Source organism: Paenarthrobacter sp. 10L412 (genome assembly GCF_056395565.1).
Genome location: NZ_JBFTJT010000002.1, coordinates 113808 through 169823 on the forward strand (window position 1 = coordinate 113808; position 56016 = coordinate 169823).

Below are 56016 nucleotides of genomic sequence, written 5' to 3' on the forward strand. Positions count from 1 at the left end.
AGCGGATCGAGATCGTCGTTGAAGGCACCACAGCAGAAGAGCCGGATGCAGCTGACGAGCACTGGCTGGAGTACGGCTTCAAAGGTAAACCCGGGGACGTGCGCCGCCTCCCACGACAATGGGCGCCGTATCACCTCAGGCTTGATTGGCTCATGTGGTTCCTGCCGCTGCGGACCGTCCACGAGGGGTGGTTCTACGCCTTCCTGGAGAAGCTGTTGGAGGCAGACAAGCCCACTCTTGGGCTGCTTCGCCATGACCCGTTCGACGGCGAACGCCCGCGTTGGGTGCGTGCACGCAGCTATCTTTACCGTTTCGCCAGCCGTGCGGAGTTCCGTGAGACGGGTGAGCGTTGGGTGCGGGTGTTGCTGTCTGACGCCATTCCACCGGTCTCGCTTACGCCTCGACGTCGGCGGCTCCTTTAGCGTTGTCTGACTTGGCCTTGGACGCGGGCTTGGATGCGGGCGGTGGTGCTGTGGACTCACGAACCACCAGATGCGTAGCAAGCTCCACCCTTCGGGAGTCGATGTCCTCGCCACGGACCTGGCGCAGGATGAACCGCAGGGCCGAACGGCCCATCTCCTGTAGTGGCTGTGACACGGACGTCAGGGGTGGAACGGATTCTTCCGCTTGGTGTGTGCCGTCGAAACCAACGAGGCTCATGTCCTCCGGAATCCGGATGTTCTGCCTTCGCGCTTCTGCCAGGACACCGAGCGCGATGCTGTCGCTTCCAGCGAATATTGCCGTGGGCGGATCCTCAAGTGCCAGCAGGGCCTTCATGCCTCTTACACCGTTCTCGGGCCGGAACGCGCCGGAGGACACATAGTCGTCGTCCACGGTGATGCCCTCTGCCATGAGTGCCGCCATGTAGCCGTGGAGCCGTGCCTGGCTGCATTCTGCCGTGGCAGGTCCGCCTATATAGGCGATCCTGCGATGTCCCAACTCGAGCAGGTGCGTCGCCGCGGCCTTGCCCCCGGCCCAGTTGCTGGCACCCACGCTGAAGACGTCTGCCGGCGGCGGATTGAGGGGGTCAACCACCACGATGGGGATCCGGCGGCGTTGGAAGGCTTCCAACTGTGCGGACCCAAAGGCGGAAGTGACCACGATCATTCCGCTGCGGCCTTCGTCGATGATGCGCTGGGCCCGTTCTTCGGGGCCCAACGGCGACGCTGTTTGCCTGCTGGTCACCGAGAGGATGACCTCCATGTCCGACACCGCCGCGTGCTCCATGACACCGTTGAGGACTTCCACGGAGTAGGCCGAGTTCAGGGAGTCGAAAACCACCTCAACTGACTGCTGGGGCGGAGGACTCTTGCGTTGCAGGGGCGACTTATATCCGGTTCGCTGCAAGGCCGCCAGCACGCGCGCCCGGGTTTCCTCAGCGACATCCTCCCTGCCGTTCACCACTTTGGAAACTGTGGGCGCTGAAACACCCACTTCTTTCGCTACCGCAGCCAGTGTGAGCTTGAGCGGACGTTGCTCGTGTTCCATGAATCCCCCTGTTTTCGAAATATTTCGGCTTGGTTCGAGTATGCGGTAAGCGAATGGAAAGCTCAAGCGAGCTGCACCATGGGGCCAATCAGAGCCAAAGTAAGCCTTGACGTGTGATGAATTGCACTTTAGTTTAGACCGTGACCTAAACCGCATTCGCGAAATATTTCGATATTTTTCGGGAAATGGTCACTCCTTTTGGGAGATGGGCACCGCAACGTGCCCAACGAGGCGACTACACATGGAGAAGCAATGAAGCAGTTCCAATCATCACGGCGTTCTTTTCTGGCTCTAGCGGCAGTTACGCCATTCGCAGTCATGGCAACCAGTGCCTGCGGTACGTCCGGACCGGGCAGCGCAAGCGGCGGAGGCGCCAGCATGTGGTTCCTCTCCGGTGAGCCGAACCAGACCACCATCCAGAAAGCCGTCGATGCTTTTGGCTCATCGAATCCCGATAACAAGATCGCTGTGACGTACTTCCAGAACGATGCTTACAAAACGAAGATCAAAACCGCGATCGGCGCCGGCCAGGCACCCACGATTGTTTACGGATGGGGAGGCGGGACGTTGAAGACCTACGCCGAGGCCAAGCAGGTGGAGGACCTCACCAGCTGGTTCGAGGCCAACCCGGATCTGAAAAACAAGTTCTTCCCCGCTTCTTTCGGTGCAGCCACCGTCAACGGCAAGATCTACGCCCTCCCCAACCAGTACGTGGCCCCTGTTGTCCTGTTCTACAACAAAGAGCTCTTTGAAAAGGCCGGGGTGCAGCCACCCAAGACCTGGGACGACGTCATGTCGCTGGTAAAGACCTTCAACGACATGGGAGTAGCCCCGTTCTCCTTGGGCGGTCAATCCCGCTGGACCTCCATGATGTGGCTGGAATACCTGCTGGACCGCATCGGAGGGGCCGAGGTGTTCACTTCGATTTTCGAAGGCAAGCCCAATGCCTGGATGGATCCGGCCGTGATCGAAACGGGTACCAAGATCCAGGAACTGGTGTCCGCCGATGGCTTCATCAAGGGCTTCTCCTCCATTACGGCAGATTCGAAAGCGGATCAGGCGCTGCTGTTCACGGGCAAAGCCGCAATGTTGCTTCAAGGCTCCTGGACGTACGGACCCATGAAGAAGGAAGGCCAGAACTTCGTCCAGGACGGAAAACTGGGCTTCGTCACGTTCCCGACGATCCCGGGAGGCAAGGGAGATCCGAAGAATGGCGTAGGCAACCCCGCCCAGTACATGTCGATTTCGGCCAAGGCCACCGACAAGGAAAAGGAAACGGCCAAGAAGTTCTTCAAGGACGGCATCATGACGGACACGGTCATCGACGCCTACATCAACTCCGGTTCGGTCCCGATCGTCAACGGAATTGAAGACAAGCTCGCAACGTCCCCGGACAAGGACTTCCTGAACTTCGTCTACGACCTGGCCAAAAATGCCCCGAACTTCCAGCAGTCATGGGATCAAGCCCTGAGCCCGACTGCGGCCGAGGCCCTGCTTAACAACATCGACCAGCTCTTCCTCAAGTCGATCACGCCACAGCAGTTCGCCGAGAACATGAATGCCACCCTGGGCAAATGAGCTCAACAACCACTCAAAGGGCTGCCACTGCATCGCGGAAAATCGAGCAGAGCGGGCAGCAAAAATCTGCACTTGCGTGGCTGACGGTGCCGGCTTTGATCTTCTTCGTGGTGTTCGCACTTGCGCCACTGGTAGGTGTCCTGGTTCTGAGCTTCGCCAACTGGGACGGCATCGGCGCCATCGGAGCAGCCGGCCTGGAGAACTGGTCCTCAGTTCTCAGCGACACCGGACTGTACAACGCACTGGGCCTGACTTTCCTGATCATGATCGTCTCCTGGCTGGTTCAGACTCCCATCAGCCTTCTCCTGGGAGTCTTCACCGCCGGCACACAGCGTTACAGGGCTGCCTTGGCGGTGTTGTACTTCTTGCCGCTTCTCCTCTCCTCCGCGGCAGTTGCTATTGCGTACAAAGCATTGTTGGACCCTAACTTTGGGCTGGCCATGGGGCTGGGCTTGCCCTTCCTGGCCCAAGACTGGCTGGGCGTCCCACAGTTGGCATTGGGCCTGGTCATCTTTGTGATCGCCTGGCAGTTCGTGCCCTTCCATACGCTCATATACCAAGGTGGTGTCCGGCAAATCCCCAAGTCCCTGTATGAGGCAGCACAGATCGATGGTGCGGGAATCATTAAGCAGTTCTTCCACATCACGCTTCCGCAACTGAAATACACCATCATCACCTCGTCCACCCTGATGGTGGTCGGATCGCTGACGTACTTCGACCTCATCTTTGTCCTGACCGGTGGCGGCCCGGGTAATTCCACCCGCATCCTGGCGCTTGACATGTACTTGCGCGGCTTCCGGGCCAACCTGATGGGCCCGGCAAGTGTCATCGCGGTCATCCTCGTCGTCATCGGCCTTGTCCTTGCCTTGTTCCTCCAGCGCCTTGGAGGCAAGGACAAGCAGGGCAGCCAATTGGAAGGTTTGTAAGGTGAGCACTGTCCTTCACAGCGATTCGAAAATCGCTCCAGCCAATCCCCCGGGCCATTCCATCAAGGCCAAGCAGAGCCTTGGTTCACGGGTCAGGCGGCTGAACATTCCCGGAGGCCTTGGCGGTTGGATATGGCTGGCCATCATCATTGTGCCGATCTACTACATCGTCATCACCAGCTTGAAGACGTCCGAAGGGTACTTCGGGCAGAATCCGTTGGCCCTCCCGGCGGCTCCTACGTTGGAGAACTACCAACTGGTTCTCGAGGCCAACTTCACCACGTACTTCATGAACAGCGTGATGGTCACACTTGGCTCCGTGGTCCCCACGGTGTTGATCTCCTTCATGGCCGCCTTCGCGATCGTTCGTGGTCGCGGCCGATACCTGAAGTTTGTTAACGGCATGTTCCTCATGGGCTTGGCGATTCCGCTCCAGGCAACCATCATTCCGATCTACCTGATGATCATCCGGCTGAACCTGTATGACAGCCTCCTTGCCATCATGCTTCCCTCCATAGCGTTCGCCATTCCGTTGACGGTTCTGATCCTGTCCAACTTCATCCGCGATGTGCCGAACGAATTGTTCGAGTCAATGCGCCTGGATGGCTGCAGTGATTGGCAAACGATGTGGAGGTTGGCGCTGCCCTTGACCCGTCCGGCGATTGTAACCGTGGCAATTTACAACGGCTTGCATGTCTGGAACGGATTCCTGCTGCCCCTGGTACTCACCCAAAGCCCCGGACTCCGCGTCCTCCCGTTGGGATTGTGGACTTTCCAGGGCGAGTTCAGCGTCAACATCCCCGCCGTGCTTGCCTCCGTTGTCCTGAGCACCCTGCCAATCCTGGTGATTTACGTCCTCGGACGCCGTCAGCTGGTCAGTGGCCTTACGGCAGGCTTCAGCAAGTAGAAAGGACCTTCACATGTCAGAACCCAAACGCCTCCGCGTGGGCATGGTGGGCTATGCCTTCATGGGCGCTGCCCACTCGCATGCCTGGCGGACAGCCCCGCGATTCTTCGACCTCCCCCTGATACCTGAACTGACTGCCGTCGCCGGCCGCAACCCGGACGGCGTGCGTGCAGCTGCCACCAAGTACGGTTGGGATTCCGTTGAAACCGACTGGCGCCGCCTGATCGAGCGCGATGACATTGACCTCATCGATATCTGCACCCCCGGAAACACGCACGCCGAGATCGCCATCGCGGCCTTGGAAGCGGGCAAACACGTGCTCTGCGAAAAGCCACTGGCCAATTCAGTGGAAGAGGCGGAGAAAATGACAATGGTTGCCCAGGCGGCAGCCGAGCGCGGCGTACTGTCCATGTGCGGCTTCAGTTACCGCCGCACTCCGGCTTTGGCTTTGGCCAAACGGATGGTGGAGGAAGGGCGCCTGGGCAACATCCGCCATGTCCGGGCGCAATACCTGCAGGACTGGCTCAGTGACGCGGATGCGCCGCTCACGTGGCGCCTGGACAAGTCCAAGTCCGGCTCCGGTTCCTTGGGCGATATCGGCGCCCACAGCATTGACGCCGCGCAGTGGATTACGGGCTCCACAATCACCGGAGTCTCGGCCCTGCTGGAAACCTTCGTGAAGGAACGGCCAGTAGGTGGAGACTACGTGGGACTCGGCGGCCGCGGCGGTTCGGACGCTCCCAAGGGCCCCGTCACCGTGGACGACGCCGCGCTGTTCACCGCCCGGTTTAGCGGAAAGCACGACGCCGATGCTGCCGCCACCACCGCCAAGGAAGGCACCGACGTCGGGACTTCTTCCGGCACTGATTCCGGCGCTGTGGCAGGGGCAATCGGCATCTTCGAAGCGACACGTTTTGCCCTGGGCCGCAAGAACGCCATGCGCCTGGAGCTCAACGGGACCAAGGGCTCGCTGGCTTTCGACTTCGAGGACATGAACTCGCTTCAGGTCTACGATTCGGCGCTGGAACCTGACGCCGGATTCCGCAAGATCATCGTCACCGAGCCGTCCCATCCGTACACGGGCAATTGGTGGCCCACCGGGCACGGCCTTGGTTACGAGCACGGATTCACGCACCAGGTGGTGGACCTGGTGAATGCCATCGGCGCCGGGGAGCAGCCCTCGCCGTCGTTCTCTGATGCCTTGCAGGTCCAAAAGGTGCTGGCCGCCGTTGAGGCGAGCGCGGGCAACGCGAGCCGCTGGCAGAACGTCTGAGAGGAATCATCATGACCCGACCCATCACCCTTTTTACCGGCCAGTGGGCCGATCTGCCGTTTGAGGAAGTAGCGCGCCTGGCTGGCGAGTGGGGCTTCGACGGCCTGGAGATTGCCTGCTGGGGCGATCATTTGGATCCCCGGCGCATCGTCGAGGACGACTCGTATCTTCAAAGCAGGCTGGACATCCTGGAGAAGCACCATCTCTCGGTCCATGCGATCGCCAACCACCTCACCGGACAGGCAGTGTGCGATGACCCCATCGATGAACGTCACCGGGACATCCTGGCACCCGACGTCTGGGGTGACGGCGAACCTGAGGGCGTCCGTCAGCGTGCTGCCGAAGCGATGAAGACCACGGCACGTGCGGCAGCAAGGCTTGGCGTCAAGACCGTCACGGGGTTCACGGGCTCGTCCATCTGGAAGTGCGTTGCGATGTTCCCGCCGGCTTCAGAAGGCATGATCGAGCGCGGCTACCAGGATTTCGCAGACCGTTGGAACCCCATTCTGGATGTCTTTGACGAGGTAGGAGTCCGTTTTGCCTTGGAAGTTCATCCGTCGGAGATCGCGTACGACTATTGGACCGCAAAACGCACACTGGAAGCGATCGGGCACAGGGACAGTTTTGGCCTGAACTTTGACCCCTCCCACTTCATCTGGCAGGACCTTGACCCGGTGATGTTCCTGCAGGACTTCGCGGACAAAATCTTCCATGTCCATGTGAAGGAATCCGTGCGCCAACTCAATGGACGCAACGGTCGCCTTGGATCCCACCTACCCTGGGCGGATCCCCGCCGTGGCTGGGACTTCGTCACCGCAGGCCATGGAGACGTGAACTGGGAACCCATTTTCCGGATGCTCAACTCGATCGGGTATGCCGGACCCACCAGCATCGAATGGGAAGACGCAGGCATGGACCGGCTGATCGGCGCTCCGGAAGCGTTGGACATGGTCCGCCGACTGGCTGCCATCCGGCCCCCGGCTGCAGCTTTCGATGCCGCATTTGCCGCCCGCTGAACCCGCTCTGGATCAGCCAACAGACTCACCCGGACGTTTACGAATACGAAGGAAAACATGACAACCAAGAGTAAGACCGCACTTGTGGTTCGAGGCGGGTGGGACGGACACCAGCCGGTGGAAGCCACCGAACTGTTCCTCCCCTTCCTCAAAGCGAACGGCTATGAGGTCAGGGTGGAGGAATCTCCCAAAATCTACGCGGACACTGAATACATGGCCGGCGTGGACCTGATCGTGCAGTGCATGACGATGTCCACCATCGAAAAGGACGAGTTCGAGGGGCTCCGCGCCGCCGTCGAAAATGGCACTGGACTTGCCGGATGGCATGGCGGAATCGCCGATTCCTACCGCAATACTTCGGACTACCTTCACTTGATCGGGGGCCAGTTCGCCTGCCACCCCGGCAAGCAGGAGGACGAACGGATCGGCGAACAGTCAGATAACTACGTTCCCTACACGGTGAATATGCTCCCGGCCGCAGCAGAGCATCCCATTACGCAGGGAATCGGAGACTTTGACCTCGTCACCGAGCAGTATTGGGTCCTGGCCGATGACTACATCGACGTCCTGGCGACCACTACGCAAAAAGTCCGCGAATGGGACCCGTGGAACCGTGAGGTCACCTCCCCCGCCATTTGGACCAGGCAATGGGGCAAGGGAAGAATCTTCGTCTCCACTCCCGGTCACCGCGTGGAAATCCTCCAGGACAGCAACGTCCGCACCATCATCGAAAGGGGCATGCTGTGGGCATCCCGCTGAATGTAGGAATCATTGGCTGCGGCGCCATTATCGCCCAGTATCTGACAAACTTCCGCCGGCTGGAATCCATCAACCTCGTGGCCGTCGCGGACCTCGATCCCGCCCGCGCCCAGGCTGTCGCCGACTCCTACGACGGCGTCCGTGCATTGTCCGTGGATGAGCTGCTTGAGGCGGACGACGTCGAACTTGTCCTCAACCTGACCATCCCGGCAGCGCATGCTGAGATCGCGCTCAAGGCCATCGCGGCGGGCAAGTCGGTTTACGGCGAGAAGCCGTTGGCGGCAACCACGGCCGAGGCCCGGCAAGTACTCGAAGCAGCCGACGCTGCGGGAGTGATTGTGGGGTGCGCTCCGGATACTGTCCTCGGCACCGGTATCCAGACCGCCCGAAAAGCGATCGACGACGGCCTGATTGGCGCTCCCGTTTCGGCGACAGCCACCATGGCTACGCCAGGGCATGAGCGCTGGCATCCGAATCCTGATTTCTATTACCAGCCCGGCGGCGGACCGCTGCTGGATATGGGTCCCTACTACGTGTCAGCACTGGTCACCTTGCTGGGCCCCGTAGTGTCGGTGGTGGGAGCGGCCAGCCACACCCGCAGCGAACGCACCATCGGTTCGGGTCCCCGCCAAGGGCAAAAAGTACCGGTGGAGATCGATTCCCACGTCACGGGTGTCCTCGTCCATGCTTCCGGCGCGCTGTCTACGCTGTTCATGAGCTTCGACGCCGTCAAGACCAAGAGCCCCAACATCGAAATCCATGGGGAGAAGGGTTCGCTCATTGTTCCGGATCCCAACCACTTCGACGGCGATGTGCAGCTGTTCGAGTTGGGAGCCGAGGAGTGGAAAACGCTGCCTGTATCCGCGGGTTACGTTGACGCTGGCCGCGGATTTGGCATCGCCGATTTGTCAGCTACTCCGGCGGGACAAGAACCCCGCGCCGGTGGCCAACTCGCGTTCCATGCCCTTGAGGTCATGGAATCTGTGCTGGAATCCGCCAAGACAGGACGGGCAGTGGCCATCCAGAGCACCGTCAGGCGGCCGGACATGGTGGAACTGGCAGAACTTTCGACGCCGGTACGCGCCTAGACAATATGAATTGAGGGGTGCCGCAGGGCACGCCGAGGTGACAGTTGACCCCCATGTTCTTCCACAACATGGGGGTCAACTGTTACTTCGTGTGCCGCGCCCGGCGCAGTGTTGCCTCGGCGTGTTTGAGGATGGGGCCATCGATCATCTTGCCTTTGAACTGGAAGACGCCCGTTCCGGCCGCAGATGCTGCGTCGAGAAGCTCGGCGGCCTCGGCCACGGCTTCAGGCGTTGGTGCGTAAGCTTCGCGGACTGTTGCCACCTGGCTCGGGTGGATGCAGGCTTTAGCACCGAAACCGCTGGCCACGGCATCAAGGGATTCGACAGCCAGGCCCTGAAGATCGGGGATGTCCACATACACGGAGTCGATGGCTTCCTTGCCTGCGGCTTTGGCGGCTAGCAGCACAGCGGACCGTGAGTGCAGGGCCACGGCCCGGTAACCGCCGTCGTCGTTCCTGCTGGAGAGACCGCCCAGGGAAGCGAGCAGGTCCTCCGCGCCCCACATCAAGGCAACCACGTTGGGTTCCGCGGCGATGGCTGAAGCATTGACGATGCCGGCGGCCGTTTCACAGAGTGCGATCACGCGGTAACCCTCAAGTGCCCTGAGCTGCCCGGCGCTCTCCGCCTTGGCGAGCATGACGGTGCGGTAGGGAGTGTGCGCCAGGCTGTGCAGGTCCTTCTCGAATTCCGCGGAGCCCACAGGGTTGACGCGCACAATCGTCCGGCTCGGGTCCAGCTCAGCAGTGTCTCCTTCGGATCCGAGCTGCGCGAGGATCGCGCCCCGTGCCCGCTGCTTGTCCCCCGGAGCCACGGCATCTTCGAGGTCCAGGATCACTGCGTCCGAGCGCTCCACGGCCTTGCCGAAACGCTCGGGCCGGTCAGCGGGGCAAAAGAGGAGTGCCGGCCCCATGGTGAACGGCGTAACCGCGCCGCGGAGGGAAGAGTCGGGAGAAGGCATGAAGAGTTCCTTGCTGCTGGAATGCTGACAAATGCGGAAACGGCCTAGGACTGCGCGGCGTGTGCTTCCTGGGTCCACATCAGGCAGGTGCGCGTGGCCAGTGCCACCACCACTCCGTCCTGGTTCCTGCCAGTATGTTGCATGGTCACCACGCCTTGGCCCGGACGCGAGGACGACAACCGTTTGGCGGTGATCACCGTTTCCGTGTACAGGGTATCCCCGTGATAGAGCGGGTGGGGAAAGGTGACATCCGTCAGCCCCAACTGGGCGATGATGGTGCCCTGCGTCAGCTGGGTCACCGACTGCCCCACCATTGTGGACAAGGTGAACATCGAATTCATTAACCGCTGCCCGAACGGCTGCGCGGAGCTCCAAGCTGCGTCGAGGTGCAGCGCCTGGGTGTTCATGGTCAAGGTAGTGAACAGGACGTTGTCCGTCTCCGTCACGGTTCGTCCAGGCTTGTGGGCGTAGATCACGCCCTCTTCCAGCTCATCGAAGTACAGTCCACGCTGCTCAACAACACGCGTCATACGGTGAGTTCCTGGTCCTCTTCGAAGAGTTCAGCTCCGGTGGCAGCCACGACCTCGTCCAAGGTGACGTTGGGGGCCAGTTCGCGAAGCACCAGCCGCGGTTCCCCCTCGTCCTTGACGACGTCAATCACGGCGAGGTCGGTGATGATCCGGTCTACGCAGCCCTTGCCCGTCAGGGGCAGAGTGCAGTCCTTGACGATTTTGGGCCTGCCGCTGCGGTCCACATGCTCCATCATGACGATCACCTTCTTGGCGCCGAACACGAGGTCCATGGCCCCGCCCATGCCCTTGACCATCTTTCCGGGGATCATCCAGTTGGCAAGATCGCCGTTGGCAGCCACTTCCATGGCACCCAGGACCGCCACATCCACGTGGCCGCCCCGGATCATGCCAAAGGATGAGGCCGAATCGAAGAACGCAGCGCCCGGTTTGATGGTGACAGTTTCCTTGCCGGCGTTGATGAGGTCCGGATCAACCCGGTCCTCGGCCGGGTAAGGTCCGACGCCCAGGATGCCGTTCTCGGAATGGAGGATTACTTCCACACCCGCAGGAATGTAGTTGGGAATCAGGGTGGGCATGCCAATCCCCAGATTCACGTACTGGCCGTTGGTGAGTTCCTGGGCTACCCGTGCGGCAAGTTCGTTGCGGCTCCAGCCTTTGGCTTCGTGATGGTCGACGTCGGCACGGCGGTACTCATGCCGCACGGCTTCGGGACGGGGCGGGATGTCATGATACGAGTTGTCGTTCACTGTGCTGCTCCTGCCTGCCCGGTTGCCTGGCCGGTGGTCAGAGCCACCGTCCGTTTCTCAATCCGTTTCTCCGTTGCGGGAGCCACCACCACTCTTTGCACGAAAATGCCAGGGGTATGGATGTGTTCCGGGTCCAGCTCGCCGGTTTCCACGAGCTCTTCGACTTCGGCAATGGTTGTCTTCGCAGCCATGGCGCAAAGGGGGTTGAAGTTCATGGCTGTTGCATGGAAAACGAGGTTGCCGTGGCGGTCGCCCTTCCACGCATGGACCAGCCCGAAGTCCGGCGTCAGCGATTCTTCCAACACGTAGTCGGCGTCCTGGAAGGTGCGCACCTCTTTAGGGGCCGAGGCGATCGCAACGTTCCCTTCGGCGTCGTACTTTTGCGGCAAGCCGCCCTCGGAGACCTGCGTGCCCACACCGGCCTTCGTGTAAAAGGCGGGAATACCGGCGCCCCCTGCGCGCAGTTTCTCGGCGAGGGTTCCCTGCGGGGTGAGGACCACCTCCAGTTCGCCGGCGAGGTACTGCCTGGCAAACTCCTTGTTCTCACCCACATAGGAGCTGATGGTGCGCCGGATTCGTCCATCCTTGAGGAGGATTCCGAGGCCCCAATCGTCCACGCCACAGTTGTTGCTCACGGTCTCCAGGTCCGTGGTGCCTTGGCTGTGGAGCGCGTCGATCAGCGACACGGGGATTCCGCATAGGCCAAAACCGCCGACAGCGAGCGAGGCGCCGTCCGGGATGTCCTTCACCGCTTCCGCGGCGCTGGCAACAACCTTGTCAATCATCCTTGATCCTTCCCCTACGGTTACAGACCCAGCTCGCGGGCGATGAGCATCAACTGGACCTCAGTGGTTCCCTCCCCAACTTCAAGAATCTTGGAGTCGCGGTAATGGCGCGCCACTGTGAATTCGTTGATGAAGCCATAGCCACCGAACACCTGGGTGGCGTCCCGTGCGTTGTCCATGGCTGCCTCGCCTGCGACCATCTTAGCGATGGCCGCTTCAGTCTTGAACGGCTTGCCGGCCAGCATCCTCGCTGCTGCATCGTAATAGGCCAAACGAGCCGTATGGGCCCTGGCCTGCATCCTGGCGATCTTGAATTGGATGGCCTGGTACTTGCCGATGTTCTGGCCAAAAGCGCTGCGTTCCTTGGCATACTTCACCGAAAGATCCACGCAACCCTGGGCCGCACCTGTACCCAAGGCGGCAATGGCAATGCGGCCCTCGTCAAGGATGGACAGGAAGTTGGCATATCCCCTGCCCCGCTGGCCCAGGAGGTTCGCTTCAGGAACCCGGACGTTGTCCAAAGTCAGAGGGTGCGTGTCCGACGCGTTCCAGCCCACCTTGTTGTAAGCCTTCTCTGCCTTGAAGCCCGGGGTTTCGGTGGGCACCAGGATGGTGGATATTTCTTTCTTGGCGCTGCCATCGGGGTTTTCCGTCTTACCGGTGACGGCAGTGACCGTCACCAAAGTGGTGATATCCGTGCCCGAATTCGTGATGAACTCCTTATTGCCATTAATGACCCATTCCCCGTTGTCCACGTGGGCGTGGGTCTTGGTACCACCTGCATCGGAACCGGCCTCACGCTCGGTCAACCCGAATCCGGCCAAGGATCGTCCGGATGCCAACTCCGGAAGCCAGCGATCCTTCTGTTCCTGCGTGCCGAAACGGTACACCGGCATGGCGCCCAGGGACACACCGGCCTCAAGCGTGATTGCCACGGACTGGTCCACCCGGCCCAACTGCTCCAAAGCCAGCGCCAAGGCAAAGTAGTCCCCGCCCATGCCACCAAACTCCTCCGGGAACGGAAGGCCGAACAGCCCCATCTCCCCCATCTGCTTTACCACTTCATAGGGGAAGCTGTGTTCTTCATCGTGCTTGGCAGATACGGGTGCCACCACTTCGTCGGCGAATTCGCGGACGGAATCACTCAGGTCCTGGTATTCCTCGTTCAGGTCAAAACTGCTCATGGCTGGAGGTCCTTGTCTGTGTCTGCGGGCTTGTCTGTCTCAGCGGGCTTGTCTGTTTGTGCGGGCCCTTCAAGAGGGTCTGCTGCGTGAATAGTGGCGAGCACTTGGTCGGCTTTGACCAGGTCGCCCGGTTTGCTGGTGAGGTGGACGGTCCCGGAGACCGATGCCACCAGTTGGTGCTCCATTTTCATGGCTTCCACTGCCAGGAGCGGCTGCCCCTCTTGGACCATGTCTCCGTTGGCCACTGCCACCGAAACCACCGTTCCGGGCATCGGCGAGCGCACCTCCGGATCTGCGGCACCCTCTTCGCGCTGGATGCCTGCCAGCATCCTCTGAAGACGTTCGGCGCGGTCCAGGACTTCCAGGCGGCAGGACCAGCCGTTGTTGCCAAGGTAGATCGCCCGGATTCCGTGCGCCTCGGCTGGTGGCAGCCCCACCGCATAGGTGACCCGACCGCCGTCGAGCTCCAGGACGATGCCGTCTCCGGTCCGTTCCACGGCGTTGACTTTGGCCGAACGGCCGGCGTCAGGTCCGCCGTCGATGACTGCCGAGAAGGTGCCGGAGTCCTCAGTCAAAGCAACGGTGGAGGTGCCGCCACCCGGCAGTCCGAACGTGGCATTCCAGGCGCCGCGGGCGCCAACGCGCCACGAGTCAGGCGAGCTCCAGGCGTTGCCGGCTTGGGCAGAAGCACCAGAGTTTGCCTTCTTTTCGAGCCACAGCGTCAGGGCGGCGGCGATCAACTCGTTGGCGCCTGCGTGCCTGAATTCCATGGACGGCAGCTTGCGTTCGATCAGCCCCGTATCCAGGTGGCCGGCGCGGACGTCAGGATCATTGATCAGCAGCCGGAGATATTCCACGTTCGTGTCCAAGCCCAGGAGGGTGTACCTGCCCAGGGCAGCGTCCAAGGTGTCCAGCGCAGCGGTGCGGTTTTCGCCCCAGGCGATGACCTTGGCCAGCATGGGATCGTAGTCGCCGGTGATCTCAAGGTCCTCGCGCATAGCGGAGTCGATCCGGACGTTCGCGTGGGAGCGTTGCTCGCCGAGCACCTTGGGATCCGTCCCGCCATTCTCGGCGAGCGCCACGACGCGCCCCATCGAGGGCATGAAGTTCCGCTCCGGCACTTCGGCATAGACGCGCGCCTCTACGGCGTGGCCTTCAAGAACGACGTCGGACTGCGCAACGGTGAGTACCTCACCGGCGGCGATCCGCACCTGCCATTCAACGAGGTCCATCCCGGTGACCATTTCGGTGACGGGGTGCTCCACCTGCAAGCGCGTGTTCATCTCCATGAAGAAGAACTCATCGGGATGTTCGTCGGACACCAGGAATTCCACGGTGCCGGCACCGCTGTATTTGACCGAACGTGCTGCGTTGCAGGCTGCCTCTCCAATGCGGGCCCGTTCGGCCGGGCCGTCCGCCAGTGATTCAAAGAGTGCTGAAGGAGCTTCCTCGATGACTTTCTGATGGCGGCGCTGGAGGGAACATTCGCGCTCGCCCAGGTGGATGACATTGCCGTGGTTATCCGCGAGGACCTGGACCTCGATGTGGCGGGGTGCCTGGATGAGCCGTTCCAGGAACAGCGTGTCATCCCCAAACGCCGAAGCTGCCACGCGCCGTGCGGTCTGCAGTGTGGCAGCCATGTCTTCGGGCCGCTCCACGATGTGCATCCCTTTGCCGCCGCCGCCTGCCGAGGGCTTGATGAGCAAAGGAAAGCCTACCGACGGCGCAGCGTCGATCAGTTCCTGATCAGTGAGGCCGGGTACCGCAATTCCCGGTACGCACGGGACGTCGTAGGCCATGACGTGATTCTTGGAACGAATCTTGTCTCCCATGACCTCGATTGCGTCAACGCCCGGTCCGATAAACGTGATCCCCGCCGCGTCAAGGGCTTTGGCGAACTCCACATTCTCGGACAGGAAGCCGTATCCAGGATGGACTGCCACCGCGCCGCTGCGGCGGCAGGCATCGATGATGGCGTCGATTTTCAAGTAGCTCTCCGAGGGCGCCGTCCCCCCGATTGCCACTGCGGTATCGGCAAGCGCCACATGCTTGGCGTGCTTGTCCGCGTCCGAATAGACGGCAATGGAGCGGATGCCCATGTCCCGGAGGGTTCGAATCACGCGGCAAGCGATCTCTCCACGGTTGGCAACGAGGACGGCGCTGAACGGACGGGACGCCACGGTGGCGGCTGATGCTGTGGTGGTTGGCAGAGTCATGGTCACATCCTGAAGAGGCCGAAGGAGGTCTCGGGCAGTTGCTGGCGGGAGACGACGTCCAAAGCCATGCCCAGGACCCGTCGGGTGTCTGCGGGATCGATGATGCCGTCATCCCAAAGCCGGGCGGTGGAGTAATAGGGGCTGCCTTGTTCCTCGTACTGCTGCTTAATGGGAGCTTTGAAGGCCTCCTCTTCCTCGGCGGACCATTCCTGGCCAGCGGCCTCGTACTGGTCCCGTTTGACCGTTGCAAGGACACTGGATGCCTGGTTTCCGCCCATTACCGAAATACGGGCTGCGGGCCACATCCACAAAAAACGCGGCGAGTAGGCACGCCCGCACATGGAGTAATTACCGGCGCCGAAAGAGCCGCCGATGACAACTGTCAGCTTGGGGACCCTCGCCGTTGCGACGGCGGTGACCATCTTTGCGCCGTTCTTGGCAATGCCGCCTTGCTCGTAGTCTTTGCCCACCATGAAACCGGAGAGGTTCTGCAGGAAGATCAGCGGGATCCCGCGCTGATCGCAGAGCTCGATGAAGTGGGCGCCCTTGAGCGAGGACTCACTGAACAGGACCCCGTTGTTGGCCACGATGCCAACGGGGTGTCCATGGAGATGAGCGAATCCAGTTACCAGCGTGGTGCCGTAGTTCTTCTTGAACTCATGGAATTGGGATCCGTCCACGAGCCGGGCGATGACTTCGCGGACATCGTACTGGGCGTTGACGTCTGTGGGGACCACGCCATAAATCCCGGAAGGGTCGACGACGGGCGGCAGGACGACGTCGAGCACGTCCCACGCCGGCGGGGCTGGCTTGGGCAACGTGCCGACGATGTCCCGGACGATCTCCAGCGCGTGCTGATCGTTTTCGGCCAGGTGGTCTGTAACTCCGGAAATCCTGGAGTGCACCTCGCCGCCACCTAGTTCCTCAGCGGTCACAATCTCGCCAATCGCTGCCTTCACCAGTGGCGGACCCCCGAGGAAGATGGTGCCCTGATTGCGGACGATCACGGTCTCGTCACTCATGGCCGGAACATAGGCTCCGCCGGCCGTGCACGAACCCATCACAGAGGCGATTTGCGGAATCTTGGCCGCCGACATGCGCGCTTGGTTGTAGAAGATCCGGCCAAAGTGCTCTTTGTCGGGGAAAACCTCATCCTGCTTGGGCAGGAACGCTCCCCCGGAATCCACCAGGTAGATACACGGAAGCCTGTTTTCCAGGGCAATTTCCTGAGCCCTGAGGTGCTTCTTGACCGTCATGGGGTAATACGTGCCGCCCTTGACCGTGGCATCGTTGGAAATCACCAGGACATGCCGGCCATGGACCAACCCAATACCGGCAATCACTCCTGCGCCCGGCGAATCATCGTTGTACATGCCATGTGCGGCCAGGGGCGCTATCTCCAAGAAGGGGCTGCCCTCGTCCAGGAGGTAGTCAATTCGCTCCCGGGGTAACAGTTTGCCTCGGGCAACGTGACGCTCCCTGGACTTCGCGGGTCCCCCCAGGGCTGCCGTGGCAAGCCTTTCCTTCAGTTCCCCCACGAGGGCCAGCTGCGCTTCCTGATTGGCTTCAAAGGTGCCGCTGTTGGGTCCTGCCAAGCTGGCGATTGTCTCCATTGACCACTGTTCCATTCCCGGCCCCAGGCCATTTCGGTTAGTGCCACGTAACTGAAATTTAGGTTAGTCTTTATTAACTGTGATGTCCAGCACAGTGGGACCCGCGCAAACCCACATCTCTGGCAGTGGCACCAAGGAGGAGAACGTGACCGGAGGCCCGGAAACAAGCACAGTCCGCAGCCCAGCCGCAGCAACACAGCGAGGCCAAGCCAAAGAACTCCGCAGGCTGGCATTGCTTTCAGCGGCCGCGGGACTCTTTGCAGAAAATGGCTTCACCCGGGTTTCGCTTGAGGATCTTGGTGCTGCCGCAGGCGTCAGCGGGCCTGCCGTTTACCGGCACTTCCCCGGCAAGCAGGCTGTCCTCGGCGAGCTTCTCCTCAGCGTCAGCCGCGACCTGCTCGACGGCGGCCTCCGCGTGGTCGCGGAAGCGGAGAACCCCTTGGATGCACTGAAGAGCTTGATCCAGTTCCAGGTGGACTTTGCGCTGAGCAACCCGGACGTCATACGCGTCCAGGACCGCGACTTCGGCAGCCTCAGCAGCACGGACCAAGCCGAAGTCCGGTCCTTGCAACGCGCCTACGTTGAAACCTGGGTGGACGTCCTGGCACGCATCCACTCCGGCGCGGATGTCGCCGGCCTCCGCGTCCGGGCGCATGCAGCCTTTGGCCTGATCAATTCAACGCCTCACTCCGTCCGCCATCACGGACGGAAGATCGCCGTGAAGTCTGCCAGGCCGATCTTGGAACAGATGGCTTTGGCCGCTCTCACTTCAGCCTGATTGTCTACTCTTTTCGGGAGATTGGCGGCCCTCTTCCAGGTCCCCCTTAAATTGTCGGACCCCGATGAAATGATTTGATCATGGAAGATATGGGGCAGCTAACGGCACTTCGGACGGAACCGTCCCCTGTTGTCGCTGCCCTGGCCGCGGCCCGGTCGCAGCGCTTCTTGAGCATGCCGGACTTGGTCAAGGCGGGGTTCAAGGATTCGACCGCGTCCATCATCGCGATCGGCCATTTCCACGGGCTGGGCAACAGAGCCGGGCTGGCTCAGCCGGGCCCCCATTTTGAAAACAGGCACCCCAGTCCTGCGGCGCCCGGACGGGACCTGGCGGCTCTTCTTGAGGACGGCGCGGCTCTTCTGGACCCCTTGCGGTTGTCCGCAGCGGCCGATGCGGCGCGGCTGTTTGGGTTTCTTGAGGCCGCTGACTTTGCCGGCAGGATCGAGGAGATCTCCCGGTCCTTGGAGTACTTGCAGGTTGTCGCAGCGCAGGCGGTGGAAAGGACCCGGAAGGAAGCACAGCAAGCAGGATCCGGGTCGTCGGCTGGCGCACCGAAGTGGCGGACAGGTTTGACTGAACCGGAGCCAGGATCAGATGTGGCGTCAGCTTCCGCTTGTGAAGCACGCTCCCCAAAAGCAGCACCTTCCGTGGGTGACGCCAGTTCCGTGAGTGCAGCAGACTCAGCGGCTTGGGCCGCCGCCGGCAAAGCGAGCCCTTTGGACGACGGGTACCGGAATGCCGCAGAGTTCCTTCGGGCCCGGTTGCGGATCAGCATCGGGGAAGCCCGGCGCAGGCTCGCCCTCGCACCCGACGTCCTTCGGCAGGCCGGATTGGCCGGGCAAGAGATCCCGGCCCGGCGCGAAGTGCTGGCCGAAGCCCTCTCCTCAGCCCTGGTGCCTTCCCGCTCCGCGACGATCATCAGCAGCGCACTGGAAAAAGTACGCCTCCTCACCGACGACGACATCCTCACCCGGATGGAACACGCCCTCACCCGCACCGCCATCGAGTCCGACCCGGACTTCGTCACCAAAATGGCCAAACGCTGGGTCGATTCGATCGACCAAGACGGTCCCGAACCGTCCGAAGAAGTTCTCCGCCAACTCCAAGGCGCGTTCTTCCGCCGCCGACGCCGCCACGGGCTCCACCACATCGAAATCTTCGCCACCGCAGAACAATACGAAACCCTGGCCACCGCCATGCACACCGCCACCAACCCACGACTCACCACGGATAGTAATCCCACCGGACCGGATCTGGACCGGCGTTCCCGCCCCATGAAACTCCTCGACGGACTCGTCGGAGCCTGTGCCGTCGCGATGACCACCGGGAAACTGCCAGCCAACGGCGGACTCCGACCCCAACTCACACTCACCATCGACGAACGCGACCTCTTCGAACGACGCACCGACCACCAACGACTCAGCACCGGCACAGCAACGTTCCTGGGCCCGATGCACCCCAACACCATCCGCAAAATCGCCTGCGACGCGGACATCCTCCCCGTCCTGCTCGGCAGCGACTCCCGCGTCCTGGACATCGGCCGCACCACCCGGATCTTCCCACCCCACATCCGCAAAGCCATCACCGCCCGCGACGGCGGCTGCGCGTTCCCCGACTGCACCATGCCCGCCCCCTGGTGCGAAGCCCACCACATCACCTACTGGTCACACGGCGGCACCACCTCCACCGAGAACGGCACCCTGCTCTGCAGCCACCACCACCACCTCATCCACAAGGAAAACTGGCGGATCGACATGACCACCGGCGTGCCCTGGTTCACCCCACCACCACACATCGACCCCAAACAAACACCACGACGCAACCACCACCACACACCCCAGAGAACATAAACCTGCCCGACAAGGATGCCGGGTACGGCCAGGGCGGTGCCCCGGTATGCGGAAGTGTGCCTGATGCTCAAGGGTGCCGGATTCGCTGCACAGATGGGTGCCGGGTGCCTGCGCGCGTATGTTCTTGGGCCGTTCCAGTATTCCTAGGACTCACAGGGCCAGCTTCGGGGGCTGTGCGGGGCGGAAGTGGAGCCTAGGCTGAAGCTCGAACCCATACTGAATCCATAAAGCAACAGGGTTGGTACCAGCCACTATCGAGGAGCGCACCATGAGGATTGCCGTAACCGGCGGAAGCGGAAAATTGGGCAGGAGCGTGGTCCGCCGGCTGAGGCAGGATGGCCACCACGTGCTCAACGTTGACCGCGCAGGCAAGAGGGGCCGGGGCTACGTAAACGTGGACCTCCGCAATTATGGGCAGGTCCTGGACGTCGTCCTCGGCTTGGACGACCAACACAGCGGCTTGGACGCGATCGTCCATCTTGCCGCCATCCCCGCACCGGGTTTGGCTCCGGACGCCGCAATTTTTGAAAACAACATGCTCTCCACCTACAACGTCTTTCAGGCAGCCCGGCGAGCGGGCATCAAGAAGGTGGTTTATGCCTCCAGCGAGACGGTCCTGGGACTCCCCTTCGACATCGACCCTCCCTACATTCCGGTGGATGAGGAGTACGCGGCGCGGCCTGAAAGCACGTACTCCCTCGTGAAGCACCTCGAGGAGCAGATGGCCATCCAGCTCACGCGCTGGGACCCGGCGTTGAGCATCACCGCACTAAGGTTCTCCAACGTGATGGAGCCCGAAGACTACGACGCCTTCCCGTCCTTTGACTCGGACGCCACCCTGCGCAAGTGGAATCTCTGGGGCTATATCGATGCCCGCGACGGCGCCCAGGCCGTTGTCCGCGCCTTGGAGAAAGGTGCACCCGGTTTCGAGACCTTCATCATCGCCGCTTCTGACACCGTGATGAGCCGAAGCAGCGCCGAGCTTGCCGCGGAAGTCTTTCCCGGCGTCGAGGTTGTCAAGGAACTGGGCCAGCATGAAACGCTGCTGTCCATCGACAAAGCCCGGCAGCTCCTTGGCTTTGAACCGGAACACAGCTGGCGTGATGTCCACTCCAATCGGACCACGCCCACAGAAGACTGAACGCGCGACGACCCACCCCTTAGCCGCAGTTTCCTGCAAGCACTCGTAAAGGGGTGGGCCGGCGCAGCTTCCTACGTTCGTGAAGCTAGACCATAGTCAACACCATGGCGGGATCGGACAGGATAGCGCCAAGGTCCGCCAGGAAGCGTGAACCCTGTTCCCCATCCACCAAGCGGTGGTCGAAGGACAAGCTCAGGGACATCACCTGCCGTACAGCGATCTCATCATCCACCACCCACGGCGCCTTCCGCACTGCACCCAAGGCCACGATGGCAGCCTCGCCCGGATTCAGGATGGGCGTTCCGGCGTCGATCCCAAATACTCCGATGTTGGTAATGGAGATGGTGCCGCCCGAAAGGTCTGATGGAGACGTCTTGCCTGCACGTGCGGTGTCTGTCAGTTCCGACAACGCTGTAGCAAGTTCCCGTAGGGTCAGGCGATCGGCATCCTTGATGTTCGGTACCGTCAGTCCCCGGGGCGTAGCAGCCGCGATACCAAGGTTGACGTAGTTGTACTGGATGATCTCCTGGCGCGCCTCGTCCCACCGCGAGTTCAACGTTGGGTTGTTCCGTAGCGCTATCAGGACCGCCTTGGACGCAATGGTGAGCGGAGTGAGCTTGTAGCCCTCAAACGCTTTGCTGGCCCGAAGCCGCGCCAGCAATTCCATGGTGGCAGTGACATCGATCGTCAGGAATTCCGTCACATGCGGCGCGGTGAATGCGCTCTGCACCATGGCGGCCGCAGTGAACTTCCGCACACCCTTGATAGGTGTACGCGTTTCACGCTCGCCGATCGCTGCCGGCCCTGTTGGTACTGCGCTTGTGGCTTCCGCCCCACCCGTGAAGTTCTGGACGTCTTCCCGTGTGATGAGTCCCCCTGGGCCAGTGCCGGGAACCAGCTGCAGGTCGATCCCAAGATCGCGCGCCAGCTTACGGACCGGCGGTGTGGAACGTGGACGCTCAGCCGTGGCTGCGTCAGGGTGAGGGGTTGACTCCCGCGCCACTTCCGCCGGGCGAGCCTGCGGCGTTTCGGCTTGGACGGTTTCTGGTTGGACGGTTTCTGTTTGGACGGGTTGGACGTTGGCACGGACCCGGCGCGTCGGCCGTCCGGCGTGCTCGACGACGGCGCCATACCCCACCAGGTTCGGCTCACGTTTGGCGGGACTTGCGGCCGCCCCACTCGCCTCGACTGGTTGCGGCCCTCCGTTTGATCCAGACGCGCTGTTCGATCCAGATCCCCCGTTCGATCCAGGTTCGCTAGTGGACTCCGGTTCGCCGGCAGCCTGATGTCCAGCGGCAGGTCCGTTGCCCCCGTTGGAGGCTCCGGCGTCGTCCACTTCGAAGGAGACGATCGGTTTGCCGACCTCCACCACGGAACCGGGCTGCTCGTGCAGGGCCGCTACGACGCCGGCGAAAGGCGACGGCAGCTCGACGACGGCCTTGGCCGTCTCAACCTCGGCGATGACCTGATTGAGGGTGACGGTGTCCCCCACTGCGACCTTCCAGCTCAGGATTTCCGACTCGGTCAGGCCTTCGCCAAGGTCCGGCAGCCTGAATTCCTTGATCATGGTGGCGGTCATCCTTCCAGTCCACTCAGGGAGTTGGGGCGGCCCAACGTGCGGTCCACGCCATCCAGAATCCTGTCCAGGTCCGGCAAATGGTGCATTTCAAGCTTCGAGTAGGGATACGGAACATCGAAGCCGGTAATACGGACGGGTGCGGACTCCAGATAGTTGAAGCAGCGCTCAGTAATGCTGGCGGCAATCTCCGCTCCGAGGCCACCGGATTGTCCGGCCTCGTGCGTGATGACCAGCCGGCCCGTCTTGCGCACGGACGCCTCCACCACCGGGTAGTCAACGGGAGCCAGCGAGCGCAGGTCGATGACTTCCACGGAGACTCCTTCATCAGCGGCAGCCTGTGCCGCATCCTTGGCGGTCTTTACCAGAGGGCCGTAAGCCACCAGGGTGACGTCCGAACCGGCGTTGACCACAGCTGCCTTGTCCAATGGCATCGCTTTGGAGAGGTCGATGGACTCATCGACGTCACCTTTGTCGTGGTAGCGGCGCTTGGGTTCGAAATAGAGAACGGGATCATCCGAGGCAATGGCCTGCTGGATCATGGTGTAGGCGTCCTGCGGGTTGGACACCGCCACCACACGAAGCCCTGAAGTGTGAGTGAAATAAGCTTCCGGCGATTCCGAGTGGTGCTCCGGTGAGCCAATGCCACCACCGAACGGAACGCGGATGGTGATGGGCATCTTGACCCGCCCCTGCGTCCGATAGTGCATCTTGGCTACCTGGCTGACGATCTGATCGAAAGCAGGATAAATGAAGCCGTCGAACTGGATCTCGCACACTGGGCGGTAGCCCCGGTAGGCCAGGCCCACGGCGGTTCCGATGATGCCGGACTCGGCCAGGGGCGTGTCAATCACACGGTGCTTTCCAAAGTCCTTCTGGAGTCCGTCGGTGACTCGGAAGACACCACCGAGGGAACCAATATCCTCGCCCATGAGGATGACTTTGGGATCGTTTTCCAGGGACTTGCGGAGGCCGGCGTTGATAGCCCGGGCAAATGTGAGCTTGGACATCAGAGTGCACCTTCCTCGACGGGCTGGCTGAAACTGTTCAGGTAGCGCGAATAGTGATCCTTCTGGCGTTCAATCCAGGAATTGGGTGTGCTGTAGACGTGGTTAAAGACGTCCAACGGTTGCGGATCGGGCATGTTGACGCAACTGGTACGGAGCTCGGCTGCGACGGCGTCGGCCTTGGCTTTGACTCTGCCTTCCAGTTCTTCGGTGAGCAGGCCTTTGGCGTCAAGGAGCCGCCGCAGACGAAGAATAGGATCCTTGGCAGCCCAGTCCTCCAGCTCATTCGGGTCCCGGTATCGCGTGGGATCATCGGCAGTAGTGTGCGGGCCCATGCGGTAGGTGACTGCTTCGATAAAGGTTGGGCCGCCGCCGCTGCGGGCACGGTCCAAAGCCCAGCGGGTAGCGGCCATGACGGCGAGGACATCATTTCCGTCAACGCGCAAGCTGGGGATGCCGAACCCTGTTGGCCTGTCGGCCAATTGAACGTGGGACTGCACGCGCACAGGTTCGGAAATGGCCCAATGGTTGTTCTGGCAGAAAAAGACCACGGGAGCCTGGAAACTGGCCGCAAACACCATGGCCTCGCTCACGTCGCCTTCGCTCGTGGCGCCATCCCCGAAGTAAGCAAGGACCGCCGTGCTGGCGCCGTCCAGTTGGACGCCCATGGCGTAACCGGTGGCGTGGAGGCTCTGGGAACCAATGATGATTTGGGGCGTCGCCATGTTGATCCGCTTTGGATCCCACGAGTAGAGGGCATTTCCGCGCCAAACCTGGGCGATCTCGGAGACATGCGCGCCGCGGATGTACGCGACGCCGCTTTCACGGTAGCTGGGGAAAACAAAGTCGTCGTCGCGCAAGGAGCGGCTTGAACCGATTTGGGCTGCTTCCTGTCCCAGCAGCGGCGGCCAGAGGGCCAGTTCGCCCTGCCGCTGGAGGGCTGTGGCTTCAGTATCGATGCGGCGGATGACTGTCATGTCCTCCAACAAGGAGCCCAACTGCTCATCGCCGATGTCCTTGATCCAGAGATCAAATTCCGGGTGGCTGATCCGTTCGCCTTCCGGCGATACCAACTGTAGGAGGTCGCCCCCCGTCCGCAGAGGATTATGTGCACTTTGTCCGGGGCGCGGAGCGTCATTTTGCACTCCCTGGCCCGCCTTATCCGTCAACACAGGTGATCGCAACCTTCCGGCTAGGTTTTGCCGGCCCTGCTGGACTTGTGATCCAAGCGCAGACCGACCCCCTGGCTCCTTCGCCAGCGTTAATTGTGACCCTACTCACAAGACGCATCGGGTACAACTACCGTCGAAAAACTTGAGCATTCTGCCATGTTGGGAGAGGCCGGGCCGTGCTAATCTTGCGCATTATGCAACCTTTGGATGGCACTGACACCCGGCTCCTTTCAGCGATGGCAAAGGATCCCAGAGGGACCGTTGTGGCCCTCGCCCAGAGACTTGGCTTGTCCCGCAATACTGTCCAGGCACGCATGGCCCAACTCGAGAAGAAGCATGCTTTTCTCTCCTTTGAGCGGCGTATCAATCCGGTTGCCCTCGGCTACCCCCTCACGGCGTTCATCACCGTGCATGTCCAGCAACAGAAACTCGCCTCGCTCGCGAAGGACCTTGCGGACATCCCGGAGATCCTTGAAGGTTTCGGGCTGACCGGATCAGCCGACTTGCTCTTGCGGGTGGTGGCGCTGGACGCCGAAGACCTCTACCGGATCAACGGCAAGATCCTCGCCTGCGACGGCGTTGACCGCACCGACACTGCCTTGGCCATGCGGGAAATGATTCCGTACCGGGTGCAACCCCTGCTGGGTCGGCGCTCTGAAGGCTGAACCCTCGTTTTCGCATGCCGTTATTACCCTTTTGGCCCTTGCCTCTCGAACTGTGAATGCGATTTGATTCAGATGGACGCATCGGGGGCCGGCCAGCGGTTTCCGGCTACGTGGTGGCGCTGCCGCAGGCTGCCGAAAGGGGCACTACAGTGAGCAACCCGCAAGAACCGAATGGTCGCGACGGACAGCGCAGCGGAAATCAATACGGTGGAAGCGAATACGGCCAGAACCCACCACCCGTCCCGCCCGGCCCCGGTTACCCGCAACCGAACGGGACTCCACCGCAGTGGCAACAGCCGCCGTCGTCCCCGGACTCCCAAGGCCAGTACGCCCCGGGACAGTACCCGCCGGACCAAAACCCGTACCCGCAAGGCCAGTACCCCCAGGGTCAGTATGCGCCGGGACAGTATTCGCCCGGCCAGTACCCGGGGCAGTACGGTCAGCAATTTCCGCCGCCGGCCAAGAATAAGAAGGTGCTCTGGATTGTCCTGAGCATTGTGGCAGGAGTAATCATCCTGGCCGTAGTGGGCGTCCTGGTGCTGGTGAACGTCGTGGGCGGCGCGACGTCGAAGGCGAGGTCCTTGGCTGACGAGTTCACCAACCTGGTGGTTTCAGGTCAAACAGAGCAGGCCTACGACAACTACCTGCACCAGGCCTTGAAGGACGAACTGGATAAGCAGTCCTTCATCGACGGCATTGCCAGCCTGGAACTTGATGACTCATGCAAACCCAATTACAGCTCGGTGAGCGTGAACTCGAACAACGGCAATAATAAAGCGGACATCGCGGGAACCCTGCAATGCAGTGGCAAGACCATCGATCTCAAGTACGTTTTCGAAGGGACGGACGACCTCAAAATGAGCAGCATCCGCCTCCGTCCATAACGGCGGAAAAAAATATCCCGGGTTTCCACCCATCCGCGTCAACGCATGGTCCGAATCACTGTTTGAGAGCCCCGTCCGGGGCTCCACAGGACGGCTGGGAAAGCCCCGGCCATCACCGGAAGGTTCGGACCAATGCGCACTTCGCCCAATCGCTTGATCGCCACCATTTTCGGAGCCGTGTACCTTTTGGTAGGCGTGCTCGGATTCTTCGTCACCGCGGGAACCGGGTTCTTCGCCACGGAAGGTTCCAACCTGATCATCTTCGCGGTGAACCCCCTGCACAACGTCATTCACCTGGCCATCGGTGCAGCCCTTCTTTATGCGGGCATGAACAGTGTCACGCTTTCCAAATCCGTCAACACGGCTGTGGGCGGCGTCTACCTGCTGGTGGGTATCCTCGGGCTGTTCCTCGTGGGAACTTCGCTGAACATCATCGCCCTGAACGGGGCAGATAACGTGCTGCACCTGGCCAGCGCTGTGGTGCTTCTGGGTGTGGCCCTGTCCCAGGACAAGGCCGTCGTCGTCTCAGCCCGCGCCTGATCAGGGAACCCCTGACCGCGAAACCATCGAGACCGAGGACAGTGCCATGGCAGTCAAACACCACCCCACACTGAACGCCGCCGCGTTGTTGTTCGTCTACTTCGCTGCCATGGCCAGCGGAATGGTGGAGCTGTCCATTGCGTCCGGCTACCTCACAGAAGCTGGCGCGCCTGGCTTGGTGGTTCTCGGAGTGGTGGCTCTCGGAGCCGGCCTGGCCTTCCTGGCGTGGTCTTTGTGGGGGCTCCACCGGAACTCCCTTGTCTTCCGTCGGCTTGCCTTTCCCGCTCTGGCGGTTGCCGCCGCTGCCCACATCGCCGTCCTCGCAGGGGCTTTGGCGGCCAGTGAACGCTCGCTTGAAGTGAGCCATCTTGCCGCCCTGGGGCTAACGCTGATGGCACTTGGCGGAGGCGGTTGGCTGGGCCGGCAGCAAAAGACCAACGACGGCGGCGCCCACGGCCTGCCAAGGACCGGGCGGCTTCTGGCAGCCGCGTTCGGGGCCGCCGTCGTTGTTGCATCAGTGGCCACGCCGGGATTGGCCGCATCCATGGCCGGCCAACACGCCGTGCCCCATGGGGAACATGGACTGGCGCCCTCTGGAGGAACACCTCCAACACTGGTTCCAAGCCGCCACCACTAGTGGCAATGGCCCCGGACCGGCGCACCATCAGCATTGCCCACTGTTGATGGTGCGCCCGGTTCGTGGATCATGGAGCCATGGATCCCGTTGAGGCGCTCGAAGAAATCTCCTTTTGGTTGGAACGCGGCCAAGCCCCCACCTTCAAGGTCCAGGCCTTCAGGAAAGCGGCCGACGCCGTTCGGCAGCTTCCGCCCGACGAGTTGGCCAGGCTCATCCGGAACGGAAGAGTCACCAGCCTGAAAGGTGTTGGGGACCGAAGCGCGGAAGTCATCACCCAGGCTATGGAAGACAAGGTCCCCGATTATCTGGCCGACCTTCGCGAGCGTGGCGCGGAATCCTTGGCGTCCGGTGGCGACACCCTCAAGGCTGCGTTACGCGGTGACCTGCACAGCCACAGCAATTGGTCCGACGGCGGCTCACCGATTGAAACCATGGTGGCTGCAGCCAAAACCCTGGGCCGTGAATACCTTGCCCTCACTGACCACTCCCCCAACCTGACCATCGCCAACGGCCTCAGCGTTGAACGGCTTGAAAAACAGCTCGGCGTGGTGGAAGGGATCAACGCCGATCAGGACGGCTTCCGGTTGCTCAAAGGCATCGAAGTGGACATCCTGGAGGACGGGACACTGGACCAATCGCCGGAAATGCTGGATCGGCTGGACGTGGTGGTGGCCAGTGTCCACTCGAAGCTGCGCTCGGATAAGAAGACCATGACCAAGCGGATGCTTGGCGGGATCAGTGATCCACACACGAACGTCTTGGGGCATTGCACTGGCCGCCTGGTCCAAGGATCGCGCGGCACCCGGCCTGAGTCCGAATTCGATGCCATGAAGGTCTTCACCGAATGTGCCGAGTGGGGTGTCGCCGTCGAAATCAATTCACGCCCAGAGCGGCAGGACCCTCCGGACGCGCTGATCAAGATGGCGCTTGATGCGGGCTGCCTCTTCAGCATTGACAGTGATGCCCATGCCCCCGGCCAACTCGATTTCCTTCAGTACGGCGCCGAACGTGCCGAGGCACTTGGGGTGCCAAAGGAACGGATCGTCACCACTTGGCCTTTGGAACAGTTGAAGGAATGGCTCAGCCTCAAGAAGTGAATCAGTGGTGCAGGCCTGAGGGCTCCCCCGCCGTTTGGCAGAAGGAGCCCCCGCGTGTGGCCCTGATCCTTGTTGAACTTTAGTGATCCACCGCTTTCTCTGCACCGATACCTGTCAGCGAGCGGACTTCCATCTCCGCTTGCTTGGCCGGATCCTCGCGGCGCTTATCCAGGACGGTCCCCAGCCAGCCCAGCAGGAAGGCGAGGGGGATCGATACGATGCCCGGGTTGCTCAGCGGGAAGAACGCGAAGTTGGCTCCCTGGATCATGGACGTCTTTGCACCGGAAACCACGGGCGAGAACGTGATAAGCAGAATGGCCGAGGCCAGGCCGCCGTACATGCTCCATACGGCGCCCTGGGTGGTGAACTTCCGCCAGAACAACGAGTAGACGATGGTTGGCAGGTTGGCAGAAGCTGCCACGGCGAAGGCAAGAGCCACCAGGAAGGCGACGTTCTGGCCGTTGGCGAAGATGCCACCGAGGATGGCCAGGATACCGATCACTACTACGGTGCGCCGGGCCACCTTAACCTCTGTGGTGGCATCGGCTTTGCCCTTTGAGATGACGTTGGCGTAGATGTCATGGGCAAAGGACGCCGCCGCTGTGATGGTGAGGCCGGCAACGACGGCCAGGATAGTTGCAAAAGCGACGGCGGATATGAAGCCGAGCAGGAGCGGACCGCCGAGGTGGAAGGCCAGCAGGGGCGCGGCAGAGTTGACGCCGCCTGGTGCCGATTTGATGGTGTCTGCTCCAACCAAAGCTGCTGCACCGTAACCCAGTACCAGCGTGAACAGGTAGAACAGGCCGATCAGCCAGATCGACCAGACCACGGATTTGCGTGCTTCCTTGGCGGTGGGGACCGTGTAGAAACGCATCAAAACATGTGGGAGGGCGGCCGTGCCAAGGACCAACGCCAAGCCCAGGGACATGAAATCAAGCTTGGTCGTCTCCGTCTTGCCGTACTGCAGGCCTGGGTTGAGAACGGCCGGGTTGTTGGCGGCCTCGGCCGCGGAACCGAGCAGATTGGAGAGATTGAAGCCGTAGATCGCCAGTACCCAGGCAGTCATGACTGCAGCTCCTGCGATCAGCAGGATGGCTTTGATGATCTGCACCCACGTGGTGCCCTTCATGCCTCCGATGAGGACATACATGATCATCAAGGCGCCGACGACGATGATCACCAAAGCTTGTCCGCCCCAGTCGCTGATGCCCAAGAGGAGCGAAATCAAGCTACCGGCTCCTGCCATTTGCGCGAGGAGGTAAAAGAAGCAAACCGCAAGGGTGGAGAGGGCAGCCGCGATGCGGACCGGCCGCTGGCGCAGCCTGAACGATAAGACATCGGCCATGGTGAACTTGCCGGTGTTGCGCAAGAGCTCGGCCACGAGGAGCAATGCCACCAACCATGCGACGAGGAAGCCGATGGAGTAAAGGAACCCGTCATATCCGTTGATAGCAATGGCGCCCGTGATGCCCAGGAACGAGGCCGCCGAAAGGTAGTCGCCAGCGATCGCTGTGCCGTTCTGTGAACCGGTGAACGAACGGCCTGCCGCATAGTAGTCCGCCGCGGTCTTGTTATTCCTGCTGGCCCGGAAGACGATCACCATGGTGACCGCCACGAAGAGGGCGAAAATGCCCATATTGAGCAGCGTCGTATCCTTCAATGCCGCGACGTTGACCGCTGGGACAATGGTGCTGATGTGGTTCGTGTTCATTTGGCTGCCCCGCGGATCACATTGCCGTCCTTATCGAACTGGTGGCCCTCGATCTCGTTGCGGATCTCGGCCGCGATGGGGTCCAGGTTCCTGTTGGAGTAGCTCACGTACCAAGCGGTGATGCCGAAAGTGGTGACAAATTGGAGCAGCCCGAGGATCAGGCCGACGTTGATGTTGCCCCAAACTTTGATGGACATGAAGCCGACGGCGTAGTCGGCCAAGAGAACGTAGGCGAAATACCAAAGCAGGAACGCCACTGCCATCGGGAAGACAAAACTGCGGTGCCGCTTGCGCAGCGTCTTGAACCGCTCCGTCTGCTGGACTTCCTGGAAGTCCACGGACGCCGTTGCGTCTTGGGGTTGGGCCTCATTACCCATGGTTCCTCCTGATTGTGATGTGTCCACATCAGCTCCACACGCTTTGCCAATGTGACTGCAATCACTATCGAACGCGCCGTGCCAGCGGTTCCAGAGAACCAGCTGCCACCGTCGCCCAACGGTCAGGATGCTGCGCCGAACGGTGGGATGTGAGAGAACGTTGGGGAAAACCCGTGGGGATGTGAGAGAACGTTGGGGAAAACGGCGCAGGATGTGAGCGGGCATCCCGCTACGCTGGCTCTATGCCTGACTCCCCGCTCTTCACTGCAGCCGCGATCGCCGTGATCGTGCTGGCGGTCGCCGTCGTCGTGGGTGTTGGGCTGAAGGTGATCCGCTCCTTCCGGGACCTGGGCACGGATGCTGAGCGGGCCACCTACAACACACTTCATGCTGCCTCGCGTGCTGGGCAGCATCTGCGTGGCGGACTTCAGGCCTCCGGCGCGGCCAAGGCGAGCAAGCAACTGCGAATGCTCCTCGGCTGTGATGCCTTGGCCATCACGGACACCGGTTCGGTCCTTGCCTGGGACGGGGTTGCGGAGGAGCTACGGCCTTCCCTCATGCGTCTCGCCGCGGAAGTGCTGGCGACGGGCCGGACTGCCGTGGTGCCCCACGTCGGGCATTCGACGTCCGCAAAATCCGAGCACGGCAACCACGATTTCAGTGCCGTCATTGCCCCCATCCGTGCTGGCTCCAAAGTGGTCGGTTCGGTGGCAGCACTGGCGCCTGCAGCTGGAGCCGGGCTGGTGAGGGCCACAAGCGAAGTGGCTGACTGGATTGCCGCCCAGCTTGAGCTGGCTGAGTTGGAGGCTTCGCGGACGCTGCTGATGGAGGCCGAAGTCCGGGCTCTTCGTGCCCAAATCAGCCCGCATTTCATTTACAACTCCTTGAACGCGATCGCTTCCTTCATCAATACTGATCCCGCCCGGGCAAGGGAGCTCGTGGTGGAGTTCGCCGACTTCACGAGGTACTCCTTCCGAAGGCACGGCGACTTCACCACCGTGGCCGAGGAACTGCGCTGCATCGACCGCTACCTCCTTCTGGAACGGGCCCGGTTCGGCGAGCGCGTGCAGGTGAGCCTTCGGATCGCACCCGAGGTGCTGAGCACTGTCATACCGTTCCTTAGCCTGCAACCGCTGGTGGAGAACGCGGTCCGGCACGGCCTTGAGGCGAAGGAAGGCCCTGGACACATCAGCATTTGCGCCAACGATTCGGGCGCGTTCGCCGAGGTCACCATCGAGGACGACGGCGTGGGCATGGACCCGGAGCACCTGCGGTCCGTGCTTGCCGGACATACAGACGGTGAGCACGTGGGCTTGCGGAACGTCGATGCCCGCTTGCGGCAGGTCTATGGGGACGAGCACGGCCTCGTCATCGAAACGGCCCCAGGCGAGGGGACGCTGATCACCATGCGGGTGCCCAAATCCCAGCCCGGACATGACGCCTGACACACGGGGCTAATCTTTAATCATGATCAACGTGCTCGTCGCTGACGACGAACTGCCCGCCGTGGAGGAGCTCGCTTTCCTGCTCGGGCGGGATGCGCGCATTGGCACCATCCATCGGGCCTCTTCCGGGGCCGAGGCTTTGCGGATGTTGGAACGGGAGTCAGTTGACGCCGTGTTCCTTGACATCCATATGCCTGCCCTTTCCGGCTTGGACATCGCCCGCGCCATCGCGCGCAGCAGCAGCCCGCCCGCCGTCGTGTTTGTCACCGCTGATGAAGACTGCGCGTTGGAGGCCTTCGACCTCGCGGCCATTGACTATCTCCTCAAGCCGCTCCGTGCCGAACGGCTGGCACGTTCCGTGGACCGGATCAGCGAGCTGATCAAGGACGGCGCTCCTGCTCCCGAAATGATCACGGTGGACCTGGGAAGCACCACCCGCATGATCCGTCGGGATGATGTCAGCTACGTGCAGGCGCAGGGCGATTACGCCAGATTGCACACGGCCGAAGCCAGCTACCTGATCCGCGTCCCGCTCGGCGATCTGGAACAGAAGTGGGCCGAAGCCGGGTTCATCCGGATCCACCGCAGCTACCTGATTGCCTTGGACCATGTGGGGCATTTGAAGCTCTCTGCCACCGCCCCCAGCGTAAGAGTGGCTGGCGCGGAACTGCCCATTAGCCGGCGCCACCTGCCATCGGTGCGTGACAAGCTGCAATCCACCCGCATCCGGCCTCAAGGATGACGCGCGTTCGGGTCACAGCACCACGCCGAACAGCGATACCGGCCCCCACCCGGTTCCCTTACGGTGGGGAAGTCGCCGAGGATTCGGATGTGGGACGTGTTTTCGTCCGTTCCCTTATCCGCTCGCAGTTGCGGCTCGCCTTGGTGGTGGCTTGCGGCTTCCTGCTGATCCTTGCTTCGTTCGCTGTGTTGCTGGTCTTCGGACCAGGGGTGGCTGAGACAAGGATCCTGGGCATTCCGCTCGACTGGCTGTTGCTGGGGCTGGGGATCTACCCTGTGATCGGCCTCAGTGCCTGGCTCTACAACCGCGCGGCGGCACGCAATGAAGCCCGATATCGGGACCTTGTGGAGGACAAGTGAACCCTGCTGTTGGCTTGGTCGCCTTTCTGGCAGTTTCGATCACGACGGCGGTCATCGGCTTCTATGGCCTGCGCATCTCACGCACGACGGGTGACTTCTACGTTGCATCACGCACAGTCCCGCCGTGGTGGAATGCTTCAGCGATTGGGGGCGAATACCTGTCCGCCGCGAGTTTCCTGGGAGTCGCGGGACTGATCCTGCTGTCCGGAACCGATGCCTTGTGGTTCCCTGTTGGTTACACGGCTGGTTACCTCATGCTGTTGCTTTTCGTTGCCGCTCCCCTGCGGCGCTCCGGCGCGTACACCATCCCTGACTTCACGGAGGCGCGCCTGGATTCCAGGATGGTGCGACGCGTCACAAGCCTGGTGGTGGTGGCCGTCGGCTGGCTGTACATCGTGCCGCAGCTTCATGGCGCTGCGCTCACCATCCGCATCACCACGGGCCTGCCGTCGTGGGTAGGCTCGACGGCGGTGGTGCTGGTGGTGTGCCTGACGGTGGTGGCTGGTGGGATGCGGTCCATTACGTTCGTTCAGGCTTTCCAATATTGGCTCAAGCTGACTGCGTTGGCCGTTCCTGTGATATTCGTGCTCCTGGTGCTGGCTGGAAACGACACCCCGCACCAAGCCCAACTCCCGGTCAATCCCACTGGCCAGCCAGCCGCCAGCGCATATCAGAACATTTCACTCATGGTGGCACTGCTGTTCGGGACACTGGGCCTGCCGCACGTCCTGGTGCGCTTCTACACAAATCCCGATGGACAATCCGCACGCCGCACTACACTGATCGTCCTGGGGCTGCTTTCCGTCTTTTACCTCTTCCCCACTCTTTCCGGTGCTCTGGGAAGAATCTTCGCCCCGGAACTTGCGCAGTCCGGACAGGCCGATGCCTTGGTCCTGCTGTTGCCCGGCAAACTCGTGGGAGGAACAGCCGGTGAACTCCTCTCAGCACTCGTCGTCGCCGGTGCTTTCGCAGCGTTCCTGTCCACCACGTCCGGGCTGGTAGTTTCGCTCTCAGGCGTCATCAGCCAGGACCTCTTTGGAGGAAGCGTCCGGGGATTCCGCCTCGCAGCGCTGCTGGCCGCCGTCGTGCCTTTGGGTTTTGCTTTCATGACAGACACCCTGGCCTTGGCCGGGAGTGTTGGACTCGTCTTTGCCTTTACGGCCTCCACAATTTGTCCCGTATTGCTGCTGGGAATCTGGTGGCGTGGGCTGACCGATGCCGGGGCAATTGCGGGGATGGTGACAGGTGCGCTGCTGTGCGGCGGGGCCATGGTGATTGGCACTGTCTTGGGCCAAGGCAACGCTCCTGCATGGCTGGCCCAACCGGCTGCGTGGACGGTCCCGGCTGCTTTCGCAGTGACGGTGGCGGTTTCTGTCTGGACCAAGAACCGCGTGCCGGCTTCCGTGAACCGCGTGATGTCACGCCTGCACGTTCCAGAACGGCCAGTGGCTACCGAACGCTGACCACTGGCGAAGGACAGACCACTGGCGAAGACGACCACTGGCACTGAAACCGGCCACCTGTTGTCCGCGCATAGGGCAAGGTGGACAATGACGCCATGTCCGAAGAACCGGAACCGGCAGCGTCCCTGAGCATCCGGGCCCAGTTGCTGGCCACCGAACACTGGAGCCTTCTTGCTTCAAGGAGCACCACGCAAGGTGAGGTGCTCACGCGTATCAGCATGTTCCTGACCTTCACGTCCGCCAGCCTGCTGAGCGTGGCCCTCGTGGGTCAGGCTACGCAATTCTCCGAAGCCTTCAGGGCATTCGCGCTGACCATCCTCACCATCGACCTCATGGTGGGCCTCCTCACCCACATACGCGTCATAAGCGTCGGGATGGAGGATCTGATGTACGTCATCGCCATGAACCGGTTGCGGGCCGCGTACGTGGAGCTGGACCCAGACATGGCCAGGTACCTGATGGCTGGGTTCCACGACGACAGGGAAGGTTCGAAACGAACGTACTACTTCTTCGGCGGCAGGAAGGACTTCAGCCAGGTGGCTGGCAGCAGCATGGTATTCATGGCAACCGTAAACGCAGCCCTGATCGCCTTGTTGGTTGGCTCGGCGCTGTTGGTTGCCGGACTGCCGGGCGCTGTCGCGGTGAGCGTTGCCATAGTGGCAGCGCTCGCTTTTTTCGTTACGGTAATGGGCCGCGGCAGGCGCCGCTACCTCGATGTGTGGAAGAACAACCCACCCATCTCACCAACGCCACGGTAGTTTTGTGGCCTTTTAGTCGATGGCCGCCATCAGTTCAACCACGCGGTCAAGGAATGCATCCACCTGGGCCTCGTCATAGCCTTCGTCCCCCTTGGCGGCGCGGAAGACTGCACGCCGCACGGTGTCCACGCTGAGGGGCTGATCATGTTCCAGGTAACCGATGAGTTCGGCGCAAAGTGCATCCACGTCCTGGACGTTGTAGCTGCGGACTTTCTTCTTGGCCGGGCGGCGGAATCGTTCGCCGTCGGGCCGGTGCAGCCGTCCACGAAGGATGCCGGAGAGCTTACCGATCTGCCGCAACCAGGCTTCCTCGCCCTGCTGGCTGATGAGGTCGTCGCGTTCCCGGCGCGCGAAGGCGTCCTCAAGCCGGTCCAACGCGGCGTCGACGCTGTTGGCGTCGTAACCACCCTTGACCGGGTCAAAAGCTACATCGCGCACATCCGTGCTGGCCACTTGATCGGCGGCACCCACAGGGTTCTCGAAAGAAGTCCTGGCACGGCTAAGGAACGCATCCACTTGCTTGGCGTTGTAGCCGTACTTGCTGCGCTCAACGCGATCGAACGTTGCGGGAATCTGGCGACGAATATCCAAGGCCACTAATTTTCCTTCATCGGGGTTGTCAGACGCCGCTCAGCAGCGCGAACAGAACATAGGCTACAGGGGCCGCGAAGACGATCGAGTCCAAACGGTCCATGACGCCACCGTGGCCGGGGAGGATGCTGCTCATGTCCTTCACGCCAAGTTCGCGCTTGACCATGGACTCGGCGAGGTCTCCCGCCGTCGAAGCAGCAACCATGCCGGTAGCCAGCACCAGGCCAACCCACCACGGTTTGTCCAAAATGAGGACACACGCGAGAACGCCAATGATCATGGCACCCGCGACAGAACCCGCAAATCCTTCCCAGGACTTTTTGGGACTGATTTTCGGTGCCATGGGGTGCTTCCCGAAGGAGGCGCCCACGATGTAACCGAAGGTGTCATTCGATACGACCAGGAGCAGCATCGTGGCAATCTGCCAGGCTCCCCCTGGAATGCCGTCGGGCCATAAGCCGACTGGAGTCGCGCCACCGCTTGCATGCAGCGGGAGCGCGGCGAAGCTGATCAGGAACGGTATCCAGGCGAGAGTGAAGACACCCGCGAAAACGCTGCGGGGAGCGCCTGCAGCACTCTCGATGGAGCGCCACAGCAGCACTGCGACGCAGCTTGCCGTCATGGTGAACAACAGGCCTTCCAAACCGCCAAAGTAGGCGGAAACCGGCATCACCAGCGTTCCGATCATCACGGGGATGATCGGCATCCTGGTTCCCTGGGCCTCAAGTGCCCTGAAAACTTCCCAAACGCCCAGCACCGCAAACGATGTGGTGAGCAGGACGAATCCAAGCGGAAGGAACAGCAATCCCCCAAGAACGGCGAAAAGCATGGCAAGCCCGACGCCGATGGCAGCCGGAAGATTCCGGCCTGCCTTCGGCGTCGGGTTCCCTCGCAAACGCCTGACGCGTTTGCTCGTATCGCGTGTCGGGACCCTCCCAGCGGGTGCCGGCTCTGCCTGGTTCATTAGACCTCGAGCAGCTCGGCTTCCTTGCGCTTGAGCAGTTCGTCGATGCTGTCGACGTGCTGCTTGGTGATGGCGTCGAGTTCCTTCTCACCGCGCGAACCTTCGTCCTCGCCGGCGTCGCCGTCCTTGACGAACTTGTCGATAGCGTCCTTGGCCTTGCGGCGGATGCTGCGGATGGAAACCTTGGCGTCTTCACCCTTGCCCTTGACGATCTTGACGTATTCCTTGCGGCGCTCCTTGGTGAGCTCCGGGATGGTGACACGGATGATGTTGCCGTCGTTGGAGGGGTTGGCGCCAACCTCGGAGTCACTCAAGGCTTTCTCGATGTCACGCAGGGCCGTCTTGTCGTACGGCGTGATGAGGATGGTCCGGGCGTCCGGAACTGCGAAGGATGCCAGCTGCTGCAACGGAGTGGGAGTGCCGTAGTACTCCACGATCACCTTGTTGTAGAGCCCGGGGTTTGCCCGGCCCGTACGGATCGAGGCGAAATCTTCCTTGGCTACCTCAACCGCCTTGTCCATCTTCTCGCCGGCTTCGAGCAAGGTCTCTTCGATCACGGGTTTCTCCTCAGAAAATAGTCGCTGCCCAACTGCGGGCGGCAATGCACGTTACAGGAATGCACAGTAAAGATCCGCCACGAGGGGCGGACGGTCCTAGAAATATCCTAGCCGCTGCTAGGGAGTAACCAGGGTTCCCAGCGTTTCACCCAGGATGGCGCGGGTAACGTTGCCCTCGCCCTCCATGCCAAAGACCACCATGGACAGGTTGTTGTCCTTGCACATGGTCATGGCTGTCTGGTCCATGACACGGATGTCCCGGCGCAGGGCGTCGTCATAGCTGAGGACATCAAGCTTTTCGGCGGAGGAATCCTTCTTGGGATCTGCGGTGTAGACGCCATCCACACCGCTCTTGGCCATCAGTACGACGTCGGCGTGGACTTCGAGCGCACGCTGGGCAGCTACCGTGTCCGTGGAGAAGTACGGCAGGCCGGCTCCTGCACCGAAGATGACCACGCGGCCCTTTTCCATGTGGCGGATGGCCCGGCGCGGAATGTACGCCTCTGCTACCTGGCCCATGGTGATGGCGCTTTGGACGCGGGTTTCGACGCCCGCTTGCTCCAGGAAATCCTGCAGCGCAAGGCAGTTCATGACCGTGCCGAGCATGCCCATGTAGTCCGCACGGGACCGGTCCATGCCGCTCTGGGATAGTTCGGCTCCGCGGAAGAAGTTTCCACCGCCAACCACAATGGCTACTTCAACGTCAGCGACCGCAGCAGCGATCTGCTTGGCAATAGCGCGGACGGTTTCAGGATCGACGCCGAGCTTGCCTCCGCCGATGACCTCGCCGGACAGTTTCAGAAGTACACGGCGGCGGGTCTTCTCGGGCTGGATTGCAGTATTGACGGTTTCCATGGTGCCTTCCCGTTGGTGGACTCTGGCTAGATTATCGTGCTGTGGGTCCGCGCAGATACTACCCGGACGGGTGCATGAAAAAGGGGCGGCCACCGAAGTGACCACCCCTTTTCATGAATTACTAGTTTCCGACGCGGAAACGGGATACTGCGGTTGCCTTGACGCCGGCTTCTTCGAGGACCTGTGCAACGGTCTTCTTGGAATCCTTGGCGAATGCCTGGTCAACCAGGACCTCGCCCTTGTAGAAGCCCGTCACGCGGCCTTCAACAATCTTGGCGAGTGCAGCTTCCGGCTTGCCTTCAGCCTTGGCAGTCTCTTCAGCGATGCGGCGCTCGGACTCGACCAGTTCGGCCGGGACGTCTTCGCGGGTCAGGTAGTTCGGAGCCATGGCTGCCACGTGGACGGCGATGTCGTGTGCTGCGGTGGCAGCGGTTTCGCCTTCACCGTCAACAGCGAACAGGACGCCGACCTGTGCAGGAAGGTCCTTGGAGGTCTTGTGCAGGTAAGCGTCAACCGTGGTGCCCTCAACGCGGGAAATACGGCGGACAACAACCTTTTCGCCGAGGACAGCGCCCTCTTCGATGACGATCTCGGACAGCGGCTTGCCGTCGACCTCGGTGGCGAGCAGGGTTTCGAGGTCGGCAGCGCCGGACTCGACTGCAACGTTGAGGACCTTGTCAGCGAGCTGGATGAACTTGTCAGCCTTGGCGACGAAGTCGGTCTCGCAGTTGACCTCGATCATTACGCCCACGCCGCCGGTAACCTTGGCAGCAACCAGGCCCTCAGCGGTGGAGCGGCCTTCGCGCTTGGTAGCGCCCTTCAGGCCCTTGATGCGGATGATCTCGATGGCCTTCTCGGCGTCACCGTTGGCCTCGTCAAGAGCCTTCTTGACGTCCATCATGCCGGCGCCGGTGCGCTCGCGCAGGGCCTTGATGTCAGCAGCAGTGTAGTTCGCCATGTGAACCCCTCTGTCTAGAAAGTTGTGTGTTTACGGACTGACAGGACGGCAGCCCACCATGTGAGCCGCCATCCTGTCAGATGCCCCCGTTGCCGTTTCCGGCCTCAGGGAAGGTCCAGATTTACTTGGCTTCTTCGGCTTCGCCGGATGCAGCTTCAGTAGCTTCGGCAGCGGGAGCTTCAGCAGCCTCGGCGGCCGGAGCTTCTTCAGCCTTGCTGCCTTCGAGGAGCTCGCGCTCCCACTCGGCCAGCGGCTCTTCCGGAGCCTCGGTGGTGCCGGTGGCGCGCTGGTTGCGGGCGATGAGGCCCTCAGCAACGGCGTCGGCAACAACGCGGGTGAGCAGGTTGACGGAGCGGATGGCGTCGTCGTTGCCCGGGATCGGGAAGTCAACTTCGTCGGGATCGCAGTTGGTGTCCAGGATGGCAACAACCGGGATGTTCAGCTTCTTGGCTTCGTCGACAGCAAGGTGTTCCTTCTTGGTGTCAACAACCCACAGAACAGACGGGGCCTTGGTCAGGTTGCGGATACCACCGAGGTTGGACTCAAGCTTGGTGAGTTCGCGCTTGAGGAGCAGGAGCTCCTTCTTGGTGTAACCGGAGCCGGCGACGTCCTCGAAGTTGATCTCTTCGAGTTCCTTCATGCGCTGGATACGCTTGGCGACAGTCTGGAAGTTGGTGAGCATACCGCCCAACCAACGCTGGTTCACGTACGGCTGGCCAACGCGGGTAGCCTGCTCGGCAATTGCTTCCTGAGCCTGCTTCTTGGTGCCGACGAACAGGACGGTGCCGCCGTGGGCGACAGTAGCCTTGACGAACTCGTAGGCGCGGTCGATGTAGGACAGCGACTGCTGGAGGTCAATGATGTAGATGCCGTTGCGCTCCGTGAAGATGAAGCGCTTCATCTTCGGGTTCCAACGACGGGTCTGGTGTCCAAAGTGGACGCCGCTGTCAAGCAGCTGGCGCATAGTTACGACGGGCATGCCGACGCTCCTTCCGGCAGGTCATTCATGAGAGAGCCCATGGGGCTGCTCTTACCCTGCCAATAGTTGACGGTTGTTTAGCCTTTGCCCGGATGGGCGCGGCTCCTGGCATCCATTGCGCTTCCCATCCGGGGTGGGGCCGCAAAGGCTCAACCGGACCGCAAGAGGCACAATCCTCCGCAGCCTAAAGCCAAGAGGCTTCGCTGGTGGAGGGCTGGATACGCGTAGTCAGCTCTGGACCCTCACATATCTGAATGAGACATGTTCCTGAATTAGCTTGAGGGCACAGCAAACTGCTCCACCAAGTGTACTACAGCGGCACCACTCGTTTGACCGCCCGAACGCGGATGTTGTCCACATAAGACAGTCCGGGGATGGTACGGCAGGGCGGGAGCGGAAAGCCTTGGTTCATGGCCATTTTGAAGCTCTCCATATCCACTTTTGTCCTCGCCGTAACCCTGGCCGGAATCCCCGGCGCCACATCGCCGGCAGAGGCGCGGTGGAGCTGGCCCCTCTCCCCTGAACCCGCCGTCCTTCGGACGTTCGATCCGCCGGACAAGCCGTGGCTAAGCGGACACCGCGGCGTGGACCTGGGGCAAGCGTTCGACGGCGCTACGGTCACCGCGCCGTCCGATGGCGTGGTGACCTTTGCCGGCGTCGTGGTTGACCGTCCGGTCCTGACGATCGATCATGGCGAGGGCCTACGCAGCAGCTTTGAGCCGGTGACCAGTGATCTGAAGCCTGGAGATACGGTTCGCAAAGGCCAGGCGATTGGCTCCCTGGCCTCCGGACACTGCAGCCCCACAGCTTGCCTGCATTGGGGCGTCCGCCGCGGCGAGGATTACGTCAACCCTTTGGGATTCGTGGAGGACCTGAGGCCATCCATCCTGCTGCCGCTGGAATAGAGGGCAGGAACGGGAGCCTGGTATCTAGACGATGGCAGAAAACCTACACGATGGCCGAGACTCCCGTGATAGCCCGCCCAGTCACCAGGGTGTTGATCTCGTGCGTGCCTTCATAGGAGTAGATGGCCTCGGCATCGGAGAAGATCTTGGCCATTTCGTAGTCCGTGACAATGCCATTGCCGCCCAGGATTCCGCGGCCAAGGGCAACACTTTCCCGCATACGTGCGGTAGTGAACGCCTTCGCCAAGGCTGACTGCTCGTCCTTTGCAACCCCCGCGTCCTCAAGCTGGGCCAAACGCACCATCATGCCCATTGATGCCACCGCGTTGCCCAGGATCTGAACCAACTGGTTCTGCACCAGCTGGAAGGCCGCCAAGGGCCTGCCAAATTGCTGGCGCTCCACGGCGTACGATCGGGCAACATCGAAGGCGGCGAGCTGAAGCCCCACCGCCTGCCAGGCGACGGCGAGCCGGGTCACCTTGAGGACTTTGTTGGTATCGCGGAAGCTGTTGGCGTTGGCCAGCTTGAAGAAGTCCGGCACCACCACGTTGTCCAGGATGATGTCCGCGTTCTGAACGGTACGCAGGGAGATCTTGTTCTCGATCTTGCTTGCCGAGTATCCGGGCAGCGAGGTGTCCACGAGGAATGCCTTGACTTGGTTGTCTTCCACATCCTTGGCGTAGATGACCACCCAATCGGAGAACGTGGCGTTGCCGATCCATCGCTTGGCACCGTTGAGGATCCAGTGGCCCCCATCGCGCCGTGCGGTGGTCCGGGTACCACCGGCCACATCCGAACCACCCAGAGGCTCGGTCAGGCCGAAGGCGCCGATCTTCTTCAGGGAGTAGATGTCCGGAAGCCAGGCATCCTTCTGCTCCTGGGAAGCGAGGGCTTCGATGGAGCCGGTGAACAGTCCATCATGCACGCCCATGAACGTCGCAATGGAAGCATCGGCGCGGGTCACTTCCGCATGGAGAATGCCCGCGAAGAGGTTCGAATAGCCTTGCCGACGCACAGGGCTGACAAGGTCAATCTCCGCCAACTTGGGGATGAGCTCCATGGGAAATTCAGCACGGTTCCAGCAATCCACGGCGATGGGCTTGACCTCGCGGGCCAGGAATTCGCGAACCTCGGCCAGGCGGTCCCGCTCCTTCCCCGTCAGCAGCTGCTCAAAGGCGTAGAAGTCACCATCGGCATAAGGGAGGTTGTTGGCATCGAATGCAGCGTTGGACATGTGCGCTCCTTCAAGGGTGGTCACCTGCGACCACGTCACGGCCCCGGAAGTTACCGGCGAGTAGTAAGTTACTGATGAGTAACATACCGCAGTTGCACGGTTCACCGCAACGAGACGACTGGAGTAATTCAGGCTTCAGGGATTTTCACAGCGGGATCCCTTACCCGGCGATGGCGCACAGCGGGAACACAAAGGAGCCGTGGCCGACGTATGAAACGCCAACCACGGCTCCCGTGTAAAGGTAGGGCTACTCGGACTTGAACCGAGGACCTTAGGATTATGAGTCCCGCGCTCTAACCAGCTGAGCTATAGCCCCGTGACGCCCCTCCAGCCGCTGAGAAGCAGCAGTCGGGGCAAATGCACTCTAGCAATACTAATAGCTACTCGAGAGTGCTTTTGTCACACCACCATGTCCTCGTAGGAAGCCCCGCGGTAGAGGTCCTCGAACGTCTGAAGGGTGCCGTTGATGCTGTGCGGCTCCACCATTTCGCGGCTCACCTTGCCCATGGCTTTCAGTTGGTCCTCGGGAAGTTCCACCAGCTTGGTGATCTTCGCTGCGAGCTCCGTGCTGTCGTTCGGTGTGAAGAGGTATCCGTTTTCGCCGTCGCGGACCAGATGCGGGAGTGCCATGGCATTGGCCAACAGCACCGGAGTGGAGGCAGACATGGCTTCGAGCGTCACCAACGATTGAAGTTCTGCAGTGCCGGGCATGCAGAAAATGTCGGCCTTGATGTAGGCCTCGCGCAGCTCTTCATCGCTTGCCAGTCCAAGGAATTTCACCCGATCCCCTAAGCCAAGCCTGGCAACCTGTGCTTCCAGGGCCGGGCGGACTTCCCCGCCGCCCACGATCTCAAGGTGGACGTTGAGTTCCCGCGGGGTCTTGGCAATGGCGTCGATGAGCACATTGACGTGCTTCTCTTCCGCAAGGCGTCCCGCGAAAAGAACCGTGGGATTGGCATGGGGTTCGATTGTCTCGCCCGGCTGAAGCTCATAGGCTGCGGAGTCGATGCCGTTGGACAGGGGCAGGACCTTACGGAGGAACGCGTGCTGGTGCATGGCCTTGGCCGCCAGAGGGGTAGGTGTTGTGACGACGTCCGCCTGGCCCATCACCTTGCCCATATCCTTCCAGGAGATACGGCCCACGATGTCCTTGAACCACTGCGGGAAAGGCAGGAACGGATTCAGGTTTTCAGGCATGAAGTGGTTGGTGGCAACAACCCTGATGCCACGCTTTACGGCCTCGTACAGTACGTGTTCGCCAATCATGTAATGGCTTTGAATGTGCACCACGTCCGGTTGGACCTTGTCGAACAGGAGGGTGATTTCTTTCTTGATTTCCCAAGGAAAGCAGATGCGGAAGTATTCGTGGGTGAACACTCCATGCGAGCGGAGGCGGTGCACTGTGGCCTCGTCACGGAACTCCGTGTAGCTCTTGCCTGTGTCCGGACGGCAGGCCAACACGTGCACGTTGTGTCCGCGCGCGGTCATTCCCTTGGCCAGGCGGTAGCCGAACTGCGCAGCACCGTTCAAGTGCGGCGGGTAGGTATCCGCCGCGATCAGGATGGTAAGGGGTTTGTTGGTGTCGGGAATGGTCACGTGGAGAACTCCTGATGGTCACGGTGCGGAACAGCCTTGAACGGGTCAATGCTGTGGTGTCGCCGGGTTGCCGGACCGCTGGGAAGCGGTGGCGCAAGTTAAAGCTTTGCCTAGGCCTTCCGGTTTGCAGCCGCCTTCGCGTCCTTCTTACGCTTGGTGACTTCCGGGTGGTGCCGGCTCAAGGCAATAACCCCCACGATAGCAAGGGAAGCTGCGGCGGCCATGCCGATTGCCATCACAGGCTGGACATCGGGACGAAGCTCACCAAGAATGACGATGCCGATAGCGATACCCACCATGGGGTCCACCACGGTGAGTCCGGCAATAACCAGATCCGGGGGGCCGCCTGAATACGCGCTTTGGACGAACCAGGAACCAAGGCCGCCGGCCGCCGCGATGGCAATGAGCGTGTACCACTGCACGTTGAGCAGGAACAGGCCGTTGGGATCCAGGAGGTGCTTGCCGATGATCCGGGTCAGGACGGCCACGAAGCCAAACAGTACACCCGCTCCCACAATGTATATGAAGGCGCTCATGCGGTGTTTGAACAACACTGCAAGGGTGCCGAAAAGCCCCACGGCCAGGGCCAGGAGCAGCACGATTGTCAGTTCGTCTTCAGCGTTAACATGGTGGTTTTCCTGCGTGACGTTAACTGCCAGGAGTACGAACAAAGCGGATCCGGTGACGCAGGCGGTGATGGCAACCACGGTGGCGCGGTTGATGCTCAGGCCTTGGTCCTTGGCATTGACTACGGTGGTAATGACCAGTGCGATCGCACCAATGGGCTGTACCACCGTCAGGGGTGCCGATACGAGGGCGATCGCATTCATCACCATGCCAAGGCACAACAGCAAGAGCCCGAGCATCCATCGGGGGTTGCGCAGAAGCCGCAGGAACCCGTTGGAGCTCAGGGCCAGGCCGCCGGTATCGGCCTTGACCGCGCTTCCTTGGCGTTGGGCACCAATGGCAAGGAAAAAGGCGCCAAGTACGGCAAGGAAAACCGCCAGCCACACCATCAGCCGTGTCCGCCGTCGTTGGCCCGCAGTTCTTTGCCTTTTCGCAGGATGGCCCAGTAGTAGTTGTAGGCCGCAATCCAGTGGCCCAGCAGGCCGAGGCCGAGGAAGACCCAAGCGGCGGCGAAGTAAGCGTCGGTGTAGGGAATCGGCAATTTGGAAAGTACCAGCAACGGCGTGCCCACCAGCAGGAGCCCGGTGCGGATCTTGCCGATGATGCTGACAGGAAGGTCTGGATGGCTGCGGAAGTAAATCAGCGAGGCAATGGCAAGAATGGCGTCAGGCACCACCAGCGCGGCCAGATACCACCACTGCACGACGCCGGCGATCGCCAAAGTGATGGCAACGGCTATGAGCGCGGCCCGGTCCGCCAGGGGGTCCAGGATCCTGCCCAATTTGGAGGTTTGGTCGTAGCGGCGGGCGATATAACCATCCACCCAGTCCGTGCTGCCCATGATGACCAGGACGAGCACAGCGAAGCCATATTCCTTCTGCCACAGGACCAACCACACAAAGAGCGGAACGCCCATGAAGCGCAGAACGGTGAGCACATTGGGAACAGTAAAGACGAGGTCGTGGTCCACCTGGGGACGGTCCGGATGCGAACCAGCACCGATGAACCTCATGGTGTCCCCCTTTCCTCTCCTCCAGTGTGTGCGGTACCGCGGCAGGCTGCTACTTCTTCAGCAGCTTCCGCAGGGCAACCACGAAGACTGCAGCCGCGGCGGCGAAAGCCACGAGGTCCTTCCATCGGGAAGCAAGGCGTCCGGTGAGGTCCTCGGGGACGGCCTCCCCAAGGTCAGCGAACTTCTCCGAAGCAAAGTCCTTTCCCTCCTGGAGTTTCATGGTGGCTGTTCCCAGCAAAGCCTGGCCCTGCTTCTTGACGTCCAACTGCTCGCCAAGTTCATCGCGCACGCCGGTGAGGTGTTCGCGCCGCTTGTTCAGGCGCAGGCGAAGTTCTGCCTCCGTGGGCGCCTTGGCTGCGTCCGCTTCCTTGGCCGCTTCCTTTGCAGCCTTTTCTGCCTTCGCCTTTTCGGCGGCAGCTTCCTTGGCGGCTTTCTCCGCCTTGGCAGCGGGCGAATTGGGATCCAGGATCGATTCGTCGAAGGCCGAGCCCTCCTTCGCAATTCCGAGATCGTGCTTGAGTCCACGGATGGTGTCTTCCGGGATCAAGGGCATGGCCTTCTTGAACTTGGCGACGCCGATCAAGGCTCCGAGCGCGACGATCACGAGAAAGACCGCTGCGACGATCAACGCTGCAAGCCAGCCCGGCATGATGGTAGCCAAACCGAGAATCGCGGCCACCACCAGCGCGATCACCAGGAGGGACATGAAAACAAGGGCTACGCCAAAGAACGCTCCGGCCACCCCAACCTGGGTGGCCTTGCGCTTGAGTTCGACCTTGGCAAGGGCGATTTCATCGTTGAGTTGCCTGGGAGCCAAACGGGCAACGAGCTTGAGGGTCTTCGGCAAAGTACGGATGGCTGGTCGCGTGCTGGTCCGGCCGGTGTGACGTCCACTCATTGGGTTCCGCCTAACTGCTTCCTCTGGGCATCGTGTCGGGCGAACGCGGCCGGAAAAAGATCGCCGCGGGCACCTGTCCTCAAAACTATCATTCAGGTTCCGGCTCAACTTTCGCCGATGACACCGCGGCGCGCCTGACGTAGCTGCATAAATATGATGTGACGGCCATAGGATAGATGATCGTGACCAATCCAATTGCTCCGGGCGATTCCCTGAGCCGACGCGAAAAGCTTGTCTACATTGTCCTTCTCGGTGCCCTGACCGCTCTGGGGCCCTTCACGGTGGATCTCTACCTTCCTGCGTTTCCTGCGCTGGAGGAGAGTTTTGGCGTATCAGCCACGGCGATCCAGCTGACACTGACCGGCACCACCGTTGGGTTTGGCCTTGGACAGTTGGTGGTTGGTCCCTTCAGCGACAAGTTTGGCCGTCGCCTGCCCTTGATCCTGGCCACTGCACTGCATATTGGATCTTCGTTGGGCGCTGCATTGGCTACGGACATTGGGTTCCTGTCCCTCTTCCGTGTGCTCATGGGTATCGGCGCCGCGGGTGGAGGCGTTGTCGCAATGGCCATGGTCCGGGACTTGTTCCACGGCTATTCGATGGTCCGCATGTTCTCCCGGATGTCCTTGGTCAACGGGCTTGCCCCGATCCTGGCCCCAATCATCGGTTCCCAGTTGCTGCTGGTGTTCCCGTGGCCCGGCATCTTCTACTTCCTGGCTTGCTACGGCACGTTGGTGATACTGGCCGCGATCTTCTTCATTCGCGAAACCCTCCCGGCGGAACGGCGCGGGAAATCCACAGTCACGGTGCGGCAGCGGTACAAGACGGTGCTGACGGACCGGATCTTCGTGGGCATGTTGATGGTAGGCAGCCTCAACTTCGGTGGTTTGTTCGCCTACCTCTCTGCCTCCACGTTCCTGTTCCAGAACATTTACGAATTCTCTCCCCAGGAATACGGCCTCCTCTTTGGCGTCAATTCGCTGGGCATCGTGGCGGGCGTCCAGATCAGCTCAAGGTTGATCCGGCGCGTGGCTCCACAGTGGATTGTGGCCGGAGCCACGGTGTTCATGCTGCTGATGGCGGCCCTGATTATCGTGCTCGATCTCCTGCACGTGGGTCTCTGGGGCATCCTGATTCCGCTGTGGTTCTACATTTGCGCTACAGGCTTCCTGTTCCCCTGCGTCCAGGTCCTCTCCCTGGCGAACCATGGAGCCCAAGCGGGGACGGCGGCATCGCTCCTGGGCGCAGCGCAATTCATGATGGCGGGCATTGTCCCCCCTGTGGTCGGCTGGCTCGGTGTCGATTCAGCGGTACCCATGGGCGCGGTCCAGGCTGTCTGCATCACCGGAGCCATTGCCGCACTGTGGCTGGTGGTCCGGCCTCGGACTGTCCCTTCAATCCACTAGTCCCGTCAATCCATTAGTACGGCATTCCCCAGAACCGGACCATAGGCTGTGACCATGACCAAGAAACCGCACCGCAACGGCAGGGGCCTTTTCCTCGGGGCCCTGCTTGGCGCCGTCGTCGGGGCACTGTTGGGCCGCCTCGCTGGGAGTGCGCTGTTCGGGGCGATACTTGGCGCCGTCATTGGAGCGGCCCTGCTGTACCGGGTGAACCCGGGCCCCTGGAATCGGGACTAACCGTAACCGGGTCCATCGGCCCCGGGTCTATCGGCCCGCGTAAGCCCTCCCCTTACGGCGCCTGGCAGGGCAGAATGGTGGCCAGCCGGGGGTTTCCCCCGCTTCGCCGGTGAAGGGGACATCACATGAGTGCGGCTGTGGGATATCGGGGCACTGTTTATGGCCTGGCGACCGTACGGCGGCTGCCGGTGACCTTGGGACTCGTGCTGTTCCTTTGGGTTGTCGGGGCAGTTACAGGGAGCCTGATCGCCGGCCCCAACGAGGCACTCCTGGAACAAGTCGGGCTGGGTTTGGCGCTGGATCCGGGGCCGGGTTGGTCCATCTTCACATCATCTTTCTTCGCCACCTCCCTGCTCGACTATCTGGCGTGCACCGTGATGATCCTGGTGGGCGTGGGTATCGCCGAGCGCACCATGGGTCCATGGCTGGCCCTGGCAGCATTTATTTTTGGTTCTGCCCTGAGCGCCTTGGTGTTGATGGGGCTGGTTGCTTTTGGAACGGACAACAGCGACCAATGGCTTAGTTTCCTGGGTGGCGAGTACGTTGTGGGCGCTTACGGTGGTGCCGCCGCCGCGTTGGGATGTTCGACGACGGCGCTGGAGGCACTGTGGCGTCGTCGCCTCCGGACGTGGTTGCTGGCCGCCACGCTGATGTTCGCGTTGTTTGTGGGCGTCGCACAAACACTCCAGGCCCTGGCCGGCGCTGTCATCGGCATTCTGGCCGGTTGGGCCGTTCAGGCCCTGGTGCTGCGGCGACGTGCGGGCTCGCTTCATTCCTCGAGTCTTCGTGAGACCCGGTTCCTTGTGGGCACCGTGGTGGGTGTCTTCGCCCTGGGCCCCTTGCTCACCCAGTTAACGGGCACGTTGGAGGTGGGGCCGCTTTCTGTGGTTTCCGAGGTGATGCTGCAAGCAAGCCCCAGCGTGGACGAAGTGAAGGAAGCCTGCGACAACGACAAGAGCTGCGTCACGCTGCAGAGCGTTGTGGGTGTGCAGAGTTTCGGCGCCACCATCCTGTCAGTGATCCCGGTGCTGTTGCTGCTTGTCTGTGCTGAGGGGCTGCGCCGGGGTCGCCGCCTCGCCTACAGACTAACCCTGGTCATCCAGCTCTACCTGGCGTTCGTGACGAGCGTGGCAATCCTGCAGTACGTGACGGATCCGGAAGTGACACTGGGCAATGACGACATCGGTTACCTCCTGCTCTATGCCGTTCCCGCTATTCTGGCGCCGCTGATCATCGCGGTCCTGCTGGTGATCAACCGCCACAAATTCCGGGTGGAATCCAGCGACGCCGGATATCGCGTCCTGGGCAGGACAACCCTCATCATGGCTGCTGTGGCGGCGGCCCTCTACGTGGTCTTCTGGTTCGTAGAAGGGAACCCGGGCCGCTCATCCCTGTGGGACCTCGCAGGCCAATTGACCCATATCCTGGTCCCCTTCCCCGTTCCCTTCGTCGTTGAACTGCCGCAGGGACTGCTGAGCACAGTTCTTTACGGACTGGGCGGGGACGTTATCTGGCTCTGCATCCTTTTGATGGTCCTGAACAATTTCCAGCGGTTCCGGACGCTGGCAAAGGACCCTGCTGCGGATCTGGGACACACCCGTGAATTGCTTCACGACGGCGGGGGCACCTTGTCCTGGATGGCCCTGTGGGACAACAACCAATACTGGTTCACTCCGGACAGGAGGGCCGGCCTCGCCTACCAAGTGCACAACGGAGTGGCACTGACGGTGGCGGGCCCGTTCGGGGCCCGCCAGCACCACACCGAGGCTGCGACAGGCTTCCTGGCGCATTGCGCGGCACTTGGCCTCACACCGTGCTTCTACTCGGCCACGGCGGAGCTTGACGAGGCCATCCTCCCCCGTGGCTTCCGCAAACTGGAGGTGGCGGAAGAAACCCTGCTGAACATCCAGGCCATGACGTTCAAAGGCAAGGAATGGCAGAACGTCAGGACCGCGCTGAACAGGGCTGAGAAGCTGTCCATCAAGGACCACTGGTACCACTACGCGGAAATGCCACCGGGGATCCGGGCACAACTGGCCGAAATCTCGGAAGAGTGGGTGGCGGACAAGGCCCTCCCCGAGATGGGGTTCACGTTGGGCGGACTCGATGAACTGAAGGATCCCGAAGTCATGTGTTGCGTGGCGGTGGACGATGATGGCTTGGTCCATGGGGTCACGAGCTGGCTGCCGGTCTTTACCGACGGCGTCGTGTCGGGTTGGACCTTGGACTTCATGCGCCGCCGAACCACCGGATTCAAGGGCGTCATGGAATTCCTGATCGCCTCTGCCGTTACGCACTTCAAGGACGACGTTCCTCGAATCTCGCTGTCAGGCTCCCCGCTGGCCAATACAGGGGCCGGGACGGACGACGGTGACCACAGTGCCTTGGACCGGGTCCTGGCAATGCTGGGCAATGCACTGGAACCTATGTACGGCTTCAAGTCCCTGGCAGCTTTCAAATCGCGGTTCCAGCCCGAGCACCGCACTCTTTACATGTATTACCGGGACCCGCTGGCCCTGCCTTCCATTGGTCTTGCCGTTGGCTCGGCGTACTTGCCGGGGTTGTCCCGCGCACAGAGCGCCGGTTTGCTGCGGCAAATGGTTGCCCGGGAACCAGCCGCATGACCGCCGCCGGACAGACGCGGCCGTCATGAAGGGCCTCCTGGAAATCGAGATCAGCGGGCCGGTGGTCATGACGATAGCCGTGGTCATCGGCGTCGGGCTTTTCCTGTTGCTGTTCCTCAGGCCGTCTTCGCGCTGGGTCATCACCGCGCTCGTTGGCATTCTGGTAACAGCAGCGCTGGGCTGGTTTACGGTCTGGATCGTGGAGGATGTCCTGGACGTCTTCCACGTGGGCCTGACACCTCGCGTGTGGTTCTGGGTGATCACCGGCTTCGCTGCCCTTGGGCTGGCCGTGGTTAGTTTTCGCCACAGTCCCCGGTGGCGGAAGGTGGTGGCGGCGATATCGATTCCTGTGTTCCTCCTGGTTACTGCGCTGGGCGTCAACATGGAGTTCGGGCTCAACAGGACCCTGGGCTCAGCGCTGGGGATCTCCACTGAGGAAGCCATCCAACTGAGCAAGCCGGACCCGGACGCTCCCCTTCCTTCCGGGCCCCTCTGGCAGAACTGGAAACCACCAGCCAACATGCCAACAAAGGGCGAGGTGGGAACGCAGGTCATTCCAGCCACCGCCTCGGGTTTCAATGCCCGCCCTGCCGGGATCTACCTGCCGCCTGCAGCCCTGACGGAGAACCCTCCCCGTTTGCCCTTGTTCGTCCTCATGATGGGCCAGCCGGGCCTCCCTGATCCCCAGTACGTTTCGGCCGCGTTGGACGAATTTGCTGCGAAGAACAACGGCTTGGCGCCCGTCGCGATCGTGGCCGACCAGATCGGACCGGATCAAGACGACACTCTGTGCCTGGACACAGCCAAGTACGGAAACGTGGAGAAGTACATCAACGTTGACGTGGTGAACTGGGCCAAGGCGAACCTGAACATCCTCCCGGACCGCGACCATTGGACCATCGCCGGATACTCCAACGGCGGGCAGTGCGCCATCTCCTTTGCCCTCAAATACCCGAAGATGTGGGGCAATGTGGTGGACATCTCAGGCGAGGAGTTTCCCGGGGCGGAGGACCCTGCAGGCAACCTGGCAGAGATCTTTAGCGGCAACCAGGCAGCCTATGACGCACAGAAACCCATCAACATCATGAAGGGTAAGCAATTTCCAGACACCACAGCCGTTTTCACCGTGGGCTCGGATGATGTGACCTATGTTGCAGCTGCGAAGGCTGTCTCCGCGGCTGCAAAAGCTTCCGGAATGACGGTGACCTATTACGAGGTGCCAAATGGCGGGCATGTAGGCATCGCATTGAACGCTGGCCTGACAAAAGGGTTCGAGGTGCTGTATCCCAGGCTTGGTTTGTCCGGCTAGGCAGGGCCTGTTGCCGGCCCGCCCCCGGCGATAAAGTTGAGATGTGCCACATTGGCAAGAGCTGCAGCCGCTTCCGGCACCTTGGCAGCGTCGGGATGAACGCATCCTGCCGCTGTGGTGGGACCGTTTGTGCTCTGTGACCAGTCCCCAGTCTGCGGCACTGTATGCAGCCGGCCTTTTCACGGACGATCGCCGCCGGCCTATCGCCCAGTGGTACAACCCCGAAGCCGACGCCGCGTTGCTGGTTGCCCCGGAGACCTCACCTGAGTGGCCGGTCCAGCGGTTTGGAATCTTCTATGCGCCCCCGGGCGGAGGTTTCACCCGCGTCTACTCCGCACCCCATGAATGGCATCCGCGCGAACCGCGGACACCGCCGACCGAACAGGAAGCCTTCCTGGCGGCCGTGGCCGAAGCGGCACGGTTCCTCCAGGTCGAGATGGATTTTGTGTAAAAAAGTGGACCCCGCACCAGTACGAAACCGGTGCGGGGTCCTTGCGCTCCTCCGACTGGACTTGAACCAGTAACCCTTCGATTAACAGTCGAATGCTCTGCCAATTGAGCTACGGAGGAATGAAGCGGTTATGACTTTAGCAAAGGTTTTATGCGAATGCGAATCGGCCGGAGATACCCCCTGGGGGTATAAAAATACCCCCGTTCCGAGACTCCGAAACGGGGGTATTGTGCGCTCCTCCGACTGGACTTGAACCAGTAACCCTTCGATTAACAGTCGAATGCTCTGCCAATTGAGCTACGGAGGAATGAAGCGGTTACTAGCTTAACAGGGCCCCGCCGGAAAACGAAATCGAGCCTCCAAGCCCCTTCCGACAGCCCTCGGCAGAGACCGTCACGAGTCTGAACGCAGGGCTCGACGCTGCATTTCCAACATCATCAGTTCCCGGTTCAGGCGCTGGAATTCCTCGGGAAATGCAGTTGCGTCAAGGCGCTGCAGCTGGCCCATCTTGTCCGCTTTAATGCGGGTGATCTGCAGTTCGAAAAGCCTCGCCAAAATGTCCCGGCAATAGCGTTGCATGGCCTCCGGGGTACTGGCCGGCAAAGGCGTTACCGCCAACTCAGAAACCAAGGGCCGAAGAGGCTCCGGGACTTCCTGCCGGATGTGCTCCACCCATGCCACGGGATCAGCCGCGTGGGCCAGTCCTGTGGCACGCACGGCTGCGTGGACCGCCGCGTAGGCAGGAGTAGCAAAATGGGACGCCTCAAAGCGCTCCCATGCCCCGTCGCCCAGGACTGAGGGCTCCTGGAGGACCACTTCCAGTGCTTGGCGCTCCATCCCTGCCACGGGGTCCCGCGGGTCGGGACGGTTGAAGACCTGACCGCTCGACGCCTGACCGTTCGACGATGCGGCCGTCGTCGTGGATTGCTCCACAGCGCCGGACTGAGCCCCGCCGGACGGAGCAGCGCCGGATGCCGCGCGCTTGGCTGCGGCCCCGACGTAGCGGCTGACTTCCTCAATCGGCATGCCCAACCAGCCAGCGAGTTCGCGGATGTAGGCGGGACGGATGGCGGAGTCGCGGATTTGTGCCACAACGGGCGCCGCTTCCCGCAGCGCTGCGACGCGACCTTCTACCGTGTCCAGGTTGTGCCTGCGGAGCGAGGCCCGGATCGCGAACTCGAAGAGCGGCTTCCTGCTGTCGATGAGTTCGCGTACTGCGGCATCGCCCTTGAGTTGACGAAGATCACAGGGATCAGCGCCAGTGGGCTCTACCGCGACGTACGTTTGCGCGACGAATCGTTGGTCTTCCTCGAAGGCGCGGAGGGCGGCCTTCTGGCCGGCGGCGTCTCCGTCGAAGGTGAAGACCACTTCTCCCCCGGTGCCGTCGTCCGAAAGCAGGCGCCGGGCGATCTTGATGTGTTCGGTGCCGAACGCCGTGCCGCAGGTGGCGACCGCCGTCGTGACTCCTGCGAGGTGACAGGCCATGACGTCGGTGTACCCCTCAACCACCACCAGTTGCCGGTCCTTGGCGATGTTGCGCTTGGCGATGTCGATCCCGTAGAGGACCTGGGACTTTTTGTAGAGCGTGGTTTCAGGCGTGTTCAGGTACTTTGGACCCTGATCGTCCTCGTAGAGCTTCCGGGCGCCGAAGCCGATGGTGTCCCCGGCGATGTCCCGGATGGGCCAGATGAGCCTGCCACGGAAGCGATCGTAAATGCCCCGGTTTCCTTCAGAAAACATGCCCGTCAGCTTGAGTTCAGCATCGGTAAACCCACGGCCGCGCAGGTGCTTAAGGAGCGAATCCCACCCCTGCGGCGCATAGCCCACGCCGAAGTGTTCGGCCGCCGCGCGGTCAAAGCCCCTGCCATCGAGGAAGTTGCGGCCCTCGGCGGCTCCGGGCGTCAGCAACTGGGCGCGGAAGAACTCGTCGGCGATCTTGTGGGCATCCAGGAGGCGCTGGCGCTTGCCCACTTCTTCGCGGCTCGGACCGGTGCCGCCGTCCTCGTAACGCAGCTCGTAGCCGATCCTGGCGGCCAGCTTTTCCACTGCCTCGTGGAAGGAGCTGTGGTCCATTTTCTGGACGAAGGAGATGGCATCCCCGTCTTCGCCGCAGCCGAAGCAGTGATATCTGCCCACTTGGGGGCGCACAGTGAAGGATGGTGAGCGTTCGTCGTGGAAGGGGCACAGGCCCTTGAAGCTACCCAAGCCAGCACTCTTCAGGGTGACGTAACCGTCAACGACTTCCTTGATATCCGTGCGCTGGCGTACTTCGTCGATATCTTCACGTTTGATCAAGCCAGCCACGTGACCATCCTAGCCGCTCGAGCTTGGCGTCCCGTCAGAGTGCCGGTGCTACCAGAGTGACGGGAGGCTCCCCACCAGGCGCTCGTACATGGCCAGGGCTGAACCATCCGTCAGCGACGCCACCTGGTCAATGACTACCCGCAGCCGCGCACCGTCGTCGGCAGCGTCGCGCCAGTCAGCAGCGAACATCGGTTCGAGGTGGCGGTCGCCTGTGGCGTTCAGGACGCCCACCAAGGCGTGCAGGACTTCGCGCTGGCGTTCGTAGACGGGCTGGCGGTGATCCGTGGAAATGACGAACGTGGTGGCCAGGCCCTTCAGGACCGCGATTTCGGTCACGGTGTCCTCCGGGACCATCAGCTCGGCGCCATAGCGGGTCAGGTTTGCGGGGCCAAAATGGTCACGCGTGGTTTCCATGGCGCTCTGGCAGAACCGGCCGATGAGCTGGCTGGTCATATCCTTCAGCGCTGCCATGGACTTTCGGCTGCCATCGGCCTCGCGGACCCACACCGTGGTGGCCTCAAGCCTGGCAAGGGCAGCATCAATGTCAGCAGGATCGTTGTGTGGGAGGTACCACTGCTTGGTGTAGCCCACGACGCGGGCGCGGTGGTCCGGATTTTCCATCCACTTCAGTTGGAAGTGGCCGGCAACAATTGCGTCCTCGACGTCATGGACCGAATAGGAAATATCGTCCGCGAGGTCCATCACCTGGGCCTCGATGCAGGAGCGGTTACCGGGAGCGCCCTCACGCAGCCATTCGAACACGGGAAGATCGTCCTCATAGGCGCCGAACTTGCTGGTGCGGTGGCCATGGATAACGGGGGCGTCGACGGCGGACCACGGGTACTTGGACGCAGCATCCAGGCTGGCGCGGGTCAGGTTGAGCCCGGCGGGCCTGCCATCCTCGGCAAGGACTTTCGGTTCCAGGCGCGTCAACAACCTCAACGTCTGCGCGTTGCCTTCGAACCCTCCAATAGTGTGTGCCACCTCATTCAGGGCAGACTCACCGTTATGGCCGAACGGTGGATGGCCGAGGTCATGGCTAAGGCACGCAGTATCCACGACGTCCGGATCGCAGCCCAGCGAACGGCCAAGTTCACGGCCTACCTGCGCAACCTCCAGGCTGTGCGTCAGACGGGTGCGGACGAAATCGTCCGTATCCGGAGCAACAACCTGCGTTTTTGCGCCCAGCCGTCGCAGGGCGGAGGAATGCAGGACCCGTGCCCGGTCGCGTTCAAAATCG

The 56016-nt window shown here is 61.6% G+C and carries 53 protein-coding genes and 3 tRNA genes (2 of these 56 running past the window's edge); 27 read left to right on the forward strand and 29 right to left on the reverse strand.

Going from position 1 to position 56016, the window contains the following annotated elements; genetic code table 11:
* On the forward strand, positions 1 to 422 hold the 3' end of the coding sequence (locus tag AC1DD7_RS02310; protein WP_477513624.1) for a lipase maturation factor family protein. Its footprint begins 1057 nt before the window's first position; the window shows 422 of its 1479 coding nt (coding positions 1058-1479); the start codon falls outside the window, past its left edge; its stop codon occupies positions 420 to 422.
* Here the strand turns inward: AC1DD7_RS02310 and AC1DD7_RS02315 are convergent.
* Entirely contained in the window at positions 394 to 1488 is a 1095-nt protein-coding gene (locus tag AC1DD7_RS02315) for a LacI family DNA-binding transcriptional regulator (protein ID WP_477513625.1), read from the reverse strand. The two genes, AC1DD7_RS02310 and AC1DD7_RS02315, sit on opposite strands and share 29 nt — an antisense overlap.
* 252 nt (positions 1489 to 1740) lie before the next feature.
* On the opposite strand from AC1DD7_RS02315, the gene AC1DD7_RS02320 reads away from it, so the two are divergent.
* From AC1DD7_RS02320 to AC1DD7_RS02350, 7 genes are read left to right on the forward strand one after another with little or no spacing between them, the layout of a single operon-like run.
* Positions 1741 to 3066, forward strand: coding sequence for an extracellular solute-binding protein (locus tag AC1DD7_RS02320; protein WP_477513626.1), 1326 nt, complete (start codon positions 1741 to 1743; stop codon positions 3064 to 3066).
* Positions 3063 to 3992, forward strand: a complete 930-nt coding sequence (locus tag AC1DD7_RS02325; protein WP_477513627.1) for a carbohydrate ABC transporter permease — start codon at positions 3063 to 3065, stop codon at positions 3990 to 3992. Before AC1DD7_RS02320 ends, AC1DD7_RS02325 begins: the two co-directional genes overlap by 4 nt.
* A gap of 1 nt (position 3993) precedes the next feature.
* Positions 3994 to 4899 (forward strand): carbohydrate ABC transporter permease, encoded by a 906-nt coding sequence (locus AC1DD7_RS02330; protein ID WP_477513628.1) that lies wholly within the window; start codon positions 3994 to 3996, stop codon positions 4897 to 4899.
* Between the two features lie 13 nt (positions 4900 to 4912).
* Positions 4913 to 6172, forward strand: coding sequence for a Gfo/Idh/MocA family protein (locus tag AC1DD7_RS02335; protein WP_477513629.1), 1260 nt, complete (start codon positions 4913 to 4915; stop codon positions 6170 to 6172).
* A gap of 11 nt (positions 6173 to 6183) precedes the next feature.
* Positions 6184 to 7188 carry a sugar phosphate isomerase/epimerase family protein gene (locus tag AC1DD7_RS02340; RefSeq protein ID WP_431119418.1) on the forward strand — a complete coding sequence of 335 codons (1005 nt, stop codon included), beginning with the start codon at positions 6184 to 6186 and terminating at the stop codon, positions 7186 to 7188.
* Positions 7189 to 7245: 57 nt separating this feature from the next.
* A complete protein-coding gene (locus AC1DD7_RS02345; RefSeq protein ID WP_477513630.1) occupies positions 7246 to 7947 on the forward strand; it encodes a ThuA domain-containing protein in 702 nt (233 codons plus the stop codon).
* Positions 7932 to 9035 carry a Gfo/Idh/MocA family protein gene (locus tag AC1DD7_RS02350; protein WP_477513631.1) on the forward strand — a complete coding sequence of 368 codons (1104 nt, stop codon included), beginning with the start codon at positions 7932 to 7934 and terminating at the stop codon, positions 9033 to 9035. Before AC1DD7_RS02345 ends, AC1DD7_RS02350 begins: the two co-directional genes overlap by 16 nt.
* An 82-nt stretch (positions 9036 to 9117) precedes the next feature.
* On the opposite strand, the gene AC1DD7_RS02355 is transcribed toward AC1DD7_RS02350, so the two are convergent.
* The 7 genes from AC1DD7_RS02355 to AC1DD7_RS02385 are packed head-to-tail and all read right to left on the reverse strand — an operon-like array spanning position 9118 to position 17070.
* The gene (locus AC1DD7_RS02355; protein ID WP_477513632.1) at positions 9118 to 9993 is read right to left on the reverse strand and encodes an HpcH/HpaI aldolase/citrate lyase family protein; all 876 of its coding nucleotides are present in this window, start codon (positions 9991 to 9993) and stop codon (positions 9118 to 9120) included.
* 44 nt (positions 9994 to 10037) lie between these two features.
* Complete coding sequence (locus tag AC1DD7_RS02360) at positions 10038 to 10523, reverse strand: MaoC family dehydratase (protein WP_223948528.1); 486 nt, start codon at positions 10521 to 10523, stop codon at positions 10038 to 10040.
* The gene (locus AC1DD7_RS02365) at positions 10520 to 11272 is read right to left on the reverse strand and encodes a CoA transferase subunit B (RefSeq protein WP_477513633.1); all 753 of its coding nucleotides are present in this window, start codon (positions 11270 to 11272) and stop codon (positions 10520 to 10522) included. Before AC1DD7_RS02365 ends, AC1DD7_RS02360 begins: the two co-directional genes overlap by 4 nt.
* Positions 11269 to 12057, reverse strand: a complete 789-nt coding sequence (locus tag AC1DD7_RS02370; RefSeq protein ID WP_477513634.1) for a CoA transferase subunit A — start codon at positions 12055 to 12057, stop codon at positions 11269 to 11271. Before AC1DD7_RS02370 ends, AC1DD7_RS02365 begins: the two co-directional genes overlap by 4 nt.
* A 20-nt stretch (positions 12058 to 12077) precedes the next feature.
* A complete protein-coding gene (locus AC1DD7_RS02375) occupies positions 12078 to 13241 on the reverse strand; it encodes an acyl-CoA dehydrogenase family protein (RefSeq protein WP_477513635.1) in 1164 nt (387 codons plus the stop codon).
* Positions 13238 to 15457 (reverse strand): acetyl/propionyl/methylcrotonyl-CoA carboxylase subunit alpha, encoded by a 2220-nt coding sequence (locus AC1DD7_RS02380; RefSeq protein ID WP_477513636.1) that lies wholly within the window; start codon positions 15455 to 15457, stop codon positions 13238 to 13240. The genes AC1DD7_RS02375 and AC1DD7_RS02380 overlap by 4 nt, the downstream gene beginning before the upstream one ends.
* Before the next feature lie 2 nt (positions 15458 to 15459).
* Positions 15460 to 17070 carry a carboxyl transferase domain-containing protein gene (locus AC1DD7_RS02385; protein WP_477513637.1) on the reverse strand — a complete coding sequence of 537 codons (1611 nt, stop codon included), beginning with the start codon at positions 17068 to 17070 and terminating at the stop codon, positions 15460 to 15462.
* 145 nt (positions 17071 to 17215) lie between these two features.
* Here AC1DD7_RS02385 and AC1DD7_RS02390 point away from each other — a divergent pair, with 145 nt between their 5' ends.
* The 3 genes from AC1DD7_RS02390 to AC1DD7_RS02400 all read left to right on the forward strand — a co-directional run bounded on the left by AC1DD7_RS02390 (position 17216) and on the right by AC1DD7_RS02400 (position 20839).
* Positions 17216 to 17848, forward strand: coding sequence for an SACE_7040 family transcriptional regulator (locus AC1DD7_RS02390; protein WP_477513638.1), 633 nt, complete (start codon positions 17216 to 17218; stop codon positions 17846 to 17848).
* 80 nt (positions 17849 to 17928) lie between these two features.
* A complete protein-coding gene (locus AC1DD7_RS02395) occupies positions 17929 to 19698 on the forward strand; it encodes an HNH endonuclease signature motif containing protein (protein WP_477513639.1) in 1770 nt (589 codons plus the stop codon).
* Positions 19699 to 19966: 268 nt separating this feature from the next.
* Complete coding sequence (locus AC1DD7_RS02400; protein WP_477513640.1) at positions 19967 to 20839, forward strand: NAD-dependent epimerase/dehydratase family protein; 873 nt, start codon at positions 19967 to 19969, stop codon at positions 20837 to 20839.
* An 85-nt stretch (positions 20840 to 20924) separates the two neighbouring features.
* Here AC1DD7_RS02400 and AC1DD7_RS02405 read toward each other — a convergent pair whose 3' ends face one another.
* The 3 genes from AC1DD7_RS02405 to pdhA are packed head-to-tail and all read right to left on the reverse strand — an operon-like array spanning position 20925 to position 24594.
* Positions 20925 to 22418: a dihydrolipoamide acetyltransferase family protein gene (locus AC1DD7_RS02405; protein WP_477513641.1), complete on the reverse strand. Its 1494-nt coding sequence runs from the start codon at positions 22416 to 22418 to the stop codon at positions 20925 to 20927.
* Positions 22415 to 23425, reverse strand: a complete 1011-nt coding sequence (locus tag AC1DD7_RS02410) for an alpha-ketoacid dehydrogenase subunit beta (protein ID WP_477513642.1) — start codon at positions 23423 to 23425, stop codon at positions 22415 to 22417. The genes AC1DD7_RS02405 and AC1DD7_RS02410 overlap by 4 nt, the downstream gene beginning before the upstream one ends.
* On the reverse strand, positions 23425 to 24594 hold the full coding sequence (gene pdhA, locus AC1DD7_RS02415; protein WP_477513643.1) for a pyruvate dehydrogenase (acetyl-transferring) E1 component subunit alpha: 1170 nt from the start codon (positions 24592 to 24594) through the stop codon (positions 23425 to 23427). Before pdhA ends, AC1DD7_RS02410 begins: the two co-directional genes overlap by 1 nt.
* 194 nt (positions 24595 to 24788) lie before the next feature.
* Between pdhA and AC1DD7_RS02420 the strand changes: the two genes are divergently transcribed.
* From AC1DD7_RS02420 to AC1DD7_RS02440, 5 genes are all read left to right on the forward strand, one after another.
* On the forward strand, positions 24789 to 25259 hold the full coding sequence (locus tag AC1DD7_RS02420; RefSeq protein WP_442006251.1) for an Lrp/AsnC family transcriptional regulator: 471 nt from the start codon (positions 24789 to 24791) through the stop codon (positions 25257 to 25259).
* 149 nt (positions 25260 to 25408) lie between these two features.
* Entirely contained in the window at positions 25409 to 26143 is a 735-nt protein-coding gene (locus AC1DD7_RS02425; protein ID WP_477513644.1) for a DUF3824 domain-containing protein, read from the forward strand.
* 132 nt (positions 26144 to 26275) lie between these two features.
* Positions 26276 to 26683 carry a DUF4383 domain-containing protein gene (locus AC1DD7_RS02430; RefSeq protein WP_477513645.1) on the forward strand — a complete coding sequence of 136 codons (408 nt, stop codon included), beginning with the start codon at positions 26276 to 26278 and terminating at the stop codon, positions 26681 to 26683.
* A 46-nt stretch (positions 26684 to 26729) separates the two neighbouring features.
* Positions 26730 to 27320 carry a hypothetical protein gene (locus AC1DD7_RS02435; RefSeq protein ID WP_477513646.1) on the forward strand — a complete coding sequence of 197 codons (591 nt, stop codon included), beginning with the start codon at positions 26730 to 26732 and terminating at the stop codon, positions 27318 to 27320.
* A gap of 77 nt (positions 27321 to 27397) precedes the next feature.
* Positions 27398 to 28417, forward strand: a complete 1020-nt coding sequence (locus AC1DD7_RS02440; RefSeq protein WP_477513647.1) for a PHP domain-containing protein — start codon at positions 27398 to 27400, stop codon at positions 28415 to 28417.
* Positions 28418 to 28496: 79 nt separating this feature from the next.
* On the opposite strand, the gene AC1DD7_RS02445 is transcribed toward AC1DD7_RS02440, so the two are convergent.
* Together AC1DD7_RS02445 and AC1DD7_RS02450 are read right to left on the reverse strand one after the other, a co-directional pair.
* Positions 28497 to 30128 (reverse strand): solute symporter family protein, encoded by a 1632-nt coding sequence (locus AC1DD7_RS02445; protein WP_477513648.1) that lies wholly within the window; start codon positions 30126 to 30128, stop codon positions 28497 to 28499.
* Complete coding sequence (locus AC1DD7_RS02450; protein ID WP_477513649.1) at positions 30125 to 30505, reverse strand: DUF485 domain-containing protein; 381 nt, start codon at positions 30503 to 30505, stop codon at positions 30125 to 30127. The genes AC1DD7_RS02445 and AC1DD7_RS02450 overlap by 4 nt, the downstream gene beginning before the upstream one ends.
* A 242-nt stretch (positions 30506 to 30747) precedes the next feature.
* Here AC1DD7_RS02450 and AC1DD7_RS02455 point away from each other — a divergent pair, with 242 nt between their 5' ends.
* From AC1DD7_RS02455 to AC1DD7_RS02475, 5 genes are all read left to right on the forward strand, one after another.
* Positions 30748 to 31950 carry a sensor histidine kinase gene (locus AC1DD7_RS02455; RefSeq protein WP_477513650.1) on the forward strand — a complete coding sequence of 401 codons (1203 nt, stop codon included), beginning with the start codon at positions 30748 to 30750 and terminating at the stop codon, positions 31948 to 31950.
* A gap of 22 nt (positions 31951 to 31972) precedes the next feature.
* Entirely contained in the window at positions 31973 to 32692 is a 720-nt protein-coding gene (locus AC1DD7_RS02460) for a LytR/AlgR family response regulator transcription factor (RefSeq protein WP_477513651.1), read from the forward strand.
* Complete coding sequence (locus AC1DD7_RS02465) at positions 32689 to 33051, forward strand: DUF485 domain-containing protein (RefSeq protein WP_477513652.1); 363 nt, start codon at positions 32689 to 32691, stop codon at positions 33049 to 33051. The genes AC1DD7_RS02460 and AC1DD7_RS02465 overlap by 4 nt, the downstream gene beginning before the upstream one ends.
* Positions 33048 to 34514 (forward strand): sodium/solute symporter, encoded by a 1467-nt coding sequence (locus AC1DD7_RS02470; protein ID WP_477513653.1) that lies wholly within the window; start codon positions 33048 to 33050, stop codon positions 34512 to 34514. Before AC1DD7_RS02465 ends, AC1DD7_RS02470 begins: the two co-directional genes overlap by 4 nt.
* 95 nt (positions 34515 to 34609) lie before the next feature.
* Positions 34610 to 35272 (forward strand): hypothetical protein, encoded by a 663-nt coding sequence (locus AC1DD7_RS02475; RefSeq protein WP_477513654.1) that lies wholly within the window; start codon positions 34610 to 34612, stop codon positions 35270 to 35272.
* A 12-nt stretch (positions 35273 to 35284) separates the two neighbouring features.
* Here the strand turns inward: AC1DD7_RS02475 and AC1DD7_RS02480 are convergent, their stop codons facing one another.
* The 6 genes from AC1DD7_RS02480 to rpsB all read right to left on the reverse strand — a co-directional run bounded on the left by AC1DD7_RS02480 (position 35285) and on the right by rpsB (position 40176).
* Positions 35285 to 35869: a DivIVA domain-containing protein gene (locus AC1DD7_RS02480; protein ID WP_477513655.1), complete on the reverse strand. Its 585-nt coding sequence runs from the start codon at positions 35867 to 35869 to the stop codon at positions 35285 to 35287.
* Between the two features lie 22 nt (positions 35870 to 35891).
* Positions 35892 to 36827 carry a phosphatidate cytidylyltransferase gene (locus tag AC1DD7_RS02485; RefSeq protein ID WP_477513656.1) on the reverse strand — a complete coding sequence of 312 codons (936 nt, stop codon included), beginning with the start codon at positions 36825 to 36827 and terminating at the stop codon, positions 35892 to 35894.
* Complete coding sequence (frr, locus tag AC1DD7_RS02490; RefSeq protein WP_216925335.1) at positions 36827 to 37384, reverse strand: ribosome recycling factor; 558 nt, start codon at positions 37382 to 37384, stop codon at positions 36827 to 36829. Before frr ends, AC1DD7_RS02485 begins: the two co-directional genes overlap by 1 nt.
* Before the next feature lie 117 nt (positions 37385 to 37501).
* A complete protein-coding gene (gene pyrH, locus AC1DD7_RS02495; protein ID WP_224092194.1) occupies positions 37502 to 38239 on the reverse strand; it encodes a UMP kinase in 738 nt (245 codons plus the stop codon).
* Between the two features lie 121 nt (positions 38240 to 38360).
* A complete protein-coding gene (gene tsf, locus AC1DD7_RS02500; protein ID WP_431119372.1) occupies positions 38361 to 39197 on the reverse strand; it encodes a translation elongation factor Ts in 837 nt (278 codons plus the stop codon).
* A gap of 121 nt (positions 39198 to 39318) precedes the next feature.
* Positions 39319 to 40176 carry a 30S ribosomal protein S2 gene (gene rpsB, locus AC1DD7_RS02505; RefSeq protein WP_477513657.1) on the reverse strand — a complete coding sequence of 286 codons (858 nt, stop codon included), beginning with the start codon at positions 40174 to 40176 and terminating at the stop codon, positions 39319 to 39321.
* A 410-nt stretch (positions 40177 to 40586) separates the two neighbouring features.
* Here rpsB and AC1DD7_RS02510 point away from each other — a divergent pair, with 410 nt between their 5' ends.
* Positions 40587 to 41081 (forward strand): M23 family metallopeptidase, encoded by a 495-nt coding sequence (locus AC1DD7_RS02510; RefSeq protein ID WP_477513658.1) that lies wholly within the window; start codon positions 40587 to 40589, stop codon positions 41079 to 41081.
* A 43-nt stretch (positions 41082 to 41124) separates the two neighbouring features.
* Here AC1DD7_RS02510 and AC1DD7_RS02515 read toward each other — a convergent pair whose 3' ends face one another.
* From AC1DD7_RS02515 to AC1DD7_RS02540, 6 genes are all read right to left on the reverse strand, one after another.
* On the reverse strand, positions 41125 to 42315 hold the full coding sequence (locus AC1DD7_RS02515) for an acyl-CoA dehydrogenase family protein (RefSeq protein ID WP_477513659.1): 1191 nt from the start codon (positions 42313 to 42315) through the stop codon (positions 41125 to 41127).
* A 242-nt stretch (positions 42316 to 42557) separates the two neighbouring features.
* Positions 42558 to 42631: transfer RNA gene (locus tag AC1DD7_RS02520), tRNA-Ile, on the reverse strand.
* A gap of 83 nt (positions 42632 to 42714) precedes the next feature.
* Positions 42715 to 43911: a glycosyltransferase gene (locus tag AC1DD7_RS02525; RefSeq protein WP_477513660.1), complete on the reverse strand. Its 1197-nt coding sequence runs from the start codon at positions 43909 to 43911 to the stop codon at positions 42715 to 42717.
* Positions 43912 to 44021: 110 nt separating this feature from the next.
* A complete protein-coding gene (locus tag AC1DD7_RS02530; protein ID WP_477513661.1) occupies positions 44022 to 44927 on the reverse strand; it encodes a DMT family transporter in 906 nt (301 codons plus the stop codon).
* Complete coding sequence (locus AC1DD7_RS02535) at positions 44927 to 45550, reverse strand: CDP-alcohol phosphatidyltransferase family protein (protein WP_477513662.1); 624 nt, start codon at positions 45548 to 45550, stop codon at positions 44927 to 44929. Before AC1DD7_RS02535 ends, AC1DD7_RS02530 begins: the two co-directional genes overlap by 1 nt.
* A 49-nt stretch (positions 45551 to 45599) precedes the next feature.
* Positions 45600 to 46448 carry a phage holin family protein gene (locus tag AC1DD7_RS02540; RefSeq protein WP_477513663.1) on the reverse strand — a complete coding sequence of 283 codons (849 nt, stop codon included), beginning with the start codon at positions 46446 to 46448 and terminating at the stop codon, positions 45600 to 45602.
* Positions 46449 to 46624: 176 nt separating this feature from the next.
* On the opposite strand from AC1DD7_RS02540, the gene AC1DD7_RS02545 reads away from it, so the two are divergent.
* The 5 genes from AC1DD7_RS02545 to AC1DD7_RS02565 all read left to right on the forward strand — a co-directional run bounded on the left by AC1DD7_RS02545 (position 46625) and on the right by AC1DD7_RS02565 (position 52472).
* The gene (locus tag AC1DD7_RS02545) at positions 46625 to 47854 is read left to right on the forward strand and encodes a multidrug effflux MFS transporter (protein ID WP_431119359.1); all 1230 of its coding nucleotides are present in this window, start codon (positions 46625 to 46627) and stop codon (positions 47852 to 47854) included.
* Between the two features lie 54 nt (positions 47855 to 47908).
* Positions 47909 to 48088: a glycine zipper domain-containing protein gene (locus AC1DD7_RS02550; protein ID WP_477513664.1), complete on the forward strand. Its 180-nt coding sequence runs from the start codon at positions 47909 to 47911 to the stop codon at positions 48086 to 48088.
* A gap of 125 nt (positions 48089 to 48213) precedes the next feature.
* Complete coding sequence (locus AC1DD7_RS02555) at positions 48214 to 50712, forward strand: bifunctional lysylphosphatidylglycerol flippase/synthetase MprF (RefSeq protein WP_477513665.1); 2499 nt, start codon at positions 48214 to 48216, stop codon at positions 50710 to 50712.
* Positions 50713 to 50737: 25 nt separating this feature from the next.
* Positions 50738 to 52021, forward strand: coding sequence for an alpha/beta hydrolase (locus tag AC1DD7_RS02560; RefSeq protein WP_477513666.1), 1284 nt, complete (start codon positions 50738 to 50740; stop codon positions 52019 to 52021).
* Positions 52022 to 52064: 43 nt separating this feature from the next.
* Positions 52065 to 52472 (forward strand): hypothetical protein, encoded by a 408-nt coding sequence (locus AC1DD7_RS02565; protein WP_224166936.1) that lies wholly within the window; start codon positions 52065 to 52067, stop codon positions 52470 to 52472.
* Between the two features lie 46 nt (positions 52473 to 52518).
* Here the strand turns inward: AC1DD7_RS02565 and AC1DD7_RS02570 are convergent.
* From AC1DD7_RS02570 to AC1DD7_RS02585, 4 genes are all read right to left on the reverse strand, one after another.
* Positions 52519 to 52591, reverse strand: a tRNA-Asn gene (locus tag AC1DD7_RS02570).
* Between the two features lie 115 nt (positions 52592 to 52706).
* Positions 52707 to 52779, reverse strand: a tRNA-Asn gene (locus tag AC1DD7_RS02575).
* A gap of 86 nt (positions 52780 to 52865) precedes the next feature.
* A complete protein-coding gene (dnaG, locus tag AC1DD7_RS02580) occupies positions 52866 to 54776 on the reverse strand; it encodes a DNA primase (RefSeq protein ID WP_477513667.1) in 1911 nt (636 codons plus the stop codon).
* A 48-nt stretch (positions 54777 to 54824) separates the two neighbouring features.
* On the reverse strand, positions 54825 to 56016 hold the 3' portion of the coding sequence (locus AC1DD7_RS02585) for a deoxyguanosinetriphosphate triphosphohydrolase (RefSeq protein WP_477513668.1). 125 nt of this gene lie beyond the right edge of the window; 1192 of the gene's 1317 nt are visible here — the last part of the coding sequence; its start codon lies off the right edge, out of view — the gene reads right to left on this strand; it ends in the stop codon at positions 54825 to 54827.

Excerpts from the sequence above, each read along its gene's own strand:
- AC1DD7_RS02510 (WP_477513658.1), top strand. The coding sequence starts at position 40,587 with ATGGCCATTTTGAAGCTCTCCATATCCACTTTTGTCCTCGCCGTAACC.
- AC1DD7_RS02385 (WP_477513637.1), bottom strand. The coding sequence starts at position 17,070 with ATGGAGACAATCGCCAGCTTGGCAGGACCCAACAGCGGCACCTTTGAA.
- AC1DD7_RS02485 (WP_477513656.1), bottom strand. The coding sequence starts at position 36,827 with ATGAACCAGGCAGAGCCGGCACCCGCTGGGAGGGTCCCGACACGCGAT.
- AC1DD7_RS02465 (WP_477513652.1), top strand. The coding sequence starts at position 32,689 with ATGACGCGCGTTCGGGTCACAGCACCACGCCGAACAGCGATACCGGCC.
- AC1DD7_RS02320 (WP_477513626.1), top strand. The coding sequence starts at position 1,741 with ATGAAGCAGTTCCAATCATCACGGCGTTCTTTTCTGGCTCTAGCGGCA.
- AC1DD7_RS02460 (WP_477513651.1), top strand. The coding sequence starts at position 31,973 with ATGATCAACGTGCTCGTCGCTGACGACGAACTGCCCGCCGTGGAGGAG.
- AC1DD7_RS02370 (WP_477513634.1), bottom strand. The coding sequence starts at position 12,057 with ATGATTGACAAGGTTGTTGCCAGCGCCGCGGAAGCGGTGAAGGACATC.
- AC1DD7_RS02315 (WP_477513625.1), bottom strand. The coding sequence starts at position 1,488 with ATGGAACACGAGCAACGTCCGCTCAAGCTCACACTGGCTGCGGTAGCG.
- AC1DD7_RS02435 (WP_477513646.1), top strand. The coding sequence starts at position 26,730 with ATGGCAGTCAAACACCACCCCACACTGAACGCCGCCGCGTTGTTGTTC.
- AC1DD7_RS02515 (WP_477513659.1), bottom strand. The coding sequence starts at position 42,315 with ATGTCCAACGCTGCATTCGATGCCAACAACCTCCCTTATGCCGATGGT.
- AC1DD7_RS02420 (WP_442006251.1), top strand. The coding sequence starts at position 24,789 with ATGCAACCTTTGGATGGCACTGACACCCGGCTCCTTTCAGCGATGGCA.
- AC1DD7_RS02430 (WP_477513645.1), top strand. The coding sequence starts at position 26,276 with ATGCGCACTTCGCCCAATCGCTTGATCGCCACCATTTTCGGAGCCGTG.
- AC1DD7_RS02355 (WP_477513632.1), bottom strand. The coding sequence starts at position 9,993 with ATGCCTTCTCCCGACTCTTCCCTCCGCGGCGCGGTTACGCCGTTCACC.
- AC1DD7_RS02555 (WP_477513665.1), top strand. The coding sequence starts at position 48,214 with ATGAGTGCGGCTGTGGGATATCGGGGCACTGTTTATGGCCTGGCGACC.
- AC1DD7_RS02410 (WP_477513642.1), bottom strand. The coding sequence starts at position 23,425 with ATGTCCAAGCTCACATTTGCCCGGGCTATCAACGCCGGCCTCCGCAAG.
- AC1DD7_RS02540 (WP_477513663.1), bottom strand. The coding sequence starts at position 46,448 with ATGAGTGGACGTCACACCGGCCGGACCAGCACGCGACCAGCCATCCGT.
- AC1DD7_RS02360 (WP_223948528.1), bottom strand. The coding sequence starts at position 10,523 with ATGACGCGTGTTGTTGAGCAGCGTGGACTGTACTTCGATGAGCTGGAA.
- AC1DD7_RS02395 (WP_477513639.1), top strand. The coding sequence starts at position 17,929 with ATGGAAGATATGGGGCAGCTAACGGCACTTCGGACGGAACCGTCCCCT.
- rpsB (WP_477513657.1), bottom strand. The coding sequence starts at position 40,176 with ATGCCCGTCGTAACTATGCGCCAGCTGCTTGACAGCGGCGTCCACTTT.
- AC1DD7_RS02530 (WP_477513661.1), bottom strand. The coding sequence starts at position 44,927 with ATGGTGTGGCTGGCGGTTTTCCTTGCCGTACTTGGCGCCTTTTTCCTT.
- AC1DD7_RS02455 (WP_477513650.1), top strand. The coding sequence starts at position 30,748 with ATGCCTGACTCCCCGCTCTTCACTGCAGCCGCGATCGCCGTGATCGTG.
- AC1DD7_RS02345 (WP_477513630.1), top strand. The coding sequence starts at position 7,246 with ATGACAACCAAGAGTAAGACCGCACTTGTGGTTCGAGGCGGGTGGGAC.
- AC1DD7_RS02340 (WP_431119418.1), top strand. The coding sequence starts at position 6,184 with ATGACCCGACCCATCACCCTTTTTACCGGCCAGTGGGCCGATCTGCCG.
- AC1DD7_RS02380 (WP_477513636.1), bottom strand. The coding sequence starts at position 15,457 with ATGACTCTGCCAACCACCACAGCATCAGCCGCCACCGTGGCGTCCCGT.
- AC1DD7_RS02450 (WP_477513649.1), bottom strand. The coding sequence starts at position 30,505 with ATGGGTAATGAGGCCCAACCCCAAGACGCAACGGCGTCCGTGGACTTC.
- AC1DD7_RS02560 (WP_477513666.1), top strand. The coding sequence starts at position 50,738 with ATGAAGGGCCTCCTGGAAATCGAGATCAGCGGGCCGGTGGTCATGACG.
- pyrH (WP_224092194.1), bottom strand. The coding sequence starts at position 38,239 with ATGGAAACCGTCAATACTGCAATCCAGCCCGAGAAGACCCGCCGCCGT.
- AC1DD7_RS02550 (WP_477513664.1), top strand. The coding sequence starts at position 47,909 with ATGACCAAGAAACCGCACCGCAACGGCAGGGGCCTTTTCCTCGGGGCC.
- AC1DD7_RS02440 (WP_477513647.1), top strand. The coding sequence starts at position 27,398 with ATGGATCCCGTTGAGGCGCTCGAAGAAATCTCCTTTTGGTTGGAACGC.
- AC1DD7_RS02335 (WP_477513629.1), top strand. The coding sequence starts at position 4,913 with ATGTCAGAACCCAAACGCCTCCGCGTGGGCATGGTGGGCTATGCCTTC.
- AC1DD7_RS02325 (WP_477513627.1), top strand. The coding sequence starts at position 3,063 with ATGAGCTCAACAACCACTCAAAGGGCTGCCACTGCATCGCGGAAAATC.
- AC1DD7_RS02535 (WP_477513662.1), bottom strand. The coding sequence starts at position 45,550 with ATGAGGTTCATCGGTGCTGGTTCGCATCCGGACCGTCCCCAGGTGGAC.
- tsf (WP_431119372.1), bottom strand. The coding sequence starts at position 39,197 with ATGGCGAACTACACTGCTGCTGACATCAAGGCCCTGCGCGAGCGCACC.
- AC1DD7_RS02400 (WP_477513640.1), top strand. The coding sequence starts at position 19,967 with ATGAGGATTGCCGTAACCGGCGGAAGCGGAAAATTGGGCAGGAGCGTG.
- AC1DD7_RS02445 (WP_477513648.1), bottom strand. The coding sequence starts at position 30,128 with ATGAACACGAACCACATCAGCACCATTGTCCCAGCGGTCAACGTCGCG.
- AC1DD7_RS02405 (WP_477513641.1), bottom strand. The coding sequence starts at position 22,418 with ATGACCGCCACCATGATCAAGGAATTCAGGCTGCCGGACCTTGGCGAA.
- AC1DD7_RS02475 (WP_477513654.1), top strand. The coding sequence starts at position 34,610 with ATGTCCGAAGAACCGGAACCGGCAGCGTCCCTGAGCATCCGGGCCCAG.
- AC1DD7_RS02545 (WP_431119359.1), top strand. The coding sequence starts at position 46,625 with ATGATCGTGACCAATCCAATTGCTCCGGGCGATTCCCTGAGCCGACGC.
- AC1DD7_RS02375 (WP_477513635.1), bottom strand. The coding sequence starts at position 13,241 with ATGAGCAGTTTTGACCTGAACGAGGAATACCAGGACCTGAGTGATTCC.